This is a genomic window from Pseudomonas sp. m6p, assembly GCF_055760375.1.
In genome coordinates, this window is the sequence record NZ_CM147084.1 from 4770735 (window position 1) to 4827463 (window position 56729).

Sequence of the window (56729 nt, forward strand, 5' to 3'; positions counted from 1 at the left end):
TGGTGGGCAGTTTCCTCAACGTGCTGGTCTGGCGTCTGCCGAAAATGCTCGAGCGCGATTGGCGCCAGCAGGCGCAGGACGTCCTCGGCCTGCCGAGCGAAACGCCACTGCCGACCTACAACCTGATGCTGCCGCACTCCCAGTGTCCGCAATGCCGCCACCGGATTCGGCCGTGGGAAAACATTCCGCTGCTCAGCTATCTGTTGCTGCGTGGACGCTGTTCGGCGTGTGCCGCCCCGATCAGCAAACGTTATCCCCTGACCGAACTGGCTTGCGGCCTGCTCTCGGCATTCGTCGCCTGGCATCTGGGGTTCGGCTGGCCGGCCGCCTTGTTGATCGTCCTCACCTGGGGCCTTCTGGCGATGAGCCTGATCGACACCGAACATCAACTGCTGCCCGATGTGCTGGTGTTGCCATTGTTGTGGCTGGGGCTGATCGTCAACAGTTTCGGGCTGTTCGTCTCGCTGCACGCGGCGTTGTGGGGTGCGGTGGCCGGTTACATGGCGCTGTGGTCAGTGTTCTGGCTGTTCAAGCTGCTGACCGGCAAGGACGGCATCGGCCACGGCGATTTCAAGCTGCTGGCGCTGCTCGGGGCCTGGGGCGGCTGGCAGATTCTGCCGCTGACGATTCTGCTGTCGTCGCTGGTGGGAGCGATTGTCGGGGTGATTCTGCTGCGGCTGCGTGAGCAGAAAACCTCGACGCCGATGCCCTTCGGCCCGTATCTGGCAATTGCCGGCTGGATTGCCTTGCTCTGGGGTGGTCAAATAACCGACTTCTATTGGCAGTTTGTCGGTTTGAAATGAATACCCCTGTGGAAAAACCCTGGATTCTCGGCCTGACCGGCGGCATCGGCAGCGGCAAAAGCGCCGCGGCCCAGCACTTCATCGATCTCGGGATCCATGTGGTCGACGCCGATCACGCAGCGCGCTGGGTGGTCGAGCCGGGGCGTCCGGCGCTGGCGAAGATTGCCGAACACTTCGGGCCCGGCGTCCTGCAAGCCGATGGCACGCTGGACCGTGCGGCCCTGCGCAAGTTGATCTTTGAAGTGCCGGAAGAACGCCGCTGGCTCGAAGCCCTGCTGCATCCGTTGATCGCCGAGGAAATCGCTCACCATCTGGCGCTGGCAAAATCGCCTTATGCGATCCTGGTGTCACCGCTGCTGATCGAATCCGGGCAATACGCGATGACCCGGCGCATCCTGGTGATCGATGCCCCGCAACAACTGCAGATCGAACGCACCTTGCAGCGCGACCAGACCAGCGAACAGCAGGTCCAGGCGATCCTCAAGGCCCAGTCGAGCCGCGAAGACCGCCTGAGCCGTGCCGACGATGTGGTGGTCAACGACCGCGACCTCGCCTGGCTGCACAGCGAAGTCGAGCGCCTGCATCACTTTTACCTGACTTTATCCGGAGGCCAAGCATGAGCCCAATCCCAACCGTTGACTGCCCAACCTGCGGCGCCCCCGTGGAATTCACCCCAGAGAACAAATTCCGCCCGTTCTGCTCCGATCGCTGCAAGCTGATCGACCTCGGCGCCTGGGCGTCCGAAGAGCACAAGATTCCGGTCGCTCCGGATGCCGAAGACGAAATGTTCTCCGGTGATTTCGACCCGCGTCACTGATCGCGATCAGGGCCGCATGAAGCCGTAGTCCTGATCGTCGTCGAGGTTTTCCGCGAGAAAGCGCAATTCGTCGGCAAGGTCTTCGGCGTTGCGCACCGTCTTGCTCTGTTGCACCACCGCGCTGAGCAAGGCGCGCAAACTCAGGCCCGGATCGAAGCCGACCTCCAGCGCCATCTCCAGACTCTGCCGCGTTTCCTGCCTCGCCCACTCGTAAACACTCATGCCGCTGCTCCTGAAAGGATTTGATTGAGCATGAAATGCCGCGAGGCTGACGGATTTGATGTGGATCAAGACTTGGGATCGTCGTCCTTCCACGGCGCCGAAAGGTAGCGGGTGCGATTGAAGGTCTCCAGCCACTCGGGACTGAACACCACCAGCGCGCTGATCACCATGCCGTTGATGAAGGCTTCTGGAAAGATCAGCAGCCACAGGTAGCCGATGAAGTCTTCCAGCCATTCCGGCATGGCAAACAGACCGTCGTACCACAGCAGGCTAAGGCTTAACGTCAGGCACAACAAGGCCGACAACGCCGCGGCAAAGAATCCGGAACAGAAGATATACACGAACGGATTTCGCGGCTGGGCACGCTCGACGATGATCGCCACGCACTCAGTGATCAACACCGGCAACAGGATCAGCAACGTACCGTTGACCCCGACTGCCAGCAGATCCTGACGCCCGAGCAACACCAACCCGATCTGCGCCACCAGCCCGCCGACAATCGCCAGCGGCCAGTCCAGCAAAAGTGTCACGGCGGTCATGCCGATGAAGTGATAAGAAACCCCGGTGTCGAAATCCCTGCGCACCATCCACAGCAAAAACACGGCGAACACGGTGCCGAACAGCAGGTGCTGACGGCGACTGTCACTGAACAACTCGACCCACGGCGCACGACAGATCGCCCAGATAAGCACCGGCAGATAGATCAGCCAGCCGACCGTCAGGCTTTGCGGTGACAGCAACTCGGCGCCGATCATGGGCGGGCCTTCTCCAGTGCCTCGTGCAGTTGGGCCGCGTCGGTGTACTCATGCTGCTCGAGCAGTCGGCCGTCCTTGAGTTGCAGCCACAGCACCGAGCCTTCCGCGCCGGGATAACGCGACGCCACCCTGCCTTCACGATCAAGCATGACCCGGTAGCTGTAGTCACGCATCGCCGGAACCGCGAACATCTTCGCGATCAGTGCCGGCATGCGCTGGATGTCAGCGACAAACACGGCGTGACGCGCCTCCAGATAGCCTTTTGGCTGGTCTTTCAACACCTGCTTGATCAGCTTGGCGCCGTCCATGTCGCGCGCCACCAACAGCGTCGTGGTGCGGTTATCGAGGGTGAACGGCTGATCGTATTGATCCAGCAACGTCCAGGGCGCCAGCCGCTCACCGATTTCAAGCGCCTGGGCCCACAGCGGAATCACAGCCAACACCAGCAGCCAGCGAAATTTCACGTTCATCCCCTCGATTTGGCATTAATGGACGGTTTTCCTCAGTCTACACCGCCCATTGCAACCGCCCACTGACACACATTGCCGCGTGGTGCTTTCAGCTTGTCGCAATTGAACGCTAAGCTTGGGCTTATGGATGACTCAGATTATTTACGCCTGCTGACCATCGCGGCCGAGCAAGCCAACGCGTTCCTGTCCAATGCCCGCAAATGGGAGCGTGAGCGTTGGGTCTGCCAGCGCCTGCTGCAAGGCTTGAACATTCCCTACCGCGCCGATGAGTTTGCCCCTGCTGGCGAGCCGCCGGACGTGCTGTTTCGCGATGCCAATTTCGAAGTGTTTTTCGTGCTCGACGAAGGCCGCCGACTCAACGATGAATGGCGCGACGAACTGCAACGCCGGCGCAGTGCATTTTCCCTCAGCCAACTGGTGCGCCGTGAAGCCAAGCCACGGCGGATCCCGGCCAATGAATTCTTGCTGCGGCTGGCGCCGACCTTGCGCAAAAAAGCGCACAACTACAAGGAACGCGGCATGGATCTGGGCGAACTGGACATCATCGCCTTCGCCAGCCTGAAGCGCGAAGTGCTGGACCTCAACAGCCACTTTCCACCGCCCACCGAGTATCTGCGCCAGGGCTGGCGCTCGCTGTCGCTGGTCGGGCCGACCTTCGCCCGGGTGCTGTTCGCGCATCCTGATGCACCGGATTTCCTGCGCAGCAACCTCGGCCGCAGCATCGTCTTCGATGTCGGGATCAGCCTGTGACGCCGCTGCAGCAGTTGATTGCCGACGTCCCGCAGACCGGGCGCGTGCGCTGGATCGGCGTGCGCCCCGAGTCTCGCGGGCCGATGATCGAACTCGACGCGGTGGAAGCACGACTGGAGGCCGGACTGACTGGCGATCACGCCCGCCCGGGTGTGCGCAACGCACGGCAAGTGACGTTGATCCAGTTCGAACACCTGGCCGTGATCAGCACGTTGATGGGCCGGTCACAGGATCATCCGGTCAAGCCTGAAGACCTGCGGCGCAATCTGGTCATCAGCGGTATCAATCTGTTTAGTCTCAAGGGTCGGCGCTTTCGCATCGGTCAGGCAATATTCGAGACCACTGGCTGGTGTCAGCCCTGCGCGCGCCTGCAAAACAACCTCGGCCCCGGCACCTTTCAAGCGGTGCGCGGGCATGGCGGAATTACCGCCCGGGTGTTACAAAGCGGGATCATCCGCCTCGACGACGGTGTTTCTGTCGAACCGGTTCCGGCCAGTGGCTATGCTGCGTTCAACCCGGGATAAAAACCGCTGTAGCGTCTCCACCTTCAGCAACGTCTACCTGACGAGGCCTTTATGACCAGCCGCCTGAACCCCGAAGACCAGAAGCATGTCGAAGAGTACCTGCAGTTGTCCCAACACCGTGTCGAGCGCCGGCCTTTCCGGCCGTGGATGCTCCTGGTGCTGGTGCTGGCAGTGACCATTGGTCTGGGCTTGCTGAGCCGACTTATCAGTTACCTGACGCTATGAGCTGCCTGGCGCTCGCTCGGGTAACCGCACCGATTTCCTTTAAAAACCTTGCGAGTTATCCCTATGTCCCATCGTATTGTCATTGTCGGCGGCGGCGCCGGCGGTCTGGAGCTGGCTACCCGTCTGGGTAAGACTCTGGGCAAGCGCGGCACGGCCAGCGTGATGCTGGTCGACGCGAACCTGACGCACATCTGGAAACCCCTGCTGCACGAAGTGGCCGCCGGATCGCTGAACTCTTCCGAAGACGAACTCAACTATGTTGCCCAGGCGAAATGGAACCACTTCGAGTTCCAGCTGGGGCGCATGAGCGGGCTTGATCGGGCGCAGAAGAAAATCCAGCTGGCCGCCACCTACGACGAGAACGGCGTGGAACTGGTACCGGCGCGTGAAGTGCCTTACGACACGCTGGTGATCAGCGTCGGCAGCACCACCAACGATTTCGGCACCCAGGGCGCGGCGCAGCACTGCCTGTTCCTCGACACCCGCAAACAGGCCGAGCGTTTCCACCAGCAACTGCTCAACCACTATCTGCGCGCGCATGCCGGACAGACCGATGTGGTCGAGCAGATCAGCGTGGCCATCGTCGGGGCCGGCGCCACGGGTGTCGAGCTGGCGGCAGAGCTGCACAACGCGGCGCATGAACTGGCAGCTTATGGTCTGGACCGGATCAAACCGGAGAACATGCACATCACCCTGATCGAAGCCGGCCCGCGAGTGCTGCCAGCCCTGCCCGAACGCATCAGCGCCCCGGTGCACAAGACCCTGGAGAAACTCGGGGTCAATGTGATGACCAATGCGGCGGTCAGCGAAGTGACCGCCGACAGCCTGATCACCGCCGATGGCAACGTGATCAAGGCCAGCCTGAAAGTCTGGGCCGCGGGGATTCGCGCACCGGGTTTCCTCAAGGACATTGACGGTCTGGAAACCAACCGCATCAATCAGCTGCAAGTGCTGCCGACGTTGCAGACCACCCGCGACGAAAACATTTTCGCCTTCGGTGACTGTGCCGCGTGCCCGCAACCGGGTTCGGATCGCAACGTGCCGCCGCGTGCACAAGCCGCACACCAACAGGCATCGTTGCTGGCCAAGTCGCTGAAGCTGCGTATCGAGGGCAAAACCCTGCCGGAGTACAAGTACACCGACTACGGCTCGCTGATCTCGCTGTCGCGTTTTTCCGCTGTGGGTAACTTGATGGGCAACCTGACCGGCAGCGTGATGCTCGAAGGCTGGCTGGCGCGGATGTTCTACGTGTCGCTGTACCGCATGCACCAGATGGCGCTGTACGGACCGTTCCGCACGGCGATGCTGATGCTGGGCAGCAAGATCGGTCGCGGTACCGAGCCACGCCTGAAACTGCACTAAAACCAAAATTTGTGGGAGCTGGCTTGCCAGCGGTAGCGGTCGCTCAGTCGGCGATGATGTCGACTGATCCGCCGCTATCGCGGGCAAGCCACGCTCCCATATTGTTTTGTGCAGCTCACAAAATCAGCAGGCTCATTCCTGCAATCGATCACCGCTCATCAGAGCTGGAAGCGGCGCACCATGCCTTGCAGTGCGTTGGCCAATTGCGACAGTTCTTGGCTCGACGCACGGGTCTGATCGGCACCCGTCGCCGAACGGACCGACAGGTCGCGAATGTTCACCAGATTACGATCCACTTCCCGCGCGACTTGCGCCTGCTCTTCGGCGGCACTGGCGATCACCAGATTACGCTCATGGATCTCATGCACCGAAGCGGTGATGGTTTCCAGCGCTTCCCCGGCGCGCTCGGCCAATGCCAGTGTGGTCGTGGCCCGTGCAGCGCTGGCCTGCATTGAGTCCAGCGCCAGGCTTGAACCACTGCGCATGCCCTGCACCATCTGCTCGATCTCCTGCGTCGATTGCTGGGTGCGATAGGCCAGCGCCCGCACTTCGTCGGCGACCACCGCAAAACCTCGTCCACTTTCCCCTGCACGGGCCGCCTCGATGGCGGCGTTGAGCGCAAGCAGGTTGGTCTGCTCGGCAATGGCACGGATCACATCCAGCACTTTGCCGATGTCCTGTGACTGGTTGGCCAACGATTGCACCAACTCGCCGGTGTGCTGCACGTCGCTGGCCAGCGCATTGATGGCCGATGCGGTATCAATGACCCGCGCCTGCCCCAGTTGCGCCGACTCACTGGATTGGCGGGTGGCATCGGATGTCGACACGGCATTGCGAGCGACTTCTTCAACGGCTGTGGTCATTTCATTGACCGCCGTCGCTGCCTGTTCGATTTCGTTGTTCTGCTGCTGCAGGCCTTGTGTGCTGTCGAGCGTCACCGCGTTGAGCTCATCGGCAGCGGTGGCCAATTGCGTGGCCGAACCGCTGATGCCTTGCAGCGTTTCCCGCAGGTTCTGCTGCATGGTTGCCAGCGCCTTGAGCAAACGGCTGACTTCATCGTTACCGTGGGTTTCGATCGGCCGGGTCAGGTCGCCCCGAGCCACACTTTCGGCAGCGCTGACGGCGCTGCTCAGCGGACGGACGATGCTGCGGGTGAGCAACATCGCCAGCGCCACCGTAGCCAGCGCCGCCAGCGCTATGAAGAGGCTGACGATGGTGCGCGAGGTCTGGTAGTGGTCAGCGGATTTCTGGCTTTCCGCAGCAACCTGTCTGGCGAACAGATCCGCCAGGTCATTGAGCTGCTTGCCGGAGCCATCGACCACGGTCTTCATATCAATCAGCAACAGTTTGGTCAGTTCGTTACGCTTGCCTTGATCGGCCAGGGTGAAGGATTGCGCGATGCCGGTGCGATAGGCAGCGAAGGTTTTTTTGAACTGGTCATAGAGCTGCTGGCCTTCCGGCGTGGTGACCAGTTTGTCGTAGGCGGCGATCTTCTCGCTCAGTTCCCTGTCGCGGGTGTCCATCTGGCTGCGGTAAGTCGCGATGTTCTGCGGATCCTGATCAAGGGCCATGCGCAGGGAAATCGTGCGGATCCGCAACATCAGCTCGCGAATCTCGTCACCGCCGCGAATGCTCGGCAACCACTGGCTCTCTACCGCGACCTCACTGTCACGGATGCTCGACATCTGCCCCAAGGCGAATACCCCAAGCAGCGCCACCAGGACCGCGATCAGGGCAAAACCCAATGCGGCACGGGGAGCAATATTCAACTGACGAAGCAACATGACGAACGCCCTTATTCTTGTATTGGCCAGATTGAAGGGGCGAACAGCGGCAGTCCCCTCTCGTTAGCGGGCTATCGGCAAGTTGTACGATGACTTGAAGGGAATTGTCTTTCGCGAGGACAAAAAAAATCCCCGTATCTTTCGATACGAGGATTTTTAATATGGTCGGGGTAAGGGGATTCGAACTCCTGACATCCTGCTCCCAAAGCAGGCGCGCTACCGGACTGCGCTATACCCCGGTAAAAAAAAGGCGACCTTTCAAAGATCGCCTTCTTCGATCAGCGCTTTTGGCCTCTGATCTTAAGATTCGATCCCAGTGTTACCTGGTTTCAAAAATGGTGGGTCGTGTGGGATTCGAACCTACGACCAATTGGTTAAAAGCCAACTGCTCTACCAACTGAGCTAACGACCCAAAAATGGTCGGGGTAAGGGGATTCGAACTCCTGACATCCTGCTCCCAAAGCAGGCGCGCTACCGGACTGCGCTATACCCCGGCTTGAAATTGGCTCCGTGACCAGGACTCGAACCTGGGACCCAATGATTAACAGTCATTTGCTCTACCGACTGAGCTATCACGGAACTACATATTTCAATTTACAACGGTGAAACTTACAGCTCTTAGACGTCGTTCGCATCGCTGCGTTCGTGTGTCTGAGGCGCGCTATTCTACAACCTAGAACACCTCTGTCAACCCCCTAAATCGCTTTCAAGTTAATGATTTGCAACTTATTTCAGATTTCAGCTCAGTGAGCTGAGATGCTGCGGGTGACTGACTGCGGGGCGCACTTTACAAGCCTTTTCCTTAGAGTTCAACAGCCTAACGAAAAAAAGGCCTCGCAAAGCGAGGCCTTCCTTATTTCACTGGCTTTACCGCTCAGTCGAAAACGATTTCGTCGTTCACGACCTTGCCGGTTGCCGTGTCGCCCGGCAGGAAATGCCCTGACAGGATCAACTGCGCCAACGGGTTTTCGATCCAGCGCTGGATCGCACGTTTGAGCGGACGTGCGCCATACACCGGGTCGTAACCCACGGCAATCAGCTTGTCCATCGCTTCCGGGCTCAGTTCCAGCTTCAGCTCGCGCTCGACCAGACGACTGCGCAGACGGCCCAGCTGGATCTCGGTAATGCCGGCGATCTGATCCCGCGCCAATGGCTCGAAGATCACCACTTCGTCGACCCGGTTGATGAACTCGGGACGGAAGTGACTGGTCAGCGCGTCCATCACCGCTGCACGCTGCGCCTCACGGTCACCGACCAGTTCCTGGATCTGCGACGAGCCGAGGTTCGAGGTCATGACAATCACGGTATTACGGAAATCCACCGTACGTCCGTGGCTGTCGGTCAGGCGTCCATCCTCCAGCACTTGCAGCAGGATGTTGAACACGTCCGGGTGCGCCTTCTCGACCTCATCCAGCAGGATCACCGAGTAAGGCTTGCGACGTACCGCTTCGGTCAGGTAACCGCCCTCCTCGTAACCTACGTAGCCTGGTGGTGCCCCGATCAGCCGCGCCACGGAATGTTTCTCCATGAACTCGGACATGTCGATCCGCACCATTGCCTCTTCCGTGTCGAAGAGGAATTCGGCCAGCGCCTTGCACAGCTCGGTTTTACCGACCCCGGTCGGGCCGAGGAACATGAACGAACCGCTCGGACGATTCGGATCCGCCAGCCCGGCACGCGAGCGCCGTACGGCGTTGGCCACCGCGACCACCGCTTCGTCCTGACCGATCACGCGCTGGTGCAACAGGCTTTCCATCTTCATCAGCTTGTCGCGCTCGCCTTCGAGCATTTTCGACACCGGAATACCGGTCCACTTCGAAACGACTTCGGCGATTTCCTCTTCGGTCACCTTGCTGCGCAGCAACTGGTTCTCGCTCTTGCCGTGCTGGTCGACCATTTGCAGGCTGCGCTCCAGATCCGGGATCACCCCGTACTGCAATTCGGCCATGCGGTTGAGGTCGCCTTTACGGCGCGCGGCTTCCAGTTCCTGACGCGATTGCTCGATCTTTTGCTGAATCTGTGCCGAACCCTGTACCTCGGCTTTTTCCGAGTTCCAGATTTCTTCCAGATCCGAGTACTCACGTTCGAGGCGGACAATTTCTTCCTGGAGTTTTTCCAGGCGCTTCATCGCCGCTTCATCGCTTTCTTTCTTCAGTGCCTGGGATTCAACCTTGAGCTGAATCAACCGACGCTCCAGACGATCGAGCACTTCCGGCTTGGAGTCGATCTCCATGCGGATGCGGCTGGCAGCCTCGTCGATCAGGTCGATGGCCTTGTCCGGCAACTGCCGATCAGTGATGTAGCGATGGCTGAGCTTGGCGGCCGCGATGATCGCACCGTCAGTGATCGCCACCTTATGGTGAACCTCATAACGCTCCTTGAGGCCACGCAGGATGGCGATGGTGTCTTCTTCGCTCGGCTCGTCCACCAGCACTTTCTGGAAGCGCCGTTCGAGGGCGGCATCCTTCTCTATATATTGGCGGTACTCGTTGAGCGTGGTTGCGCCGACGCAATGCAACTCGCCGCGAGCCAATGCCGGTTTGAGCATGTTGCCGGCATCCATCGAGCCTTCGCCCTTACCGGCGCCGACCATGGTGTGCAGCTCGTCGATGAACAGAATGATCTGCCCTTCCTGCTTCGACAGTTCGTTGAGCAGTGCTTTGAGGCGCTCTTCGAACTCACCGCGATACTTGGCACCGGCAATCAGCGCGCCCATGTCCAGCGACAACAGGCGTTTGCCCTTGAGCCCGTCCGGCACTTCGCCGTTGATGATGCGCTGGGCCAGACCTTCGGCAATCGCGGTCTTACCCACACCAGGCTCACCGATCAGCACCGGGTTGTTCTTGGTGCGACGTTGCAGCACCTGAATGGTACGGCGGATTTCGTCGTCACGGCCGATCACCGGATCAAGCTTGCCGTCTTCGGCGCGCTTGGTCAGGTCGACGGTGTATTTGTCCAGTGCCTGACGCGACTCTTCGTGGTTGGCGTCATTCACCGCCTCACCACCGCGCAGGTTGTTGATTGCGTTCTCCAGGGCTTTCTTGCTCACGCCCTGGCCGAGCAGCAGTTTGCCGAGCTTGCTGTTTTCGTCCATCGCGGCGAGCAGCACCAGCTCGCTGGAAATGAACTGGTCGCCCTTCTGCTGGGCCAGACGATCAGCCTGATTGAGCAGGCGCGCCAGATCCTGCGACATGTTGACGTCGCCGGTCGGGTTCTGGATTTTCGGCAATTGATCGAGCTCTTTGGTCAGCTCTTTGCGCAGGCTGTTGACGTCGAAGCCCACTTGCATGAGCAGGGGTTTGATCGAACCACCCTGCTGTTCAAGCATGGCTTGCATCAAGTGCGCCGGCTCGATGGCCGGATGATCGTGGCCAACGGCCAGGGATTGGGCGTCGGACAACGCCAACTGTAATTTGCTGGTTAAACGGTCTATACGCATGGGGTCACCTTCCTTTTGAGCAGGTCGGACCTAAAAACCATCCTGAATAAAGAAACCTGCCAGATACCACTGTAGATGCGGTCGATTCTGGGAGATTCAAGCGTCGGGAGATTGATGTAGATCAGACAAGCTTAGCGGGTGAGCCAGACAAGTGAGGCAAAGCGCCCCGTGCGCGACGCACGGCGGTAAGAAAAGAAGCGCGGATCGGTCACCGTGCAGAAACCGCCACCATAAACCGCCGTGACACCTTTGGCCGCCAGACGCAGGCGCGCCAGCAGATAGATGTCAGCCATGAACTTGCCAGCATTGCGGCTGGGCACGAAGGCGGCTGCCGCTTCCGGCAGTTGCTTGACGAAGACTTCGCGTACTTCCGGGCCGACCTCAAAGGCTTTCGGGCCGATGGCCGGGCCGAGCCAGACCAGCACGTCCGCCGCAGCGGTGTCGAGATGATCGAGGGTGGCTTCCAGTACGCCGGCCGCCAACCCGCGCCAACCGGCGTGAGCCGCCGCGACGCGAGTGCCGGCACGGTTGCAGAACAATGCCGGCAGACAATCTGCGGTCATCGCCGTGCAGGCAATCCCGGGAGTTGCCGTCCAACTGGCATCGGCGGTGGCCACCACGTCCGGCTCAGCATGAGCCACGACAATGCCGTGCACTTGCTGCAACCAGGCAGGCTTTATAGAGAAATGTTCGGTCAGACGCCGACGATTCTCGGCGACTGCGTCCGGGCGATCATCGACATGATCGCCCAGATTGAGGCTGTCAAACGGCGCCTCGCTGACACCTCCCTCGCGGGTGGTGACACAGGCCCTGACGCTGGCCGGCGCAGGCCAGTCCGGCGTCAGCCAGTTCATCCGACGAAGGCCTCGCGATCCTGCTTGAGCAAGGTCAGCAGCCAGACGAAATCTTCCGGCAACGGCGATTCCCAGCTCATGCGTTCACCGGTGGTCGGATGATCCAGCTCAAGGAAACGCGCGTGCAGCGCCTGACGCGGGAAGTGCTTGAGCGACTCGACCATGGTCGGGTTCGCCGCCGGCGGAATGCGGAAACGCCCGCCGTACGCCGGGTCGCCGACCAACGGGAAGTTGATGTGCGCCATGTGCACACGGATCTGGTGGGTCCGGCCGGTTTCCAGCTTGACCCGCACGTGCGTGTGGGACCGGAAACGCTCCAGCACGCGGTAGTGACTGACAGCCGGCTTGCCGCCCTCCATCACCGCCATGCGCTGGCGCTGCTGACCATGACGGCCGATCGGGGCGTTGATCTTGCCCCCGGCGGTCACCACACCGATCACGATGCACTCGTAGATCCGGCTGACGCTGCGGCTTTGCAGTTGGGCAACGAGCTTGGTCTGCGCCTGAATGGTCTTGGCCACCACCATCAGACCGGTGGTGTCCTTGTCCAGGCGATGCACGATACCGGCACGCGGGACATTGATGATGTCCGGCACGTGGTGCAGCAAGGCATTGAGCAAGGTGCCATCGGCGTGGCCGGCAGCCGGGTGCACCACCAGGCCCGCAGGCTTGTTGATCACCAGGATGTCGTCGTCTTCATAGACGATGTCGAGCTCGATGTCCTGGGCGATCCACTCGCCCTGGGCTTCCTGCTCGGCAGTCAGCTCAAGGACGGCACCGCCATGCACGATGTCGCGCGGGCGGATGACCGCCCCGTCCACAGTCAGGCGACCTTCTTTGATCCAGGCGGAAAGGCGCGAGCGTGAGTGCTCAGCGAAGAGTTGGGCGGCGACTTGATCGAGGCGTTGGCCGCCCAAATCGGACGGCACCTCTGCGCGAAGTTCAATTTTATCGGACATGCTCTGACTGGGCGTCGGCACAGCCTTTGGTTTCGGCTGCGCGCTTGTGGTTAAATACGGCGTCTTTTGCCCCGAGGCTTTTCAACGGGGCGCTCATCATAACAGGACGGCCCCGCCCAAGACAGCGGCCGTCATAGGGACGCAAGCCGCCATGCAAGTGAAACACCTGCTGCTGATCGCCATCCTCGCATTGACCGCTGCTTGCTCATCGAAGGAAGTCGTCGACGAAAACCTGAGCGAAGCCGAGCTGTACCAGCAGGCTCAGACCGACCTGGACAACAACAGCTACACCAGCGCCACGGCCAAGCTGAAGGCTCTGGAGTCGCGTTATCCGTTCGGTCGCTACGCGGATCAGGCACAGCTTGAACTGATTTATGCCAACTATAAAAACGCCGAGCCGGAAGCTGCCAAGTCCGCCGCCGAACGTTTTATCCGTTTGCACCCACAGCACCCGAACGTGGACTATGCCTATTACCTCAAGGGCCTGACCTCGTTCGACCAGGACGTCGGCCTGCTGGCGCGCTTCCTGCCGCTGGACATGACCAAGCGTGACCCTGGCGCTGCCCGCGACTCGTACAACGAGTTCGCCCAACTGACCAGCCGCTACCCGAACAGCCGCTACGCGCCGGACGCCAAGCAGCGCATGATCTACCTGCGCAACCTGCTGGCCGCCTACGAAATCCACGTAGCCGACTACTACCTGACCCGTCAGGCCTACGTCGCTGCCGCCAACCGTGGCCGTTATGTAGTGGAAAACTTCCAGGAAACTCCATCGGTCGGCGACGGCCTGGCGGTGATGACCGAGGCTTACCAGCGTCTGCACCTGGACGAACTGGCCGCTACCAGTCTGGAAACCCTGAAACTCAACTACCCGAATCATCCGAGTCTGCAGGACGGTCAGTTCGTGCCATCGGTTGCCGAAGCCGACAACCGCTCGTTCCTGAGCAAGGCGACTTTGGGCCTGATCGAGTCGCGTCCACCGCTGCCGCCGGGAGAAACCCGCGCCAACCAGGACGTGCAGAAACAGTTCCAGGACGCGAAAGACGCGATCCCGAACGAGCTCAAGCCTAAAGACGAAAACGGCGACGTGATCGAGGAAGAGCGTCATGAAGCCGAAGGCAACAACGAAGATCGTTCGTGGTTCAGCTACATGACCTTCGGCGTGTTCGACTGATCACATCGGTTACATGAAAAGGGAGATCTGCGGATCTCCCTTTTTTGTGGCGGCGCGTTAATAGTCTGTGCGCCTGCCGGCTCCTTGGCTAAACTGCCGAATCATTAGCCGAAAAGCCGCCCATCATGCTTCGTTTACTGTTCTGGATTGTCCTGATTTTCGCCGCGGTATGGCTGTGGCGCAAATTCAAGGCGCCCGCCTCGTCTGCTCAATCGCCCCGCGAGCAAGACGCCGCACCGATGGTGCGCTGCGCCCACTGCGGCGTGCATCTGCCCCGCGACCGCGCGCTGAACCTTCAGCAACAATGGTATTGCAGCCAGGCTCATCTTGAGCAAGGCCCGGGTGCCAGTGATCGCTGAGGCCGCCAACGCCGACCGTAAACAGGCACAGCGCCTGCTGCGCCTTTATCATCTTTACCGTTTGAGTGTCGGCATCACACTGGTGCTGCTGATCTCCAGCAATATGGACAATCGCCTGCTGACGTCGGCCGACGACGATCTGCTGCGCAGTGGCAGCTGGTTGTATCTGGTGCTGAACATCCTGCTGGTGGTGTTTCTGGAAAATACCCGGCGGCCCTCGCAGCTGTTCAGTCTGGCGCTGGTGGATGTGCTGCTGTTGTGCGGTTTGTTCTACGCGGCGGGCGGGGTGGCCAGCGCGATCGGCAACCTGCTGATTGTCTCGGTGGCGATCAGCAACACCTTGTTGCGCCGGCGCATTGGCCTGCTGATCGCCGCCATCGGCGCACTTGGCATTGTCGGCTCAAGCTTCCTGCTGAGCTTGAGCCATCCCCTGAGCGCCAATGACTATCTGCAAGCCGGAACCTTGGGCGCCTTGTGTTTTGCCGCATCGCTGCTGGTCCAGGGCCTGATCCGGCGCCTGGAAGTCAGCGAAAATCTCGCCGAACAGCGCGCCAGCGAAGTCACCAGCCTTGAAGCCCTCAACGCTCTGATTCTGCAACGCATGCGTACCGGCATTCTGGTGCTCGACGAGCAGCGCCGGGTCCAGCTGGCCAACCACAGTGCGAAGACGCTGTTGGCCCAGTCGCATCTTGAAGGCCATTTGATCAGCGACTATTCGCCGGCATTGGTCGAGCGCCTGCAACTGTGGCTGAGCAACCCGACCCTGCGCCCGCAGAGTCTGAAGATTCCCGGCAACGGCCTGGAACTGCAACCGAACTTCATCGCCCTCGATCAGAGCCCCAACCAGCAAACCCTGGTGTTCCTCGAAGATCTGGCGCAAGTCGCGCAGCAGGCCCAGCAACTCAAGCTCGCCGCGCTCGGGCGCCTGACCGCCGGCATCTCCCATGAAATCCGCAATCCACTGGGCGCCATCAGTCACGCCGCGCAGCTGCTGGGCGAGTCCGAGGAACTCGATGGTGCGGATCGGCGTCTGACGCAGATCATTCAAGACCACTCCCAGCGCATGAACCGAGTCATCGAAAACGTCCTGCAACTGTCGCGCCGCCAGCAGAGCGCCCCTCAGCGCCTGGATCTCAAGCCATGGCTGGAGCACTTCGTTGCCGAGAGCCGCGAACAGGCGAGCGAGCGGCAGTCGATTCATTTGCGGATCAATTCCGGGGACTTCATCACGTTGATGGATCCGGATCAGCTCACGCAGATTCTCGACAATCTGTTACGTAACGGCTGGCGCCACAGCGCCCTGCTGCACGAGCAGGCCGAGGTCTGGCTGGCGCTGCTCATCGACCCCGAGAGCCAGCTGGCGGTGCTTGAAGTCCAGGACAATGGCCCCGGTGTACCACTGGATCAACAACCGCATCTGTTCGAACCCTTCTTCACCACCAGCAGCCAGGGCACCGGCCTTGGGCTTTATCTGTCCCGTGAGCTGTGCGAAAGCAACCAGGCGCGCCTAGACTTCAAACCACGCCAAGGCGGCGGCTGCTTTCGCATCACCTTTGCTCACGGACGGAAACAAAGTTGAACACGAGCCCACGGCAAAAAATCCTCATCGTCGACGACGAGCCGGATATCCGCGAACTCCTGGAAATCACCCTGGGACGGATGAAACTCGACACCTTCAGTGCTCGCAACCTCGGCGAAGCCCAGGCGCTGTTGCAACGCAATGCGTTCGACCTGTGCCTGACCGACATGCGCCTGCCCGACGGCACGGGGCTGGACCTGGTGCAGCACATTCAGCAACGTCATCCACAACTGCCGGTGGCGATGATCACCGCGTATGGAAGTCTGGAAACCGCGATCAACGCGTTGAAGGCTGGCGCCTTCGACTTCCTCACCAAGCCGGTTGATCTGACGCGCTTGCGCGAACTGGTCAGCACCGCGTTGCGCATGCCGGCGGTGGGCGGCGCCGGCACGTCGATAGATCGGCGCCTGCTCGGCGACTCGCTGCCCATGCGCGATCTGCGCAAACAGATCGACAAGCTGGCGCGCAGTCAGGCGCCGGTCTACATCAGCGGAGAGTCGGGCAGCGGCAAAGAACTGGTCGCACGGCTGATCCACGAACAGGGACCGCGCGCCAGCAAGCCATTTGTGCCGGTCAATTGCGGGGCGATTCCGTCCGAGCTGATGGAAAGCGAGTTTTTCGGCCATCGCAAGGGCAGCTTCACCGGCGCGGTCGAGGACAAGCCCGGGCTGTTCCAGGCCGCGCACGGCGGCACCCTGTTTCTCGACGAGGTGGCGGACCTGCCGCTGGCGATGCAGGTCAAACTGCTGCGGGCGATTCAAGAGAAAGCCGTGCGCAGTGTCGGCGGGCAGCAGGAAGCGGTGGTCGATGTGCGCATTCTCTGTGCTACCCACAAGGATCTCGAGGCCGAGGTCGCCGCCGGGCGCTTTCGCCAGGACCTGTATTACCGCTTGAACGTGATCGAACTGCGCGTGCCGTCCCTGCGCGAACGGCGCGATGACATTCAGGTATTGGCTGCGCACATGCTCCAGCGTCTGGCGGCAGGCAGCGGTCGAGCGGCGGCCCGCCTGCACCCACAGGCGCTTGAGGCGCTGAAGAGTTACCGCTTCCCGGGGAATGTGCGAGAGCTGGAAAACGTCCTCGAACGGGCGCACACGCTGTGTGAAAACCAGTTGATAGAGGCGGCAGACTTACGCCTCAGCGAAGGTAATTGCGCGGTCGAGGGCGGCATCGCCGATCTTACCCGGATCGACAACCTTGAGGATTATCTGGAGAACGTCGAGCGCAAGCTGATCCTGCAGGCGTTGGAGGAAACCCGCTGGAATCGCACGGCAGCGGCGCAGCGCTTGAGTCTGTCATTTCGCTCGATGCGCTATCGGCTGAAGAAACTCGGTCTGGATTGAGGGCCCTTCGCGAGCAGGCTCGCTCCCACATTGGATTTTGTGACCGACAAAGATCAACGGTGGGAGCGAGCCTGCTCGCGAAAGCGATCTGCCAGGCTACAGAAAATATCAGACTAAATACGACCTTCAGGCGCATACGGCGCCGGATCGATAATCGGCGTACGCCCGAGCATCACATCGGCAAACAACTGACACGACGCCGGCGCCAGCACCAGGCCGTTGCGGTAATGCCCGCAGTTCAGCCACAAACCGTCAAACCCCGGCACCCGGCCGATATACGGAATACCCTCCGGCGAGCCCGGGCGCAAACCGGCCCAATGCCCCACCACTTCGGCCTCCGCCAGCGCCGGCAGCAACTCGACTGCCGAAGCCTTGAGGCTCTCCAGCGCGACCTCGGTCGGGGTCTTGTCGAAGCCTTCGTGCTCCAGCGTGCTGCCGATCAGAATGTGCCCGTCGCGACGCGGAATCGCATAACGTCCCTTGGCCAGCACCATGCTCGGCAGGAAATCCGCTGCACACTTGTAGAGAATCATCTGGCCCTTGACCGGCTCGACCGGGAGCGTCAGATCCAATGTCTTGAGCAGATCACCGCTCCATGCCCCGGCCGTCAGCACGATCTGCTCGCCGCGGATCAGGCCCTTGGACGTCTCGACGCCACTCACTCGCTCGCCTTCGCGAACAAACCCGCTGACTTCGCATTGCTCGTGAATCGTCACGTTCGGCAGCGCCAGCAACGCCGCTTTCAGCGACTTCACCAGCCGTGGGTTTCTGACGTTGGCCACATCGGCCATGTAGATCGCCCGGGCGAACCCGCCACCCAGCACCGGCACCGCGTCGTGCACCGCCGAGATATCCACAGCCCGCAGCGGACGGTTTTCCCGCTCAGCCCAGGCCAGTGCTTCGGTTTCATCTTCAAGATCCAGCCAGTACAGGCCGGTGGTGTGCACTTCGGGATCAACTCCGGTATCGGCAAGCAGCCGCTCGCCCAGCTGTGGATAAAAATCCTGCGACCAATGCGCCAGCGCAGTGACGGCCGGGCTGTAGCGCCACGGGTACAGCGGGGAAACGATGCCGCCACCGGCCCAGGACGATTCCTGGCCGACGTTCGAGCGATCCAGCAGCACCACGCTGCGCACTTCGGAGGCGAGGTTGTAGGCGGTCAGCAGGCCAATCACCCCGCCACCGACAATCACCACTTGCTGTTGCCTGGTCATGTTTGATCCAACCGTAATAAAGACAGCGGGCGCAAAGAGGCGCCCGTAAGAAGTTACCTCAGCGGCCCCAGCAATCCTTGGTGGTCAGCCCGGTGGTAGCGTTGTTCATGCTTCTGACGCCGGTGTTGGTCAGGGTGAAATCCCCGCACTTGTCGGTCGCCATGGTCGTACCGGCCTTGCGGGTGGCGGTCAGCAGGAAGGTCTGGTCAGCGATCGTCGGGGTGATGGTGTAGAAATCATTGCCCGTGCTCAGACCGGTGATGCCGGTGTAGACGTTGTTTTTGGTGTAGAAGCGCTCGAGGATCTGCGCCTGTTCCGAAAGCAGCGACACCACTTCGGCGCGCCGGCCCTTTTTCAGGTACTCGGTGTAGCTCGGTGCGGCGATGGTGATGATGATCCCGATGATCGCAATCACGATCATGATTTCGATCAGGGTGAAGCCCCGGTTGAATCTGCGCATGCCTCAATCTCTCACTTACTGTATTTGTCGCCACATGATACGACGGCTGCCGCCACCGGGTTTTTCCACCAGCGTGGTCACGGTGCCACTGGAATCGTTGACGAGCTTGCGAGTCCCGCCGTTGACGATGGCGTTCAGGGTCGGAATCCCGCCGGTGAACACCACGCCACTGGAGATCGTGTCGTTGCTGTCGACCACGCCATCGGAACTGGTGTCGAGCACCGCGTAGTTGAGCATCTTACCGCTGAACGCATCGAGTTCGACCAGTTTGCCGGTACCGAAACTGGCACAAGGGTCCGTGGTGTCGACACTGGCGGTGGTAAACACGATGCGTCCGAGCACCAGACTGGCCTGATTGATCACCCGCTCGCCAGTCAGCACATTGTTGTACACCAAAGGCAGATACCAGCCCTTCTCCCCCGGATAGGTCGTGTCGTTCTGGCTGGTAGTGATGAACTGCCCGGTGCTGCCGGAGAACACGCCGGTCACCGCCTGCGCCTGCAGACTGCTGACCGTCAACTGTCCGGAACTGCCGTCGGCATCCCACACCGAGTAGAACGCCTGCAAATCCTTGTTGGTCTTGTCGGCGGTCTCGTTGAATTTGCCGGTGCCGACGAAGATCTGTTTGCCCCCCAGCGAATTGTCCGCCAGCAGCGGCTGCGCGGTGATCGGCTGAGTCGCACCGCCCGCCGTGGTGAACAGTGGTTTGCCGGAAAACGCCACGCCCCAGCTGTCGGTCGACGTCGCGCTCAGATCGAATTTCCACAGGCGCCCTTTCAAATCACCGCCATAGGCGGCCTGCACCACGTTCGAAGAATTGACCTTGAGCTTGACCGACGACAGACCATTGGTGGTCTCGGTGCTGTCGATGACGATCTTCCTGATCAACGAACCGTCACGCACATCCAGCACATACAACGCCGCCACTCCGGAGTTGCTGCCATAACCATTGGCAATGAACGCCGCCCAGCGACCGTCGGCCAAGCGTGCCACTTCCGGCCGCGCGTAGGCATAACCCAGATCATTAAATGCGTTGGCTGTGTTCGCTGTGGCGGGTGCGCTGACTTCCCACAAGGCATTGAGCACATTGCCCGCAGACGCGTCGAACAGTTGCAGCGCGTAGAAAGTCTTGCCGCCAGCACCGGTGCCGCCGATGGCCAGGGTTTTCCAGGCGCTGTTGATTTGCGCGTCATACACACCGACCTGACCGTCCACCAGAAACTTGTGGCTGACACCATTGATGTACGCCGGATCGGCAATCAGCCGTAGCGACGACAACACGCTGGACGGCATGTAGGCATAACGTCGAGTGCCGTTGGCCGAGTTGATCACGTTGACGAAGCCGTCGTTGGCATTCACCACCAGACTCGAATTCATGTTCGCTGCTTTGGTGGTCAGGTACGTGGTGTAAGTGGTGTCGCCCGACAGGTCGGAGGCGGTTTTATCACTGGGCGAAGCCAGCACCAGTGGCGAGTTGATGATGTCGCCGAGCAATACGCTGCGCACCTTGAGCCCGGTCTTGTTGGTGCCCTTGCTCCACTCCACCAGATCGCTGCCGCTGATGCCGGTGGGCAGGCTCTGACTGAGCGCCGTCTGTTGGGTCGCGGAAAAGTTGCCGTAGGCCAGCGTCACGGCGGCGTTGCTGCTGGTGTTCCACGATTGATAGGTCGGTGCGGTCGCGCCCGGGACGATAGTGGTATCGGTGGTCCACAGGGCCGCCGAGGTGTTCACCGCGCCCGCCGAAGTGAAGCCGAATGACTTGATCGTGCCACGCCAGTCCTTGGGGTCGTAGCTGGTCTGGAAATAACTGGTGCCACTGGCCAGCGTGGTGCCGCTGGTGACTCCCGCGCCGCCGGAACCGGCCTTGGAGGTGATATCGCTCAACGCCGAAGACAATGCGGTGTTGAGACCGGTGCTGTCGGTCGCCTGGTAATAGCGGCCCTGTCCGTAGCTGGCAGCGTCCGAGAGCATGTCGTTGTCGGCGGTAAAACCGACGGTGTAGGTATTCATGTTCTGCTTGGGAAAATCCACCGCGTTCCAGCTTTTGCCGGCAGCGTCGGTCCCCGTCGAACGCATGTCGATGTCGAAGGCGAATTTGGCAATGTCATCCAGATACAGAGTGTCACCCTCGTTATCGCCATTGAGGTTGTTGCCGTCATTGTTGATGCCGTCCCAGTTCGGCAGACGACTGCCACCCAAAGGATCATTGCTCGGGAAGGTGCGGTCGTAAGTCGGCAAACCGTCGGTGATGACCACGCCGTAGTTTTTCTGGCAGCGGTACTGGATCGGACTGGTGTAAGTCGTCGGCGTGCTGTTGTAGTACGGCGCCATGCCGCGCATGTAGCGGGTGATTTCGTAGTAGGTTTCCGCGAGCGGCGTGTTGGCCACGGCACCTAAAGCGTTAATCGAGGAAATCAGCGCGTTGTAGTTGGTGTCGGCCTGCGCCTGGGTCACGCTGCCGGACACCGGAGACAGGTCGCTGATGGCGCGGGCGATGTATCCACCATTCCCGGGATTGTTGTTGGTGACCGGGTTGAAGGTCGACAGGCCCATGCGCAAGTTACGGTTGCTGGTGACCAGGGCGGTGGACACGTTACGCGCAACGTTGATCCGGTAGTCGTTGGGAATCGCCCCGGTGGTGAAGTCGCGGGTGCCGTTGTTGATCGCCAGACTGACCACATAAGAAATGTAATCCCCCGTGTAGCGCGTATTGCCGCCGCCTACCGGATCAGGCAGTTTCAGGCACAGCGGTGCAATGCTGTTGTTGTAGAAGGCGAAGGCGCCGCCGGAACAACCGGATGTCGGCAGGTTCGATAAAAACACCGGATCGCCGGTAATCGCGGGCGCATTCAATGCCGAACACAGGCCAAGGAACGCATTGCACTGCCGGGCCGGGGTGCGCGTGACGTTCGGGTCGAATCCTGCCGCGTAAATGATGCTGTTCATACTGCCGGAATCGTCGATCAGCAACATCACGTTGGGCGGCACCGCCGCTGCGCTCAAGAGTGGCGAATCGGACGGCGTGAACGCATACGCCGGCGCCGCCAGATACAAGCCCAGCAGCATGCCCGTCAACAGTGTCCGGCAGCGCTCAATACTTCGCATAGACACTCTCCACCACACTGCGCGACGTACCGGCAATGCCGACTGCCGTAACCCGATACAGGGTCGCTGACGTGTTGCTCGGCACGTTGACCGCCGTCAGAGTGGTACCGATGTTCTGTACACCATAAAAGCCGTTACCGGCTGCGACCCACGTTACGCCGGAAGTCGAATTGAGCCCCGCCGCACTGACCACCGAGGACTCTGCTGGCGGCGCACACTGCGTGGTATTGGCACACACCGCCAGCGAGTAACTGTCGAGCTGCACCGCACTCTCGCCGATACGCAGCGCAGCCTCGGCGGTCTGGAACGACTGATTGCGCAGGCTGACGCTGCCGGCCATTTTCTCCTGCAGGTTGGCGCTCTGCATCGAGGACAGCCCGATCAAGGTCAACAGCAACAGGAACACCAGACTGACCAGCAGCGCCATTCCGCGCTGGTTTTGCCGCTGGTTGAATGCAACGTTCATCAGCCCGGCCCTCACTGCAAGCGGTTGCGCAACGCGGCAACCACGTTGAAGGTTTGATTGGCCACCCGATTGTTCGGGTCGGTGAGGGTCAGGCTCAGGCGCACACTGCGAATACGCGCCGGATCGCTGGGGTTGGCGCTGTAGGAGGAAGCCGCGACGTCGGTGGCGGACGCGGCCAGGCCGAAGGTCACATTAAAGGCACTGACGTTATTCACCAGGACCTGTTGGGTCGGGGTGCCGCTGCCGGTGCCCATGAGAATCTGGTTGTTGCTGAAGCTGTAGATCAAGCGGCGGATCGGAAAAGCGATCTGCCCGCTCGCCGCCGCCCGCAACCCGGTATAGGCCGTGGCGCTGTTGCGGCAATCGGAGAGCACCGTCCAGGTCGGTGTGCCGCCACTGCCGCCAACATCGGCGGTGACCAGGGTCAGCTTGAGGTTGCTGTTGTCCCAGTTGATCGGCGTAACCTGCGCCGCGTAGAAATCCCCTGCCGAACTCGCGTCAGTAATCGTGCCCAGGCAGCCAAACATGCCGACCATGCGCAGTTCCTGGATCATCTTGCTCAGGACAAAACGCGCGTCTTCCTGCATCGCAGCGGCGGTGTTCTGGCTGACGTAAGTGTTTTTGGCTGCAAGGAACGTCTGCACCACCCCCAGTACGATGATCAGCCCAAGCGCCAACGCGATGAGCATTTCGATCAGGCCGAACCCCCGCTGATCATGCTTCATGGCGTGGCCACCGGGTCGACCGTGGCGCGACTGGTCAGGACGAAGCTGCGTGTGGTGCCGGTGGCATTCGCGGCCCGCGAGTCATTCCAGTTGATGGTGATGGTGTACACCCGCTGATTGAGGGTGATCGTGCCCGTGGCGGTGGGCCCGCCGAAATTGACGATGTTGGTGGTGAAGTCGTAAAGATCCTGATCGCGGGCTACACCGAGATTGCCCGAGGTCGGCGGCGTCACCGTGTAGTCGGCGGCAGCGTTGGCGCGGATGCGGTCCATCATGTCGTAGGCGATAAAACTGGCCTGACTGGTCATCCGTGAACTGTCAGTGTATTTCAGCGCATTGAGTTGCACGGCGGCTGCGCCCAATATCCCGACCGTCAGAATCAGCAACGCGACCAGCACTTCGATCAGCGACATGCCTTCCTGTGCCTGTGTGCTCCCTGCCCTCATCCGCAACTTCCACCCGATTGAATTCGTCCGTTCAGACACACGTTCAGCGTCCTGCTTTGCGTTCCCAGCACGTAACTGATGACCACCGCTGTCGACGGCGCCGCCAGGCCACCCAGATTATTGAAATCCAGTGCGGACACTCCTGAGGGTAGCGTCAGAGTCGCGCCGCTGCTCATCGCTGGAACAACCCGCAATACATTGGCCGCAGTGCCAGTACCGTCGTAGACCGACAATTCGCCGGTCCACACGCTGCCGCCGGCGCTCGGGCGCAAGCGTGTGGTCACGCCGCGATCAATCGCCTCCAGCCGCGCGAAGTTGATGGCACGCTGCAGGTCGCCCATTTCCGTATCGGCCTTGCTGCTCTGGATCGAGCGGGTGAAACCCGGCACCGCCAGGGTGATGAGGATCACCAACACGGCGACCGCAGCCAACAACTCGGGCAGCGTGAAACCTTTTGTACGATGATCCATCGATGCCCTCCGTTGCCGTCGGCTATACCTGCTTCTACAAACTAGAACATTCAACCGGCCTGCGTCGGTTGATTTGCCCTGCGCGGCGAAAAGGATCGTGCCGGGCTTCATGCTCCACGGAGGGAGTCGTCATGCCGCAACAGGGTTTCAGCCTGATCGAATTGCTTATGGGACTGGCGATTGGCGCAATTGTTCTGTCACTGGTCAGTCCGGCGTTCGCCGCGTTCACCGAGGCGACTCATCGCGAGCAGGCAGCGCGGTCGCTGCTCGAGGGCATTCGCAACGCCCGCACCCTGGCCATCACCCGCAATCAGAGTGTGGTAATCCATGGCATCGGTGGCGACTGGAGTCAGGGCTGGCGGATCATCCTGGATCTCAACGGCAAGGGGCCGCAGGACAGCAGCAATCCGCTGCTGGTGGAACAGGCGAGTGACGGACGAATACCGATCGTCGGCAATTGGGCGGTCAGTCGTTATGTGCGTTTCAGCAGTCTGGGACAACCGCTGATGCCCGGGCGGGCGTTTCAGGCGGGGACGCTACATATCTGCTCGGCACGCAAGCCGGTCAGCCAGCTCCAGGTGGTGCTGGCGGCAACCGGTCGGGTGCGCCTGACCAGCGCAAAGGCTGAGCAGGCGCTGTGCCTGAAGACGAAGAACGTCAGATCGAGCGGACGCGCAGCTCTTTCGGCATCGAGAAGGTGATGTTCTCTTCGCGGCCGGCCAGCTCATCGGCACCCGTCGCGCCCCAGGCCTGCAACTGCTGGATCACGCCGCGAACCAACACTTCCGGCGCGGAGGCTCCGGCGGTGATGCCGATGCGCTCAACGCCATCGAACCAGCGTTTCTGCAGGTCTTCGGCGCCGTCGATCAGGTAGGCCGGCGTGGCCATGCGTTCGGCCAGTTCACGCAGGCGATTGGAGTTGGAGCTGTTCGGGCTGCCCACCACCAATACCACGTCACATTCGTCGGCCAGTTGCTTGACCGCGTCCTGACGGTTTTGCGTGGCGTAGCAGATGTCGTCCTTGCGCGGACCACCGATGGCCGGGAAACGTGTGCGCAGGGCATCGATCACGCGACTGGTGTCGTCCATCGACAGGGTGGTCTGGGTCACGAACGCCAGTTTTTCCGGGTTACGCACCTGCAGTTCGGCCACGTCTTTTTCGTCTTCGACGAGGTAGATCGCGCCGCCATTGCTGGCGTCGTACTGGCCCATGGTGCCTTCGACTTCCGGGTGGCCGGCGTGGCCGATCAGGATGCATTCACGACCGTCGCGGCTGTATTTGGCGACTTCGATGTGCACCTTGGTCACTAGCGGGCATGTAGCGTCGAATACCTTCAGGCCACGGCCGGCGGCTTCATTGCGCACGGTCTGGGAAACGCCGTGGGCACTGAAGATCACGATGACGTCGTCCGGCACTTGATCCAGTTCTTCGACGAAGATCGCGCCACGGTTGCGCAGGTCTTCGACGACGAACTTGTTGTGCACCACTTCATGACGCACATAGATCGGCGGCCCGAAGACTTCCAGGGCGCGGTTGACGATTTCGATCGCCCGGTCCACGCCGGCGCAGAAGCCACGGGGGTTGGCGAGTTTGATTTGCATGCTGTGCCTCGTGTCTTGCGCGCAAGAAATAGCGAAAACGGTTGAAAACATTGTGGGAGCGAGCCTGTTGTGGCGAGGGGATTTATCCCCGATCGATTGCGAAGCAATCGTCAAAACAGTCAACGCTTTCCGGCTCTGGATCGCGGTGATCGGATTCGGGGGCGCTTCGCACCCCATCGGGGATAAATCCCCTCACCACAAAAGCCCACTCCCACAGTGGTTCTGCTGTGTACTCAGATCGCTTTGACGTTGATGATCTCGACGTCAAAGGTCAGCGTCTTGCCTGAGAGCGGATGGTTGAAGTCGATGGTCACCTGCGCGTCGTCGAACGCTTTCACCACACCCGGCAACTCAGTATTGGCCGCATCATTGAAGATCACCAGCAAACCCGGCGACAGTTCCATGTCGACGAACTGCGAACGCGGAATGATCTGTACGTTTTGCGGGTTCGGCTGGCCGAAGGCGTTTTCCGGCTCGACGGTCAGCGTACGCTTGTCGCCGGCCTTGAAGCCGAACAATGCCGCTTCGAAACCCGGCAGCAGGTTGCCGTCGCCGACCTTGAAAGTCGCCGGGGCTTTGTCGAATGTGCTGTCGACCGTGTCGCCGTTCTCCAGGCGCAATGCAAAGTGCAAAGTGACTTCCGTGTTCTGGCCGATGCGTTGCTCAGCCAATACCTGTTCAGTCATGAACGGCTTCTCCGGTTTTCTTACTTTTGAACATGTCCAGTGCCAGCATCACCGCACCGACGGTGATGGCGCTGTCGGCGAAATTGAACGCCGGGAAGTACCAGCGGTTTTGCCAGTGCACCAGAATGAAGTCGATCACATGGCCCAGGGCAATGCGGTCATACAGATTGCCCAGCGCGCCACCCAGCACCAGCGCCAAGGCGACGGCCAGCCAGGTATCGTTGCGGCCCAGACGCTTGAGCCAGACCACCAGCACCGCACTGACCACGATCGCGATCAAGGCGAACAGCCAGCGCTGCCAGCCGGAGCTGTCAGCCAGGAAGCTGAACGCCGCGCCGGTGTTGTAGGCCAGGGTCCAGCTGAAGTAATCGGGAATGATCACGATCTGCTGGAACATTTCGAGCTTGCCTTCGAAGTAGAACTTGCTGGCCTGGTCGATGACCAGAACCAGCAAGCTCAACCAGAGCCAGCCCAACCGTCCGAAACGGCCAACGGCGTTAGGCATAGTGACGAACCTCGCCGGCGCCATCGATGTTGTCCACGCAACGGCCGCAGATTTCCGGATGCTCCGGGTTCACGCCGACGTCTTCACGGCAGTGCCAGCAACGGGCGCATTTCGGGAAGGCCGATTTGACGATCTTCAGTTTCAAGCCGCTGACTTCGGTGGCTACCGCGTCCGCAGGAGCCTGAACGAAAGGTGCCACGCTGGCAGTCGAGGTGATCAGGACAAAGCGCAGTTCGTTGCTCAGCTTCGCCAGGTCGGCGCTCAGCGCGTCTTCGGCGAACAGCGTCACTTCGGCTTGCAGGTTGCCACCGACGGCTTTGGCCGCACGCTGGATTTCCATCTCTTTGTTGACCGCTACCTTCACTTCCATGATGCGATCCCAGTACGCGCGACCCAGCTCGAAGCCTTCCGGCAGTTCGGTCAGACCTTCGTACCAGGTGTTGAGCATCACCGATTCGTTGCGCTCGCCTGGCAGGTACTGCCACAGCTCGTCGGCGGTGAACGCGAGGATCGGCGCGATCCAGCGCACCAGCGCTTCGGAGATGTGGAACAGCGCGGTCTGGCACGAGCGGCGTGCCTTGCTGTCGGCGCCGGTGGTGTACTGGCGGTCCTTGATGATGTCGAGGTAGAAACCACCCAGCTCCTGCACGCAGAAGTTGTGGATCTTCGAGTAAACGTTCCAGAAACGGTATTCGCCGTAGTGCTCTTGCAATTCGCGTTGCAGCAGCAGCGTGCGATCCACCGCCCAGCGATCCAGTGCGAGCATGTCTTCAGCCGGCAGCAGGTCGGTGGCCGGGTTGAAACCGGTCAGGTTGGAAAGCAGGAAGCGCGCGGTGTTACGGATGCGACGATAGGCGTCCGCGCTGCGCTGCAGGATCTGCTCGGACACGGCCATTTCGCCGGAGTAGTCGGTCGACGCGACCCACAGACGCATGATGTCGGCGCCCAGGGTGTCGTTGACTTTCTGCGGCGCGATCACGTTGCCCAGCGATTTGGACATCTTGCGCCCGGACTCATCGACGGTGAAGCCGTGGGTCAGCAGTTCGCGGTACGGCGCGTGGTTGTCGATGGCGCAACCGGTCAACAGCGACGAGTGGAACCAGCCGCGGTGCTGGTCGGAACCTTCCAGGTACAGGTCGGCACGCGGGCCGGTCTCGTGGCCCATCGGGTGCGAACCGCGCAGCACGTGCCAATGCGTGGTGCCCGAGTCGAACCAGACGTCGAGGGTGTCGCTGATCTTGTCGTATTGCGGGGCTTCATCGCCCAGCAGTTCGGCAGCGTCGAGTTTGAACCAGGCTTCGATGCCTTCGACTTCGACGCGCTTGGCGACTTCTTCCATCAGTTCGACGGTGCGTGGGTGCAGCTCGCCGCTTTCCTTGTTGAGGAAGAACGGGATCGGCACGCCCCAGTTGCGCTGACGGGAGATGCACCAGTCCGGACGGTTGGCGATCATCGAGTGCAGGCGCGCCTGGCCCCAGGCCGGCACGAACTTGGTGTCTTCGATGGCCTTGAGCGAGCGTGCGCGCAAGGTGTCGCCGCTGACTGGTTCTTTGTCCATGCCGATGAACCACTGCGCGGTGGCGCGGTAGATCAGCGGGGTCTTGTGGCGCCAGCAGTGCATGTAGCTGTGTTCGATGACGGTGGTGTGCAGCAGCGCACCGACTTCGGTCAGTTTTTCGACGATGGCCGGGTTGGCCTTCCAGATGAACTGGCCGCCGAAGAATTCCAGCGACGGCACGTACACGCCGTTGCTTTGCACCGGGTTGAGGATGTCATCGTTGACCATGCCGTATTTCTTGCAGGTCACGAAGTCGTCCACACCGTAGGCCGGAGCGGAGTGAACCACGCCGGTGCCGGCGCCCAGTTCGACGTAGTCGGCCAGGTACACCGGCGACAGGCGGTCGTAGAACGGGTGGCGGAAGTTGATCAGTTCCAGCTCTTTACCGGTGGTGGTCGCGATGACCGAGCCTTCAACGCCGTAACGCGACAAGCAGGACTCAACCAGCTCTTCAGCCAGGACTAGCAGCTTGTCGCCGATATCAACCAGCGCGTAGTTGAATTCCGGGTGAACGTTCAGTGCCTGGTTGGCCGGGATGGTCCACGGGGTGGTGGTCCAGATCACGATCGAAGCGGGTTTGCTCAGCGATGGAAGACCGAACGCGGCGGCCAGTTTGGCTTCGTCGGCGATCGGGAAGGCCACGTCGATGGTCGAGGACTTCTTGTTCTCGTACTCGACTTCGGCTTCGGCCAGGGCCGAACCGCAATCGAAGCACCAGTTCACCGGCTTGAGGCCCTTGAACACGAAACCGCCCTTGACGATTTCGGCGAGGGCGCGGATTTCACCGGCCTCGTTCTTGAAGTCCATGGTTTTGTACGGGTTGGCGAAGTCGCCGAGCACGCCGAGGCGGATGAACTCGGTCTTCTGCCCTTCGATCTGCTCGGTGGCGTAGGCACGGCACAGCTCGCGGGTCTTGTCCGCGCCCAGGTTCTTGCCGTGGGTCACTTCAACCTTGTGCTCGATCGGCAGGCCATGGCAGTCCCAACCCGGAACATACGGCGCGTCGAAACCCGACAGGGTTTTCGAGCGGATGATCATGTCCTTGAGAATCTTGTTCAGTGCGTGACCGATGTGGATCGTGCCGTTGGCGTACGGAGGGCCGTCGTGCAGGACGAACTTCGGACGATCCTTGCCAATCTCGCGCAACTTTCCGTACAGGCCAATACTGTCCCAGCGCTGCAGGATCTGCGGTTCGCGCTGTGGCAGGCCGGCCTTCATTGGGAAGGCGGTGTCCGGAAGGTTTAGCGTGGCTTTATAGTCGGTCATTTAAGGCTCTTCATTAGCGATGGGCGCTAGGTGCGGCTAGTGCACGGGCGGCGGCGACATCCGCATTGATCGCCGTTTTCAGTGCCTCCAGGGAGGCGAAACGCTGCTCTTCACGCAGCTTTTGGTGGAAAACCACCGTCAGACGCCGGTCATACAGATCGCCGGCAAAATCCAGTAGATGAACTTCAAGGTGGGCTTTGCCATCACCTTGGACCGTGGGCCGCACGCCGATATTGGCGACGCCAGGCCAGGTCTTGCCGTCGATGTCCACATCCACCAAGTAAACCCCGGTGAACGGCACACGACGACGCTTGAGTTGAATGTTGGCAGTGGGCGTACCCAGTTGCCGGGCCAGTTTCTGGCCGTGCAGCACGCGACCGGCGATCCGGTACGGGCGGCCGAGCAAGCGTTCGGCCAAGGCAAAATCGGCGGCGGCCAACGCATTGCGCACCTGGGTGCTGCTGACGCGAATGCCGTCCAGCTCAACGGTTTGTGCGGCTTCCACGGTAAAACCGTGAACCTGACCGGCCTGCAGCAGAAAATCGAAATCGCCGAGGCGGTCGCAACCAAAGCGGAAATCGTCGCCGACTTCCAGATGCTGCACGCCGAGGCCGTCCACCAGGATGGTATCGACGAACTCACTGGCGCTGAGCTTGCTCAGGCGCTGGTTGAATGCCAGGCACAACACCCGGTCGACACCTTCGGCAGCCAGCAGCTGCAATTTGTCGCGCAAGCGGGCCAGACGTGCCGGCGCGGTCTCCGGGGCAAAGAACTCCCGGGGCTGCGGCTCGAAAATCACCACGCAGCTGGGTACGCCCAACTCAAGCGCACGCTCACGCAGCCGGGCCAGGATAGCCTGGTGACCACGGTGAACACCGTCAAAGTTGCCAATAGTGGCGACGCAGCCCCGATGCTGGGGGCGCAAGTTGTGGAGGCCTCGAACCAGCTGCATAACGCGCTTCTTGCTCATAAAGTGGTCGATTATAACCACACCCGACGGTCGACGACAGGCAACACCGTAACGCAAAGTGCTCGAGCCGACAAAACTGCCAGCCCATGCCCGTATTTAATGGCTGAAACCTCAGCTCAAGGCCTTGCGATTGAAGTCGCGCAGACGGAAACCGAGCAGCAGCAACATACCGAAATACGCCACCACACCAGCAACCACCAGCGCCCCCAGACGCAGGAAGCGCTCCAGCATGTGCCCCTGATCCCAGGCCGGCATGAAATGCATGCCCAGCAGCAGCACTGCCGACATCACCGCCACCGCTACCACCAGCTTGAAACCGAACATGTACCAGCCCGGTTGCGGCTGATACATCTTTTGCTTGCGCAGTTGATAGAACAGCAACCCGGCATTGAGGCAGGCTCCGGCACTGATCGCCAGCGCCAGACCGGCGTGAGCCAGCGGGCCGATCAACACCAGATTGAACAACTGCGTGCACACCAGCGTGAAGATTGCGATTTTCACCGGGGTGCGGATGTTCTGTTGCGCATAAAAGCCCGGCGCCAGCACTTTGATCACGATAATTCCGAGCAGACCGACAGAATAGGCAATCAGAGCACGCTGGGTCATGGACGCATCGAACGCGCTGAATTGCCCGTACTGGAACAGGGAAACGGTCAGAGGTTCGGCGAGAATCCCCAGCGCCAATGCACACGGCAGCACCAGCACAAAGCACAGGCGCAGGCCCCAGTCGAGGATCCGCGAATACTCGTGGCGATCCTTGCTCGCGTAGGTCTTGGCCAATGTCGGCAGCAGAATCGTGCCCAGCGCCACACCGAGCACGCCGGACGGCAGCTCCATCAAACGGTCAGCGTAATACATCCACGACACCGACCCGGCCACCAGGAACGAAGCGAAAATGGTGTTGATGATCAGCGAAATCTGACTCACCGAGACGCCAATAATCGCCGGCAACATCTGTTTCATCACTCGCCAGACACCGGTATCACGCAGGTTCAGGCGTGGCAGCACCAGCATGCCGATCTTTTTCAGGTGCGGCAGTTGATAGAGCAACTGCGCCAGACCACCGACCAGCACCGCCCAGCCCAACGCCATGACCGGCGGGTTGAAATACGGCGTCAGGAATAGCGAAAACACGATCATGCTGACATTAAGCAGGGTCGGCACGAAGGCCGGCACCGAAAAACGGTTCCAGGTATTGAGGATCGCCCCGGCCAGCGAGGACAGGGAGATCAGCAATATATAAGGGAACGTCACCCGCAACAGATCAGAGGTGAGCTGGAATTTTTCCGGCGTGTCGGTAAAACCCGGAGCCGTGGCCCAGATCACCCACGGTGCAGCGATCATCCCCAGCGCGGTAACCAGCGCCAGCACCAGGGTCAGCAAACCGGAAACGTAAGCGATAAAGGTGCGAGTCGCCTCTTCGCCCTTTTGGCTTTTGTATTCGGCCAGAATCGGCACGAAAGCCTGCGAGAACGCACCCTCGGCGAAGATTCGTCGCAGCAGGTTGGGCAATTTGAAGGCAATGAAAAAGGCGTCCGTCGCCATTCCGGCGCCGAAGGTGCGAGCGATGAGCGTGTCACGGACGAACCCCAGAATCCGGGAAAGCATCGTGATAGAGCTGACAGCGGCCAACGATTTGAGCAGATTCATTGAGGAAATTAGTGCCTGTCGATAAACAGCAGGCGAACAATGCGCCCACTTGTGCGATACTCCGCGCCGCAACAGCACAGAGCCAAAGCTCGCGAGTTTACAGGTCAAGCGCCGGAAATAAATATCCCGCCTCTTTATACCTACCACTTAGCGGAACGTTTCAAGCGCCCTTGACAAGACTTCTCTTCATCGGCATGATTCGCGGCCTATTTTGTTTGCTATTTCCTAAAAAGTCTTTCGAGGAGCTCGACGGTGGCCAACTCACCTTCCGCCAAAAAACGTGCAAAACAGGCTGAGAAGCGTCGCAGCCACAACGCCAGCCTGCGTTCCATGGTTCGTACCTACATCAAGAATGTAGTTAAAGCCATCGACGCAAAAGACGCTGAAAAAGCTCAAGCTGCATACGTTCTGGCCGTGCCAGTTATCGACCGCATGGCCGATAAAGGCATCATCCACAAGAACAAGGCTGCTCGTCATAAGAGCCGTCTGAATGGCCACGTCAAAGCACTGAAAGAAGCTGCTTAATCGACGTAGTCATTAAAAAACCGACCTTAGGGTCGGTTTTTTATTGCCTGCAATTTGATAAACGCAGAGCAAAAAAAATGCAGGAGCGAGCAAGCTCACCCCTGCAATTGGTTTTGCGCTGTTACTGCTGGACCGGCACCCACGGCACGATCGGAATTGCGGTTACCGCATTCTGCGGACTCCCTTCGATCACGCGATCGCTGTAGACCAGGTACACCAGCGTATTGCGCTTCTTGTCGAGGAAACGCACCACCTGCATGGTCTTGAACACCAGCGACGTGCGCTCCTTGAACACCTCATCACCATCCTTCAACTCGCCCTTGAACTTGATCGGACCCACCTGGCGACAGGCAATCGACGCTTCGGCGCGATCCTCAGCCAGACCCAGACCACCCTTCACCCCACCCGTTTTGGCGCGAGACAGGTAGCAGGTCACGCCGTCGACTTTCGGATCATCGAAAGCTTCAACCACGATCCGGTCATTCGGGCCGACGAACTTGAATACCGTCGACACCTGACCGATTTCCTCGGCCGAGGCCAGTAATGGCAACGCCATCAACAGCCCCAACAATCCTTTTGCCATGCGCATGCGAAATTTCCCTTAGACCAGAATCAGGTTGTCACGGTGAACTAGTTCCGGCTCAGCCATGTAGCCCAGCACGCCGACAATCGCATCCGACGACTGACCGATGATTTTTTGCGCCTCAAGCGCACTGTAGTTAGCCAGTCCACGGGCAATCTCGCGACCATCAGGCGCCACGCAGACCACCATTTCGCCCCGGCGAAAACTGCCCTGAACCAGCTTCACACCGACCGGCAACAGACTCTTGTGGCCCTGCGACAATGCCGACACCGCACCTTCGTCCAGCACCAGCGTGCCGCGAGTCTGCAGATGCCCCGCCAGCCATTGCTTGCGCGCCGCCAGCATGCCGCGCTCAGGCGACAGCAGCGTGCCGATGCGCTCACCCGCTTTCAAACGATCAAGCACTCGCTCCAGACGCCCACCGACGATGATGGTATGCGCCCCGGAACGCGCCGCCAGACGCGCCGCACGCAGCTTGGTCTGCATGCCGCCACGCCCCAGCGCACCGCCGGTGCCGCCCGCCACCGCATCCAGGGTCGGATCATCGGCACGCGCCTCGTAAATCAGTTGCGCATCGGGGTTATTGCGCGGATCAGCATCGAACATGCCGTCGCGATCGGTGAGGATCACCAGCAGATCAGCCTCGACCAGGTTGGCCACCAGCGCTGCCAGTGTGTCGTTGTCGCCGAAACGGATTTCGTCGGTGACCACCGTGTCGTTTTCGTTGATCACCGGGATGACTTTCAGCTCCACCAGCGCACGCAGGGTGCTGCGGGCGTTCAGGTAGCGCTTGCGGTCGGACAAGTCATCGTGAGTCAGGAGAATCTGCGCGGTGTGCCGACCGTGCTCGGCAAAGCTCGATTCCCAGGCCTGCACCAAGCCCATCTGACCGATTGCCGCGGCAGCCTGGAGCTCGTGCATCGCACTGGGTCGTGCGGTCCATCCCAGACGGCTCATGCCGGCAGCCACAGCACCGGAAGACACCAGCACCAGCTCGACACCCGCCTCATGCAAGGCCACCATCTGCTCGACCCAGACACTCATTGCCGCGCGATCCAGCCCTTTGCCATCAGCCGTCAGCAAAGCGCTGCCGATCTTCACAACCCAACGCTGCGCACCTGTCACCTTGCTCCGCATCATCTTCAACCTTAGCTTGAGGGCAGCGCGACCCAGCGCCGCCCATGTCGTTATTTGTGACTTGCGATTTCCAGATACTAAAACGCCGCTCGATTGAGCGGCGCTTAAGTTTACTGCAACGAATCAGTCGCGCACGTAAATGATTTCCGGACCGTCTTCATCATCCACATCTTCTTCGTCCCAGTCATCGTCGCCGATGTCATGGACCGACTTCACGCCGCTGCGACGCAGAGCACGTTTGTCGTCCAGCGCCTGCAATTGAGCACGAGCTTCATCTTCGATGCGCTGATCGAGATCGGCCAGCTCTTCCTTGTACGCCGGGTCGTTAGCCAGACGATCAGCACGATCTTCCAGGTAACGCATGATGTCGCGCGTCAGACGCTCAGTGCCTTCTTTGGCGATGGCCGAGATCACGTAGACCGGGCCTTCCCACTGCAGGCGATCGACGATTTCCTTGACGCGCTCTTCGTGCTCTTCTTCAAGGATCTGGTCGCATTTGTTCAGCACCAGCCAACGATCACGCTCAGCCAGCGAAGGACTGAATTTGACCAGTTCATTGACGATCACTTCAGCCGCGTCTGGTGCACTGCTGTCATCCAGCGGCGCCATGTCGACAAGGTGCAGCAACAGACGCGTACGCGCCAGGTGCTTGAGGAAGCGAATGCCCAGACCGGCACCGTCGGAAGCGCCTTCGATCAGACCCGGAATGTCGGCGATGACGAAGCTTTTCCAGCGGTCGACGCTGACCACACCCAGGTTCGGCACCAGCGTGGTGAACGGGTAGTCGGCGACTTTCGGCTTGGCCGCCGACACCGAACGGATAAAGGTACTTTTACCGGCGTTCGGCAAGCCCAGCAGACCCACGTCGGCCAGCACTTTCATTTCCAGTTTCAGGTCGCGCTGCTCACCCGGTTTGCCCGGCGTAGTCTGGCGCGGCGCACGGTTGGTACTGGATTTGAAACGCGTATTGCCCAGACCGTGCCAACCGCCCTGCACTACCATCAGTTTCTGGCCAGCCTTGGTCAGGTCGCCAATCACTTCCTGGGTGGCCGAGTCGATCACGGTGGTACCGACCGGCACGCGCAGGATCAGGTCTTCACCCTTCTTGCCGGTGCAATCGGTGCTGCCGCCGTTGGAGCCACGCTCGGCATCGAAGTGCCGGGTGTAACGGTAGTCGACCAGGGTGTTGAGGTTTTCGTCGGCCATCATGTAGATGGAACCGCCGTCACCGCCGTCACCACCGTTCGGGCCGCCGTTCTCAATGAATTTTTCCCGACGGAAACTCATGCAGCCATTGCCGCCGTCGCCAGCTTTTACGCGGATCGATACTTCGTCTACAAACTTCATAACTCAACGCCTCTCGCCATACGGACGAGCCGAAAAACAATCAAGACATAAGACTCTTGCAAAAATGAGCGCAGCGACCCCAAACCACGACCTGCATCGCACGCCGACAGCCCATACAAACAGTTTTGCAAGAGACTCACCCCACAAACGAAAAAGCCCCGTCGCAAGACAGGGCTCTTCCAGCGATCTCGCGATTAAGCCGCGACAACGCTCACGTAACGACGACCGAAGGCGCCTTTTACTTCAAACTTGATCACGCCTTCGATTTTCGCGAACAGGGTGTGATCTTTACCCATGCCAACGCCGTAGCCAGCGTGGAATTGGGTGCCGCGCTGACGCACGATGATGTTGCCGGCCTTGATGACCTGGCCGCCATACATCTTCACGCCAAGGCGTTTGGCTTCTGAGTCGCGACCGTTACGGGTACTACCACCAGCTTTTTTGTGTGCCATGAGTTCAATTCTCCTAGTGAGGAATTAGGCTGTAATTAAGCCTGAATACCGGTGATTTTGATCTCGGTGAACCACTGGCGGTGGCCCATACGCTTCATGTGGTGCTTACGGCGACGGAACTTGATGATGCGGACTTTATCGTGACGACCTTGGGAGATCACTTCAGCCTTGACGGTTGCGCCAGCAACAACAGGTGCGCCGATGTTCACGTCGTCGCCATTGGCGACCAGCAGAACGCGGTCAAAAGTCACGGATTCGCCAGTAGCGACTTCCAGTTTTTCGATCTTCAGGTATTCACCTTCAGCGACCTTGTATTGCTTACCGCCGGTAACGATTACTGCGTACATGGTATTTCTCCGATAATCCTGCTCACCCAGCTCTTTATAAGAAGAGGTATTGGCTGGCATGGCTGCATGGGGCTGGAACGGCCCAAGTGCAATTGCGTAAGGCAGGTGCTGCCCAGGAAGTTCAGGGTGCGCGATTGTACGCAAGCATCGAGAGTCACGCAAGAGGCCGTCCATCGCGCCTTGACAGGCCCCGGTGGGGGTCCTAGCATGCCGCGCAACCCTTCTGGAGCAACTGTCGCTGATGCAACCCCAAGCTTTCTACCGCGCGGTGGCGGACGATTTTAACGCCGTCGACGGCATCATCAAGAAGCAGCTGACTTCCCGAGTGCCGCTGGTATCGAAAATCGGCGATTACATCACCTCGGCCGGCGGCAAACGCCTGCGTCCTTTATTGGTGCTGCTGTGCGGCAAGGCCTTGGGTCGCGAAGGCGACGACCTGCGTCTGCTGGCCGCCACCATCGAATTCCTGCACACCGCGACCCTGCTGCATGACGACGTGGTCGACATGTCCGGCATGCGCCGTGGCCGCTCGACCGCCAACGCCATGTGGGGCAACGCTCCGAGCGTGCTGGTCGGCGATTTCCTGTACTCGCGCTCGTTCGAAATGATGGTCGAACTGGGCTCGATGCCGGTGATGAAGATCCTGTCCCAGGCCACGCGCATCATCGCCGAAGGCGAAGTGCTGCAACTGTCCAAGGTGCGCGACGCCAGCACCACCGAAGAAACCTACATGGAAGTCATCCGCGGCAAGACCGCGATGCTCTTCGAAGCCTCGACCCACAGCGCTGCCGCACTGGCCGGTGCCACCGCCGAGCAGAGCGAAGCCCTGCGCACCTTCGGCGATCACCTCGGCGTGGCATTCCAACTGGTTGACGACTTGCTGGACTACAAGGGTGACGCCGAGACCCTGGGCAAGAACGTCGGTGACGATCTGGCCGAAGGCAAGCCAACCCTGCCGCTGATCTTTACCATGCGCGAAGGCACGCCGGAACAGGCTGCCCTGGTACGCCAGGCGATCCAGAAAGGCGGAATCGAAGACCTCGAAAGCATCCGCATCGCCGTGGAAGCCTCGGGTTCGCTGGAGTACACCGCGCAACTGGCCCGTGACTACGTGGCCCGTGCGATCAAGTGCCTCGACGCGCTGCCGGCCAGCGAATACCGCGATGCACTGGTAGAACTGAGCGAGTTTGCGGTCGCCCGCACGCACTGATATCGCTGAAGCAAGATCAAAAGATCGCAGCCTGCGGCAGCCCCTGCACAATCATCTGTAGGAGCTGCCGAAGGCTGCGATCTTCTGCTTTTGGCTCCATCAAAGGCTAAAACCTTATACAATGTGCGACTTTTAGCGATCCACATCCCAAGGAGCCTTAGTGAGCACGTTGCCACCCTGCCCGAAATGCAATTCCGAATACACCTACGAAGACGGTGCCCAACTGATCTGCCCTGAGTGCGCCCACGAGTGGTCGGCCAACGGCGAAACCGAAGTGGCGTCCGATGATGCCGTGAAGAAAGATTCGGTCGGCAACGTCCTGCAGGACGGCGACACCATCACCGTGATCAAGGACCTGAAGGTCAAGGGCACCTCGCTGGTGGTCAAGGTCGGCACCAAGGTCAAGAACATCCGCCTGTGCGATGGCGACCACGACATCGACTGCAAGATCGACGGCATCGGCCCGATGAAACTCAAGTCCGAGTTTGTCAGAAAGGTCTGATCCTGCTGTCAGCCATCCCACGCCCGGCGTGGGATGGAGCTCCGCCCTCTCCCGCTTTGCTCCCGCATACTCGCGTAATAGCCAGACGCCAGCCGTTTTGACCTTACGCAATCTTTACCCGGAAAAAATCGCATTGCGCCAATAGGCACTTGCTATTTGACGAATAAGAATTATTCTCATTGAAACCTTTCAAGGAGATGAGACCCATGACTTATTTGATCGATGCCTGGCTGGATCGCCCACACCCGTACCTCAGGATCCTGCATCGGGAAACCGGGGAAGTCTGTGCGGTTCTGGAAGAAGAAGCCCTGCATGAGCTGCAGGATCAGGGCGATCTGGACGTCAGCAGCCTGAATTCCAGCGAGCCGCTGGTGCTCAAGGAGCTGGTGCGCAATCTGTTCCTGTTCTGCTATGCCCGGGCCTTGCGCCCGACCCATGAGCTGCATCACAAGATCGAAATATGAAAAGCAACCCAAAACCTGTGGGAGCGAGCTTGCTCGCGAAGGCAGCAACGCGATTGCAGATTTGAACCGGATCGCCTGCATTCGCGAGCAAGCTTGCTCCCACAAAGGTTTTACAGAACGTCCAGCAGCTCGACGTCGAACACCAGAACGCTGTGCGGCGGGATGCTGCCAACGCCTTGAGCGCCGTAAGCCAGTTCGCTCGGCACGTACAGGCGCCATTTGCTGCCGGCGTTCATCAGTTGCAGGGCTTCGGTCCAGCCGGCGATCACGCCGCCCACCGGAAATTCTGCTGGCTGGCCACGATCGTAGGAACTGTCAAACACGGTGCCGTCGATCAGCATGCCGTGGTAGTGAGTACGCACGGTGTCTTCACGGGATGGCTTGGCGCCTTCGCCTTGGGTCAGCACTTCGAATTGCAGACCGGAAGCCAGAGTAGTGATGCCTTCTTTCTTGGCGTTTTCAGCCAGGAACGCACGGCCTTCACCGGCAGCCGCTTCAGCTTTGGCGGCGGCTTCGGCTTGCATGATCTCGCGGATCACCTTGAAGCTGGCGGACATGGCTTCCTGATCGACACGGCTTGGCTTGCCGGCGAATGCGTCGGTCAGACCGGCCAGGATGGCGTCCAGGCTGACACCCGGTGGCGGGTTGTCGCGCAGCTGGTCACCCAGCTGACGGCCAATGCCGTAGCTGACGCGGGTTTCGTCGGTGGACAGATTTACTTCGGACATGACACTGCTCCGCTGTGCGGACGGCCGCAAGACTTGCCGTGCGTGCACAGCGCGTCCCGGCGCGCCCGGAACCTAAAAGGGCGAGCAGACTAGCACAGATGCCCAGCAATGGCGCGCAACGCCTACAGGGCCGAGCGCCACGCCAGCGGCACTTTCAGGCTTTCCTCGTCACTGACGCCCAGGCCGCACATTTCGTCGTGCACCGAGGTATGGACGAGGTTGAACGGCAGCACCGGAAAGTTATGCAGCAAATCCCGCGCGTGCTCCACCGAACGCAGCTGCAGCATCTCGCCCTTGAGATCACTCAGCGGATACGCCGCCCCGTGCATCCGCGCTTCGAGCAGATAAATCCCGCCCTCCATGGAGATCAGGTTCAGCTCATCGACCTTTCTGGCGATGGCAAACGCATTCAACTCTTGCAGGTTCATGAAGGCACCTCGTGCGATGGCGAGCCAGGACCTTTACAGGGATATGCCCGCGCGCACCAAAGCACAAGCCGCAAACGACACCGCCCGTCTGTTTCGCAACAGACGGGCGGTGTTTTTGCAGCGATCAAACAATAATCAGTGCTTGGTGAGCTTGTCCAGGTAACCCATCGCGAACGCCGAAATCACGAAGGTCATGTGGATGATCACGTACCACATCAGGTGCTCGGGATCGACGTTCTTGGCATCCATGAAGATCCGCAGCAGATGGATCGAGGAAATCGCCACGATCGACGCCGCCACTTTCATCTTCAGCGACGAGGAGTCCATGGTGCCCAGCCAGCTGAGCTTCTCTTTGCCTTCGTCGATGTTCAGCTCGGACACGAAGTTCTCGTAGCCGGAAATCATCACCATCACCAGCAAGCCGCCCACCAGCGCCATGTCGATCAGCGACAGCAGCACCAGGATCAGATCCGATTCGGCCATGGAGAACACGTTGGGAATGACATGAAACACTTCCTGGAAGAATTTCAATGCCAGCGCCAGCAGCCCGAGGGACAGCCCGATATAGATCGGCGCCAGCAGCCAGCGCGTGGCGTACATTGCATTTTCGATAAAGCGTTCCATTGACTCTCACACAATAAGGATTGAAATCGGCGGCGAGTATACCAGCCGACCGTGACAGCCAGAAACGGCCCGCCCCGCACCTCCAATCAGCGCAACCTGCGTGTGTGTATGATTTTTTTTCTGCTACTGTCCAAACCATTGACCGCCTAGCGAAAGTGGACAGGACGACTGGAAATGGATGTGCGATTGCCGTTGAAAACTGCCGGGATTTGCCTCGCTCTGCTGCTGGGCGGCTGCTCTCCCGGCGAAGAGAAAAAACCCTCGGTCAGCCTCGACGCGAAGACGGCAACCTTCGAACATTCACTGGACGCCATCACCGATCCGAAGCTCAAGGATGCCGTGACCGAACTCGGCGGTTCGCTGCTGTTGCTCGAACGCGCGCAACTCAAGCTCGACAGCACACCCCTGAAAACCGTCTACGGCGAAGACTCCCTCGGCATCCTCAAGCACTACCCTTCGCCGCAGGCGCTGGTCGATACATTCATCAACGGACTGTTCGTATTGCACAAGGACGCCAGCTCCGACTACCTCACCGACCTGCAGCCGGTGTTCCCCTTCAATCTGAACATTCCCGGCGGTTTCCTGTTCCCGCATGGCGTGGAATGGCAGTCGGTGACCCTGAGCAACAAGCGCGTGATCGCTTATCAGCCGGAGTGGTCGGAAACCGATCCCGGCATCCAGTTGAGCCCGTCCAGCTCCAACGTCACCAACCCCGATGACCTGACCGTGACCTACCCTTTCATCGAGGGGCTGGACGTCGACAAGAAGACACAACCGCAGCCAGTGAGCCTGCAGGGCAACGTCGAAGTCATCACGCCGCGCCGCCTGTTCAGCTTCAACCTGAGTCAGAAGGATGTCGGCCAGACCCGCACCGATGACAACCTCAGCGTCACCCTGCTGAAGCTTGCGAAAAACTACGCCGAAGTCGAATTCAGCAACAGCCTGCCATTGGCCCCCGAGGTCGAGGGTGCACAGCTCAATCCGTTGATCGTTCAGGCCCGCGACACCACCGGGCAATACCTGGTGCGCGCCGGCTCAATCAATGAGAGCCCGGCACAAGTCGCCTTCTACGAGAAACAACTGGCGCATCTGCAACAGCAGAAAACCTGGAGCGAGGCGCTGGAAAAACAGCTTGAGGACGAACAGCAGGCCTTCGCACAGCAGCATCCGCGCCGCTATAACAAGGTCTACTTCAACGGCCCCGTCGACACCCTCGAAGTCAGCGTGCTGGATTTTTCATCGGCGACCGTGACCCGCAAGGCGCTGGACCTGCCGGTGCGCACCTTCAGTCAGCACACCACCGAAAAAGCCATCCAGCCGCTGGACCCGGCGGTAGTCGTCTATGACGACCTGGCGCCGAACTGGCTCAAGGGCGCGAGCCTCACCGAGGAAGCGTTAAAGGCCGGCATCCGCATCCATCAGTCCGTGGAAGATCCGAGCGCTGCACGCATCGAGTTCTCTCACCGTCGAACCTTCAACGATGAGCTGCTCGGCGATGACTTCAGCCCCGGCGAGAGTCCCGTGACCTTCTTCACCGAGAAACGCAGCGGCAAACTCGATGAGCCGATCGAACTGCCGCCCGAGGCGTATCAGGTCGATCCGCTGCAAGCGACGATCACTTACGATTTGAACCTGTTTCCGGAAACCCCGGCGATTGCCGTGGGCTCGATGCCATTGTTTCTCGCGACCGTCGACCAGCAAACCTACGACGCCAAGGCCCTGCCCAAAGGCCTGGAGATCAAGAACAACACACTGGTGGTGGACCTGAAACGGTTCCCGGCCAACGCTTGGCGTTTCTTCGTCAAGGACGACAGCGGCAACTACCTGAAACAGATTCTCTCGGTCAGCCACGACGCGAGTGCGCAAGGCCCGGCGCTGTTCGGCGTGCATTACTTCTATGGCCGTCCAACGCAGGTGGAGACCTATCAGCGAACTGAACTCAATACCGTGCAATACGGCTTTGAGGTCAAGCTCGACAAGGCGCCGTTGCCCGACACGGCGCGGTGATTACACCTAATGGTCGAACACACCGACCGGACGTCCACGGCCACCGTTGATCTGGCGCAGCTGCGCCTGCAGGTGCAGGCTCCAGATCTGCGGATCATTGGCCAGCTCGTAGCCGTGCATCGTCAGGCTTTCCACAATGGTGTCGAGAATCGACTCGGCGGCGACCGGCCCATGAAACGGGCCCTGAGCCTTGATGGCGGAGGGTTGTTCGCCGGCCATGCCGGCAGCGAAGAGCAAGGTCCACATGCCGTTATCGCCGGCCAGGGGTTTGATGGCGCATTCGATACGGGTCACAAGACCCAGGCATTGACGGGTGAGGCAGAGGTTGCGCGACATGGCGGCGACCCTCGGTAAAACCTGTATTCAGCCTTCACGCGAAGGCTGTTTCGATCCAGTGATACTGTCGATGTCCTTGAGCTGAGAATAGAAGAAAAGTCCGCCGCGCAAGCCGGATAGAACCAGAAGGCGCCGAATGGTCATTGTGTGAATTCTGACGCCAGAGTAGTGGCACTTTTCCCGAAGATCAGCGCAAAAATCAATCTGGAAAAACACTGTGGGAGCGAGCCCCCTCGCGAATGCGGAGTGTCAGGCGACTCATTCGTCGTCCGATACACCGCTTTCGCGAGCAGGCTCGCTCCCACAGATGTAATGCATGAAGTCTCAGGCGGGTTTGGCCTCGGCCAACGCCTCCTGCGCCAACTCCTTCTCGGCCTCTTTCAGATCCTCTTCACTGATCATCTCGGCAATCACCCGAAGACGCTCGACCACGCGCGCATTGACGCTGCCTTCAGGGAACTGACCGTCAGCATCCGGCTCACCGGCCGGCTCGCCGACCAACAGGCTCAGCGCCTCATCGGCCTGACGCACCGCGTACACGTGGAACTGCCCGGCGCGCACGGCCGCCAGCACCTTCTCGTCGAGCATCAGCGTGGCGACGTTGGCCTGCGGAATGATCGCGCCCTGCTCACCCGTCAGCCCACGTGCTTCGCAGAGACGGAAGAAGCCCTCGATTTTCTCGTTGACCCCGCCGACCGCCTGCACTTCACCGAACTGGTTGATGGAACCAGTGATCGCGAAGCACTGCTTGAGCGGGGTTTTCGACAACGCCGAAATCAACGTGCAAGCCTCGCCCAGCGACGCACTGTCGCCATCGACGTAACCGTAGGATTGCTCGAGCGCAATGCTCGCGGAAATCGCCAGCGGGAATTCCTGGGCGTAACGGCTGCCCAGATACCCGGTGAGGATCATCACGCCCTTGGAGTGGATCGGCTGACCGAGATTGACCTCGCGTTCGATGTCGACGATGCCGCTGCCACCCGGGTACACCGTGGCGGAAATCCGCGCCGGTACACCGAACGCCGAATCGCCGACTTCCAGCACGGTCAGCCCGTTGCACTTGCCGACCGCGGCGCCGTCGGTGTCGATCAGGATGATCCCGGCGAGCATGTCGTCGAGAATCCGCGCCGATACGCGGCCAGTGCGAGTGGCTTTGGCTTTCAGCGCACGCTCGATGTGCCCGGCGTCGGTCATTTCATCACCGGCCAGATGACGAATGAAATCCGCCTCGCTGACCAGTTGGAACAGGTCGCCGATACGCGCCGATAAACGCCCCTGATGCTCGGCCAGCCGTGCGCTATAGGTCGCCAGACGCGCCACCGCATCGGCGGTCAGCGGCGCCATGCCTTCTTCCGAAGTGCGGGTTTTCAGCAACTGGGCGAACTGCTCCAGGCTTTCGTCGACCATCGGGATGTCTTCGTCGAAGTCGACCAGCACACGGAACATCTCCTGGAAGTCCGGATCGAGGTCCTGCAGCGTGTAATACAACTGCCGCGCACCGATGATCACCACTTTGACCTGCAACGGAATGTGCTGCGGATTCAGGGTCACGGTGGCGAAACGGCCCATCTCGCCCAGCGGCGATTCCATCTTCAGTTTGCGCGATTGCAGGGCGCGCTTGAGTGCGTCCCACACGAACGGCTCACTGAGCATTTTTTCCGCTTCAAGAATCAGGAAGCCGCCATTGGCGCGATGCAATGCGCCCGGGCGCAACTGGCGATAAGTGGTGTAAAGCGCGCCCTGATCGGTGGTGTATTCAATGCGGCCGAACAGGTTTTCGTAGGTCGGATGCGGTTCGAACACCACCGGCGCACCGCCACTGTGCGGATGACCGACCACCAGGCTCGGCGCGTATTGCTCTTCCAGCAGCTTGCGCGCCACGGCATCGGTCTTGCTGTCGTCGACCAGTTGCTCGACCACGGTTTTCAGCAGATACACCTGCATCGCTTGCAGGTAACCGCAGACCGCGGCGTTCTCCGCGTACTTTTCCGACAGCGGCGACAGCAACGGCTGCAAGGCCAGGGTGATGGTTTCTTCGTTGAGCTGGCGCAACTGATTGTTCGACTCGCGCTTCCACTGCGGCAGGCTCGCAAGCTCTTCATTCAGCCGCTCTTCGAGACCGGAAATATCTTCGTGGAAACGCTCGCGCTCGGCTTCCGGCAATTGCGAAAACTCGGCTTCATCCAGCGCCTTGCCTTCGAGCATCGGGGTGAAGGCGATGTTGCTGCTGTCGCGGTACAGGGCGACGTCTTTTTCCAGGGCCAGACGTTCGATGACGTCCAGTGCCTTGTCGTAGCGCTGGTTGAAGGCGCGGTCGATGGCACTTTTTTTCTGCTGGTAGGACGGGTGTTCGAACACCGCCGGAAACGTCGCCAGCAGGTTGTCGATCAAGCCGTTGATGTCGCCGATGAACGCAGCGGCCGTTCCCGAAGGCAGTTCCAGTGCGCGGGGTTCGCGCGGCTCATCGAAGTTGTTGACGTAGACCCAGTCCGCCGGGGTCTGCAGGCGTTTGCCTTCGGCCTTCAGGTAGCGTTTGACGAATGAGAAGCGACCGGTGCCCGGTTCGCCCATGACAAAGACGTTGTAACCGGGGCGTGGCATGGCCACACCGAACTGCAAGGCTTCGACCGCACGTTCCTGGCCAAGCACACCGCGAAAGGGCTCCAGATCATTGGTGGTAGTGAAGCTGAACTGTTCAGCGGAAAACGGACGGGTCAGCGCTTCGGGCGCTAGACGCAAGCTGGCAGCAACAGGATCAGGCATCGGGCTTCCTTAACAATCAGGCGGGGCAGATAGCGGCATTCTGGCGCTGCCCGTGCCCCACTGGCAAGGCGCGCCATGCGACAAAGCATAGACAAGCGCCGAGCCGCGCGGCCCGCCCCGTTATTCCGGGGATTGCAACGAATAATCAGCAAAAAATCACGGAACCACGGGAACGTGCCTAAACTCCAAACTGCGCGGCTGGAACTAATAACCGGCCCACTGGCTTCAAAAGGGTCTGTCTAGGCAGCACTTGGGGGGCCAGAACCCTGTCCATTGGTATGCACACAAAGAGAACAAAGCTATGAAACGGATTCTTCTCGGTACTCTCTTCACCGTTGTTTCCCTCAATGCCATGGCGCAAGCGCCAGGCGGTCCGGATTGCGGTTGGGGCAACATGCTGTTCGAAGGTCAGCGTGGCACCCCGGCCCACTTCCTGGCATCCACCACCAACGGCACTTCCGGTAACGCTACGTTCGGTATGACTTCCGGCACCAACGGTTGCTCGACCAACGCGTCGCTGACCTACGGCGGTAAATCCTGGTTCGCCATGAATGGCATGATGAACGAGCTGTCCGAAGACATGGCCAAGGGCAACGGCGAAGCGCTGACGACCTACGCCGTGGTACTGGGCGTGGCGCCGGAAGACCGTGCGCATTTCGCTGCTGTCACTCACGAGCACTTCCAGCAAATCTTCAGCAAGGCTGACGTGACCGCCGAAGACGTGCATACCAACACCCTGGCTGTACTGAAATCAGACCCACGTCTGGCCAAGTACGCCACTCAGGCTTAAGCTCGACCCCACCCGCTTCTTTCGGGAAGCGGGTTTTGTTTTGAGTGCAATCACTCGAATGTGACGCTGAACCTGTGGTGAGGGGATTTATCCCCGATCGGCTGCGTAGCAGTCGTGAAACCATTCAATTGGGTGTATCTGATACACCGAGTTTTGCAGGTATGAGGGCCGCTTCGCAGCCCATCGGGGATATATCCCCTCGCCACAGGGAGTGATCGCAGCCCGATCCGGTTTTTTTCTTTCGACTTAAGTTGCCACTTATGCTCAAACGCCTTGCCTGGCTGGCGCTCTGTGTCTGCGCCCCGCTGTCCGCCGCGCCTCACATCGACCCTCAACGTTTGCAGCAACTGGCCAACGACCGCTTCTGGATTTCCCTCGGTCATTACGAAACCGCCAAGCTCGGCGGCTGGCGCAGCTATGTCAGCGACAGGAAATTCTTTCTCGCGCCTGATGGCAACGAACACCCCGACCATGAGTTGGCCGCCACCGTGCAAGCGCTGTACGCCCCGGCCAGTCTCGGCGAGCAGCACGCGCAGTGCGTCTATCCGGCCCGCACCCGCTGGCTGAAAGCGCAGCTCAACCTGACCGATCTGCCCGCCCCCGATTGCGCCGAATTCAAGAAATGGTTCAAGGACGTCTCGCCGCACAGCGCGGTGATGATCTTCCCGGCGGCGTACCTCAACAGTCCGTCGTCGATGTTCGGCCACACCCTGCTGCGCATCGATCAGGCCGATGTGCAGGCCGACAAGACTTCGCTGTTGAGTTACGCGATCAACTTCGGCGCCTACATCGAAAGCTCCGACAACAGCATCCTCTACGCCTGGAAAGGTTTGATGGGCGGCTACCCGGGGCTGTTCGCGCTGGTGCCGTATCAGGAAAAACTCTCCGAGTACCGCAGCCTGGAAAACCGCGACCTGTGGGAATACCGGCTGAACCTGACGCAAGCAGAAACCGCACGTATGGTCGAACATGTGTGGGAGCTGAAGCAGATCCAGTTCGACTATTTCTTCTTCGACGAAAACTGCTCCTATCGCCTGCTCGAACTGCTGCAGGTGGCGCGTCCAAGCCTGCGCCTGACCGAGCAATTCCCGCTGACTGCCATCCCTACCGACACGGTCAAAGCCGTGAAGGAAGCCGGACTGGTGGAAAGTATCGAATACCGCCCGTCCCGCGAACGTGAATTGCTCAGCCGCGCCCAGCCGTTGAGCAGTGACGAACAGCAATGGGTGCTGAAAGTCAGCGCCGATCAGCAAGTGTTGCAAGACCCGACCTTCAAGGGTCTGCCCCGGGATCGACAGGCGCTGATCATCGATGCTGCGTATCGCCTGGAACGCTACCGCGCCAACGGTCAGGAACGTGATCCGCAGCGCGCTCAGCGCAGCTTCGAACTGCTGCGGGCGATCAACAAGAACCCGGCGCCGGAGCTGCAGATCCCCCAACCGGGCCTGCCCGAAGACGGCCACGAATCACGCACCTGGCAGGCCGGCATCGGCACCCGGGGCGACCGTGCGTTCGGCGAGTACGGTTTGCGCATGGCCTATCACGACCTCAACGACAACGCCGAAAGCTTCCCCCTCGGCGCACAGATCGAAATCCTGCAAATGAAGCTGCGCCAGTACGAAGGCAACCAATGGCAATTCCAGCAACTGGATCTGGCGACCATTCGCTCGCTGACCCCGCGCAATGAGTTGCTGCAGCCGCTGTCGTGGCAAGTCACTGGCGGCCTTGAGCGCGTACCGGGCAAACACGATGACGAAAACCTGGTCAGCCACGTCAACGGCGGCGGTGGCGGCACCTGGCAACTGGGCGAAGACACGCTCGGTTTTGCCCTTGGCACGGTGCGCATCGAACACAACAATGACTTCGCCGAATTCGTCTCCCCGGCCGGCGGTTTCAATACCGGCGTGTTGTGGAAAAACCCGCTGGGCAATCTCAGCCTGGAAGCCAAGGGCGATTACTTCTTCAATGGTGAAGTGCGCCGTAGCCTGAGCCTGAACCAGCAGTGGGAATTGTCGCGCAACCTCGGTTTGCGCCTGAGTGCGCAGCGTGAGTTCAGTCATGTGGCGACGCCGGAAAACGAAGTGATGCTCGAAGTGAAGTGGTATCACTATTAAAAGATCGCAGCCTGCGGCAGCTCCTACAGTGGGAATGCATTTTTCCTGTAGGAGCTGCCGCAGGCTGCGATCTTTTGATCTTCCTTTCACACCCCACCAACGAATCACCTTCTAGACTTTCCCTATCAGCCGAGAATCGGCGCGGGAGAGTGCGATGTGGCGGTGTGCGGGACTGTTGGGTGTTTTGCTGTTGCTCGGGGGTTGCCAGACCACCCATGAAGACTTGATCGCCAAAGGTTATCCACCGGCCTTCGCCGACGGTTTCGATGACGGTTGCGTCAGTGGCCGGCAAGCCGCCGGCTCGATCAGTGGCGAGTTTCGCAAGAACGTGCCGCGCTACCTCAAAGACAAGCAATACGCCGAAGGCTGGACCGACGGCTTTCGCCAGTGTCAGGCGATGCTCGAGAACAAGGATCGCGAAGAGTATCGCAACGAGCACTGGGACGAGCGCGAGCGCGCCTGGCAGCAACAGAAGGATCAGGACGCCGGACGGGCCTATCGCTCGCAATAGGTCGTTTCCAGACATCCAGTGAAACCAAATGCCGGCGACCATGGCCCAAACTCTATGCAGAGGAGGACAGCATGAGCCGCGCTTTCGTCAACGAAGACAATGCCGCCGCGCAAGCCGATCAGCCCGTCGAACGGCAGGTCAGCGCGCAGCCCAATTACGTCACACCGCAGGGGCTGGCGCAGCTGCAGGCCAAAGTCGCCGAGCTGCAAGCCCTGCACGCCGAACAATCGGCCAAGGGCGAACAAGCCGACAAGCAGCGCCTGGCCGATCTCGAAAGGGATTTGCGCTACTTCAACCAACGCCTCACCAGTGCACAGGTCGCTGCCGCCGCGACCTCTACCGAAAAAGTGCAGATTGGCAGTTGGGTGACCTTTGCCGACGAGCACGACACCGAAAGTCGGGTGCAACTGGTCGGCGAAGATCAGGCCGACGCCAGTCTGGGCCTGATCAACTGGGGCTCGCCGCTGGGCCGGGCGCTGCTCGGCGCCCGACTCAATGACGAGGTGCTGTGGCAGCGCCCCGCCGGCGATCAGGTGATTGAAGTGATTCGCATCGAACCGGCTTAAACCACGCCTTGGGCCAACATCGCATCGGCGACTTTGACGAAGCCAGCGATGTTCGCGCCTTTGACGTAGTTGATCCGCCCGTTCTCTTCGCCATAATGCACGCAAGCATGGTGGATCGACTGCATGATCGCGTGCAACTTGCTGTCCACCTCGCCAGCGGTCCACAGCAGGCGCATGGCGTTCTGCGACATCTCCAGCCCGCTGACCGCGACCCCGCCGGCGTTCGACGCCTTGCCCGGGGCGAACAGAATGCCGGCCTCGATAAAGATATCCACAGCCTCCAGCGTGGTCGGCATGTTCGCGCCCTCGGCGACGCACACGCAGCCGTTGCGCAGCAGTGCGCGCGCGGCGTTGGCGTCGAGTTCGTTCTGCGTGGCGCACGGCAGCGCGATGTCGCACGGCAGCGACCACGGCAACTGCCCGGCGCGGAACTCCAGACCGAACGCCGTGGCCAATTCGCTGATGCGTCCGCGTTTGACGTTTTTCAGTTCCAGCAGCGCCAGCCACTGTTCTTCGCTCAGGCCCGATTCGCAGTACAACGTGCCTTCGGAGTCGGACAGGGAAATCACCTTGCCGCCCAGGTCCATGACCTTGCGCGCCGCGTACTGGGCGACATTGCCGGAACCGGAGATCGCCACGCGTTTGCCTTCGACGGTCTGTCCGCGGCGCTTGAGCATTTCTTCGGCGAAGTACACGCAACCGAAACCGGTGGCTTCCGGGCGAATCAGGCTGCCGCCGTAGGTCATGCCTTTGCCGGTCAACACGCTGGTGAACTGGTTGCTCAGGCGTTTGTACTGGCCGAACAGGAAGCCGATCTCCCGCGCCCCGACACCGATGTCGCCAGCCGGCACATCGACGTCCGCGCCGATGTGGCGGTACAGCTCGCTCATGAACGCCTGACAAAAACGCATCACTTCAGCGTCGCTCTTGCCCTTCGGATCGAAGTCCGAACCGCCCTTGCCGCCGCCCATGGGCAATGAGGTCAGAGAGTTCTTGAAGGTCTGCTCGAAGGCGAGAAACTTCAACACGCCCAGGTTCACCGAAGGATGGAAACGCAAGCCGCCCTTGTACGGGCCGATGGCGCTGTTCATCTGGATGCGGAAACCGCGATTGACCTGGACCTTGCCCTGATCGTCGACCCACGACACGCGAAACACAATCGCCCGCTCCGGCTCGCAGATACGCTCCAGAATCCCTGAGGTCAGGTAATGCGGATTGGCTTCGAGAAACGGCCACAGACTGCGCAGGACTTCTTCGACGGCCTGGTGGAATTCGGGTTGATCCGGGTCGCGTTTTTTCAGGCGGGCGAGGAAGGATTCGACGGATTCGATCATGGGAAAAGTCTCGGCAAATTTATTGTAGTTGGAAGCGATTGAGCCGGACTGTAACAAACGAATTGCGCACAGTAACAGCGCAAAATGTCGCAGTTATGAAATTAAATGGTGCACAGGATATAAATCAGGCGGTTTTTGATCTAATTTTGCACCTGAATGGGGAGATCAGATTGAAGTGATGCACCAACAGTTACACCGCTATCGCTGGCAAGCCAGCTCCCACAGTTTTCGCGGCGTCCACACATTCCAGGTACAACAAAAAACCTGTGGGAGCTGGCTTGCCAGCGATGAACGCAACCCGGTATTGCTGAAGAAACCCAGGCAAAAAAAACGGAGCCCGAAGGCTCCGCTTTTTCATCCAACCAACCCGAATCAGGCCAGTTTCTTGTGGCGTACCCGGTGTGGCTGGGCCGCTGCTTCGCCGAGGCGTTTTTTGCGGTCGGCTTCGTACTCGGTGTAGTTGCCTTCGAAGAACACCGCTTGCGAGTCGTCTTCGTACGCCAGGATGTGGGTCGCGACGCGGTCCAGGAACCAGCGATCGTGAGAGATCACAATGGCGGCGCCCGGGAAGTCCAGCAAGGCTTCTTCCAGGGAACGCAGGGTTTCGACGTCGAGGTCGTTGGACGGTTCGTCGAGCAGCAGAACGTTGCCGCCCTCCTTCAGGGTCAGCGCCAGGTGCAGACGACCGCGCTCACCACCGGACAGGTCCTTGACGAACTTCTGCTGATCGCCGCCCTTGAAATTGAAGCGACCGACGTAGGTGCGCGACGGGATCTCGTAGTTGCCGATGCGGATCTGGTCGGAACCGTCGGAGATCTGCTGGAACACGGTCTTGCTGCCGTCGAGGTCTTCACGGCTCTGGTCAACGCAGGCCAGTTGCACGGTTTCGCCGATTTCGATGCTGCCCGAATCCGGCGTTTCCTTGCCCATCAGCATGCGGAACAGGGTCGATTTACCGGCACCGTTACCACCGATCACGCCCACAATGGCGCCCTTCGGCATGGAGAACGACAGGTTGTCGATCAGGACGCGATCGCCGTAGCCCTTGGTGACGTTCTTGAATTCGATGACCTTGTCGCCCAGACGCGGACCGGCCGGGATGTAGATCTCGTTGGTTTCCGAACGCTTCTGGAATTCCTGCGATTGCATTTCTTCGAAGCGTTGCAGACGTGCCTTGGATTTCGACTGGCGGGCCTTGGCGCCTTTGCGCACCCACTCCAGTTCTTCCTTCATGGCTTTTTCGTGAGCCGACTGTTGCTTGGATTCCTGGGCCAGACGATCGGACTTGGCTTCCAGCCAACCCGAATAGTTGCCCTCGTAAGGAATGCCCGCGCCGCGGTCGAGTTCGAGAATCCAGCCAGCAACGTTATCCAGGAAGTAACGGTCGTGCGTGATCGCGACCACGGTGCCCGGGAAGTCGTGCAGGAAGTGCTCCAGCCACGCCACGGAGTCAGCGTCCAGGTGGTTGGTCGGTTCGTCGAGCAGCAGCATGTCCGGGGCGGACAGCAGCAGACGACACAGGGCCACACGACGCTTTTCACCACCGGACAGGTGTTCGACCTTGGCATCCCACGCCGGCAGACGCAGCGCATCGGCGGCGACTTCCAGTTGACGCTCCAGGTTGTGACCATCGCTGGCCTGCAGGATCGCTTCGAGCTTGGCCTGTTCGGCAGCCAGCTTGTCGAAGTCGGCATCCGGATCGGCGTAAGCGGCGTAGACCTCGTCCAGACGCGCTTGCGCGTCCTTGATCACGCTGACCGCTTCCTCGACCACTTCACGCACGGTCTTGGTCGGATCAAGTTGTGGCTCTTGCGGCAGATAACCGATGTTCAGATCCGGCATCGGACGGGCTTCGCCCTCGAACTCGGTGTCGACGCCGGCCATGATTTTCAGCAGCGTGGACTTACCCGAACCGTTGAGGCCGAGTACGCCGATCTTGGCGCCGGGGAAGAACGACAGCGAAATGTTTTTCAGGATTTCCCGCTTCGGCGGAACAACTTTGCCCAGCCGATGCATGGTGAAGACGTATTGAGCCATGGAGAACCTTGGGTCAGTGACAGATGAATGATTGGAGCGCAGGCGATGCCCGGCCAGACCGATGCGCGTCGTTCACTTGATGGTCATCAATGCGTGCGCGCTGAAAAAGTCTGAGTCTAGGAGCTGGAACGCTCCCGCGTAACCGGCAAAGCTACCTGAATGACCGGTGGCAGTCCAGCCGAGCGGGGCTGGCACTTCGCCACAACTCAAGGCATGCTAGCCGCCCTTCGGGCGTCCGGCTTATAGTGCACGTCGCGCCAGTCCAGCCAAACCGCAGGATTTCAGCTTGTCCAACGTTACCCCGCCAGCATCTGTGAGCGCGTCCAATCCGGGGACCGGCTCGCCCCTGCGCGGAACATTGAAGGGTGCCTTGGCGACGCTGGTACTTTTGCTGCTGGCATTGCTGTTCTGGCAGTTGCTCGACCAATTGCGCGAGACCCAGAAAAACCAGCGCCAGTACACCATCGACTACACCGCCGACCTCGCCTCGCAGGTCAGCCTGAACATGTCGCTGAATGCGCAAATCGCCCTCAACCTGCTACCGATCGTCGAACAGCCACAGTCGTCCGACGAACAGCAGGCGCTGCTGCGCAAGCTCCAGCAATCGCTGCCGGACGTGCGCAGCCTGGCCCTGCTCAGCCCGTCCGGAAAAATCCTCAACGACAGCGCCAGCGACAGCCACGACGCCGATTACCTCGCTGAACTGGTGCGCCGCAGCCGCGCCCAGGCGCATTACTTCAGCAACGCCGACGACGGCTCGGTGGTGCATCTGTTATTGCATCAAGCCAGCGGCAGCACGCGCGGTTACTGGGTGTTGCGCCTGACCCCGACCTTCTTCGACTCGCTGACCCAGCAGGGCGAAACCGGCATCCGCCCATTGTGGCTGGTGGAAAACCGCCTCAACCACCAGATCATCAGCCGCGACGAAGCGCTGTCTTCAGCCAGGCCCGGCGTGCTGAGCCCCGACGACCTGGCCAACACTGTTTTAACCGTGCCGCTGAGCAGCAGCGACTGGCAGTTGCGCGGGCTGTTCGACCGTCAGCGGGTGCTCGAAGAACTGTTGCCGGCGTTTATCGGCAAATGCCTGCTGGGTCTGGCGTTCTCGATGCTGCCAGTGATCGCGCTGCTGAACATGCGTCGCCGCCAGCGCCAGTTGCATGAAGGCCGCCGGCGTTATCAGGACATCTTCGAAGGCACCGGTGTTGCGCTGTGCGTGCTCGATCTGTCCGGCCTCAAGCAAGTGTTCGACAAGGCGCAGATCCAGACCAGCGACCAGCTCAAGGCCTGGCTCGACCAACCGGCCCAGCGCCAGCAACTGCTGCAAGAACTGCGCGTTACCGAGGTCAATCAGGTCGCGCTGCAGCTGCTCAATGTCAATTCCTGCGAGCACGCCTGGCAACTGCTGATCGACGGCCAGCCGCACAGCCAGTGCGCCATCGGCAACCAGGTGCTCGACGCCGTTCTGCAGCAACAGAATCAACTGGAACTGGAAATCAGACTGCCGGATATCAATGGCCGCGATCAGCACCTGTGGATGGTTCTGCGCCTGCCTGAAGAGCTGCACGACTATAAAGCGGTGATTCTGAGCATCAACGACATCACCAGCCGCAAGCTGATCGAACTGTCGCTGCTGGAGCGCGAAGGCTTCTGGTCGGACGTGGTGCGCACGGTGCCGGATCATCTGTATGTGCAGGACGTGATCAGCCAGCGGATGATCTTCAGCAACCATCACCTCGGCCAGACCCTCGGTTACAACCGCTCCGAGCTGCACCAGATGGGCGAGTACTTCTGGGAAATCCTCCTGCACCCGGAGGACGCCGACTATTACCACCGCTCACGGCAGATGCAGCGGCACGCCGGTTACAGTCAGTTGCTACAATGTCAGCTGCGCTTCCGCCATCGTGACGGCAAGTGGCGGCGCTTCGACATTCGTGAGCAAGCGCTGGCCCGGGACAAACACGATCAGGTCACGCGGATCATCGGCGTGGCCAAGGACATCACCGAGCAGATCGAGGCCAGTGAATCGCTGCGTGACAGCGAGCAGCGCTACCGCATGCTCGCCGAAAGCATCAGCGACGTGATTTTCTCCACCGACAGCAAGCTGTCGTTGAACTACGTCAGCCCGTCGGTGCAGGCGGTGCTGGGTTACGACGCCGAGTGGATTTTCCAGAACGGCTGGCAATCGACCATCGCCAACCCGCAGCAGCTGAGCGGCATCTATTCCCTGATGGACCGGGTCAGCAAAGCGCTCGACAAGCCTGAGCAACTCGCACAGCTGCGAAGCCAAGTGCAAACGCAGATGTTCCTGTTCGACTGCCTGCGCGCCGACGGTCGCAAGATCCCGATCGAGCTGCGCCTGGTGTTGGTGTGGGATGAACACGGCGCCTTCGAAGGCGTGCTCGGCGTCGGTCGCGATATCAGTCAGCAACGCCGCGCCGAAAAAGACTTGCGTATGGCGGCCACGGTATTCGAGCACTCGACTTCGGCGATCCTGATCACCGACCCCGCCGGTTACATCGTGCAGGCCAACGAAGCCTTCAGCCGGGTCAGCGGTTATGCAGTCTCGGAAGTGCTCGATCAGTTGCCGAACATGCTCACCGTCGACGAACAACAGGACGCACACCTGCGTTACGTGCTCAAGCAACTGCATCAGCACAGCACCTGGGAAGGCGAAGTCTGGCTCAAGCGTCGTAACGGCGAGCATTACCCGGCGTGGGTCGGCATCACGGCGGTACTCGACGATGAAGGCGACCTCGCCAGTTACGTGTGTTTCTTCAGCGACATCAGCGAGCGCAAGGCCAGCGAACAACGCATTCATCGCCTCGCCTACTACGACGCCCTGACCCACCTGCCGAACCGCACGCTGTTCCAGGATCGCCTGCACACCGCGCTGCAATCGGCCGAACGGCAGAAGTCGTGGGTGGTGCTGATGTTCCTCGACCTCGACCGCTTCAAGCCGATCAACGACTCCCTCGGCCACGCCGCCGGCGACCGCATGTTGAAAGACATGGCCACGCGCCTGCTGGCCTGCGTCGACGAAGACGACACCGTGGCGCGCATGGGCGGCGACGAGTTCACCCTGCTCCTGCAACACCGCTCCAGCCGCGAAATGGCGCTGAACCGGGCGATTCATGTGGCCGAGCAGATCCTTGCCAGCCTGGTGAAACCGTTCGTGCTGGAAGGCCGCGAGTTCTTCGTCACCGCCAGTATCGGCATCGCTTTGAGTCCGCAGGACGGCAACGAACTCAGCCAGTTGATGAAGAACGCCGATACCGCGATGTACCACGCCAAGGAGCGTGGCAAGAACAACTTCCAGTTCTATCAGGCCGACATGAACGCCAGTGCGCTGGAGCGTCTTGAGCTGGAAAGCGATCTGCGCCAT

54 protein-coding genes and 4 tRNA genes (2 of these 58 cut by a window edge) are annotated in these 56729 nt (G+C 60.3%); 22 read left to right on the top strand and 36 right to left on the bottom strand.

What is annotated here, in order from left to right:
* The 3 genes in view from ACYZUM_RS21680 to yacG are tightly spaced (each overlapping or abutting the next) and all read left to right on the top strand, a layout consistent with a single transcriptional unit that may run on beyond the window.
* Positions 1-803 carry the 3' portion of a prepilin peptidase gene (locus ACYZUM_RS21680; protein ID WP_473061184.1) on the top strand. It extends 70 nt beyond the left edge of the window, so the window shows 803 of its 873 coding nt (coding positions 71-873); its start codon lies beyond the left edge, outside the window; its stop codon occupies positions 801-803.
* Positions 800-1423: a dephospho-CoA kinase gene (gene coaE / locus ACYZUM_RS21685; protein ID WP_108183833.1), complete on the top strand. Its 624-nt coding sequence runs from the start codon at positions 800-802 to the stop codon at positions 1421-1423. The genes ACYZUM_RS21680 and coaE overlap by 4 nt, the downstream gene beginning before the upstream one ends.
* The gene (yacG, locus tag ACYZUM_RS21690) at positions 1420-1620 is read left to right on the top strand and encodes a DNA gyrase inhibitor YacG (protein WP_007963861.1); all 201 of its coding nucleotides are present in this window, start codon (positions 1420-1422) and stop codon (positions 1618-1620) included. The genes coaE and yacG overlap by 4 nt, the downstream gene beginning before the upstream one ends.
* Positions 1621-1626: 6 nt before the next feature.
* On the opposite strand, the gene ACYZUM_RS21695 is transcribed toward yacG, so the two are convergent.
* The 3 genes from ACYZUM_RS21695 to ACYZUM_RS21705 all read right to left on the bottom strand — a co-directional run bounded on the left by ACYZUM_RS21695 (position 1627) and on the right by ACYZUM_RS21705 (position 3061).
* Positions 1627-1842, bottom strand: coding sequence for a hypothetical protein (locus ACYZUM_RS21695; RefSeq protein WP_041065358.1), 216 nt, complete (start codon positions 1840-1842; stop codon positions 1627-1629).
* Between the two features lie 65 nt (positions 1843-1907).
* Entirely contained in the window at positions 1908-2597 is a 690-nt protein-coding gene (locus tag ACYZUM_RS21700; protein WP_108183834.1) for an energy-coupling factor ABC transporter permease, read from the bottom strand.
* Positions 2594-3061: an FAD/FMN-containing dehydrogenase gene (locus tag ACYZUM_RS21705; protein WP_108184433.1), complete on the bottom strand. Its 468-nt coding sequence runs from the start codon at positions 3059-3061 to the stop codon at positions 2594-2596. Before ACYZUM_RS21705 ends, ACYZUM_RS21700 begins: the two co-directional genes overlap by 4 nt.
* A gap of 129 nt (positions 3062-3190) precedes the next feature.
* On the opposite strand from ACYZUM_RS21705, the gene ACYZUM_RS21710 reads away from it, so the two are divergent.
* The 4 genes from ACYZUM_RS21710 (at position 3191) to ACYZUM_RS21725 (ending at position 5928) form a co-directional block, all read left to right on the top strand.
* On the top strand, positions 3191-3817 hold the full coding sequence (locus tag ACYZUM_RS21710; protein ID WP_003228301.1) for a DUF1780 domain-containing protein: 627 nt from the start codon (positions 3191-3193) through the stop codon (positions 3815-3817).
* Complete coding sequence (locus ACYZUM_RS21715; RefSeq protein WP_108183835.1) at positions 3814-4341, top strand: MOSC domain-containing protein; 528 nt, start codon at positions 3814-3816, stop codon at positions 4339-4341. The genes ACYZUM_RS21710 and ACYZUM_RS21715 overlap by 4 nt, the downstream gene beginning before the upstream one ends.
* Positions 4342-4392: 51 nt before the next feature.
* Complete coding sequence (locus tag ACYZUM_RS21720) at positions 4393-4566, top strand: DUF3094 family protein (protein WP_003228304.1); 174 nt, start codon at positions 4393-4395, stop codon at positions 4564-4566.
* Positions 4567-4629: 63 nt separating this feature from the next.
* Positions 4630-5928, top strand: coding sequence for an NAD(P)/FAD-dependent oxidoreductase (locus ACYZUM_RS21725; protein WP_108183836.1), 1299 nt, complete (start codon positions 4630-4632; stop codon positions 5926-5928).
* A gap of 158 nt (positions 5929-6086) precedes the next feature.
* On the opposite strand, the gene ACYZUM_RS21730 is transcribed toward ACYZUM_RS21725, so the two are convergent.
* From ACYZUM_RS21730 to rluD, 8 genes are all read right to left on the bottom strand, one after another.
* Positions 6087-7712, bottom strand: coding sequence for a methyl-accepting chemotaxis protein (locus ACYZUM_RS21730; protein WP_108183837.1), 1626 nt, complete (start codon positions 7710-7712; stop codon positions 6087-6089).
* Between the two features lie 162 nt (positions 7713-7874).
* A tRNA-Pro gene (locus ACYZUM_RS21735) sits at positions 7875-7951 on the bottom strand.
* A gap of 97 nt (positions 7952-8048) precedes the next feature.
* Positions 8049-8124 (bottom strand) — tRNA-Lys (locus ACYZUM_RS21740).
* A 5-nt stretch (positions 8125-8129) separates the two neighbouring features.
* Positions 8130-8206 (bottom strand) — tRNA-Pro (locus ACYZUM_RS21745).
* Between the two features lie 9 nt (positions 8207-8215).
* Positions 8216-8291, bottom strand: a tRNA-Asn gene (locus ACYZUM_RS21750).
* A 295-nt stretch (positions 8292-8586) separates the two neighbouring features.
* Positions 8587-11151: an ATP-dependent chaperone ClpB gene (clpB, locus tag ACYZUM_RS21755; RefSeq protein ID WP_108183838.1), complete on the bottom strand. Its 2565-nt coding sequence runs from the start codon at positions 11149-11151 to the stop codon at positions 8587-8589.
* Positions 11152-11282: 131 nt separating this feature from the next.
* The gene (gene pgeF / locus ACYZUM_RS21760; protein WP_108183839.1) at positions 11283-12005 is read right to left on the bottom strand and encodes a peptidoglycan editing factor PgeF; all 723 of its coding nucleotides are present in this window, start codon (positions 12003-12005) and stop codon (positions 11283-11285) included.
* Positions 12002-12964 carry a 23S rRNA pseudouridine(1911/1915/1917) synthase RluD gene (gene rluD / locus ACYZUM_RS21765; protein WP_047296633.1) on the bottom strand — a complete coding sequence of 321 codons (963 nt, stop codon included), beginning with the start codon at positions 12962-12964 and terminating at the stop codon, positions 12002-12004. Before rluD ends, pgeF begins: the two co-directional genes overlap by 4 nt.
* A gap of 151 nt (positions 12965-13115) precedes the next feature.
* Here rluD and ACYZUM_RS21770 point away from each other — a divergent pair, with 151 nt between their 5' ends.
* The 4 genes from ACYZUM_RS21770 to ACYZUM_RS21785 all read left to right on the top strand — a co-directional run bounded on the left by ACYZUM_RS21770 (position 13116) and on the right by ACYZUM_RS21785 (position 17419).
* The gene (locus tag ACYZUM_RS21770; RefSeq protein WP_041065336.1) at positions 13116-14138 is read left to right on the top strand and encodes an outer membrane protein assembly factor BamD; all 1023 of its coding nucleotides are present in this window, start codon (positions 13116-13118) and stop codon (positions 14136-14138) included.
* A 125-nt stretch (positions 14139-14263) separates the two neighbouring features.
* The gene (locus ACYZUM_RS21775; RefSeq protein WP_027612810.1) at positions 14264-14497 is read left to right on the top strand and encodes a PP0621 family protein; all 234 of its coding nucleotides are present in this window, start codon (positions 14264-14266) and stop codon (positions 14495-14497) included.
* A complete protein-coding gene (locus ACYZUM_RS21780) occupies positions 14487-16076 on the top strand; it encodes a sensor histidine kinase (RefSeq protein WP_108184434.1) in 1590 nt (529 codons plus the stop codon). The genes ACYZUM_RS21775 and ACYZUM_RS21780 overlap by 11 nt, the downstream gene beginning before the upstream one ends.
* Positions 16073-17419: a sigma-54-dependent transcriptional regulator gene (locus tag ACYZUM_RS21785; protein WP_108183840.1), complete on the top strand. Its 1347-nt coding sequence runs from the start codon at positions 16073-16075 to the stop codon at positions 17417-17419. The genes ACYZUM_RS21780 and ACYZUM_RS21785 overlap by 4 nt, the downstream gene beginning before the upstream one ends.
* A gap of 113 nt (positions 17420-17532) precedes the next feature.
* Here the strand turns inward: ACYZUM_RS21785 and thiO are convergent, their stop codons facing one another.
* The 7 genes from thiO to ACYZUM_RS21820 are packed head-to-tail and all read right to left on the bottom strand — an operon-like array spanning position 17533 to position 24305.
* Positions 17533-18633 carry a glycine oxidase ThiO gene (gene thiO / locus ACYZUM_RS21790; protein WP_108183841.1) on the bottom strand — a complete coding sequence of 367 codons (1101 nt, stop codon included), beginning with the start codon at positions 18631-18633 and terminating at the stop codon, positions 17533-17535.
* Positions 18634-18691: 58 nt separating this feature from the next.
* On the bottom strand, positions 18692-19093 hold the full coding sequence (locus tag ACYZUM_RS21795) for a type IV pilin protein (RefSeq protein WP_041065326.1): 402 nt from the start codon (positions 19091-19093) through the stop codon (positions 18692-18694).
* A gap of 15 nt (positions 19094-19108) precedes the next feature.
* Positions 19109-22198, bottom strand: coding sequence for a pilus assembly protein (locus ACYZUM_RS21800; protein ID WP_108183842.1), 3090 nt, complete (start codon positions 22196-22198; stop codon positions 19109-19111).
* The gene (locus tag ACYZUM_RS21805; protein WP_108183843.1) at positions 22185-22664 is read right to left on the bottom strand and encodes a pilus assembly PilX family protein; all 480 of its coding nucleotides are present in this window, start codon (positions 22662-22664) and stop codon (positions 22185-22187) included. Before ACYZUM_RS21805 ends, ACYZUM_RS21800 begins: the two co-directional genes overlap by 14 nt.
* 11 nt (positions 22665-22675) lie before the next feature.
* Positions 22676-23389 carry a PilW family protein gene (locus ACYZUM_RS21810; protein ID WP_041065317.1) on the bottom strand — a complete coding sequence of 238 codons (714 nt, stop codon included), beginning with the start codon at positions 23387-23389 and terminating at the stop codon, positions 22676-22678.
* Positions 23386-23835, bottom strand: coding sequence for a type IV pilus modification protein PilV (pilV, locus tag ACYZUM_RS21815; protein WP_041065314.1), 450 nt, complete (start codon positions 23833-23835; stop codon positions 23386-23388). Before pilV ends, ACYZUM_RS21810 begins: the two co-directional genes overlap by 4 nt.
* Complete coding sequence (locus ACYZUM_RS21820) at positions 23832-24305, bottom strand: GspH/FimT family pseudopilin (protein WP_041065311.1); 474 nt, start codon at positions 24303-24305, stop codon at positions 23832-23834. The genes pilV and ACYZUM_RS21820 overlap by 4 nt, the downstream gene beginning before the upstream one ends.
* Positions 24306-24436: 131 nt before the next feature.
* Here ACYZUM_RS21820 and ACYZUM_RS21825 point away from each other — a divergent pair, with 131 nt between their 5' ends.
* Entirely contained in the window at positions 24437-25006 is a 570-nt protein-coding gene (locus ACYZUM_RS21825; protein ID WP_108183844.1) for a GspH/FimT family pseudopilin, read from the top strand.
* Here the strand turns inward: ACYZUM_RS21825 and ispH are convergent.
* The 6 genes from ispH to murJ all read right to left on the bottom strand — a co-directional run bounded on the left by ispH (position 24963) and on the right by murJ (position 32542).
* On the bottom strand, positions 24963-25907 hold the full coding sequence (gene ispH / locus ACYZUM_RS21830) for a 4-hydroxy-3-methylbut-2-enyl diphosphate reductase (protein ID WP_108183845.1): 945 nt from the start codon (positions 25905-25907) through the stop codon (positions 24963-24965). The two genes, ACYZUM_RS21825 and ispH, sit on opposite strands and share 44 nt — an antisense overlap.
* 233 nt (positions 25908-26140) lie before the next feature.
* Positions 26141-26578, bottom strand: coding sequence for an FKBP-type peptidyl-prolyl cis-trans isomerase (fkpB, locus tag ACYZUM_RS21835; RefSeq protein ID WP_198758350.1), 438 nt, complete (start codon positions 26576-26578; stop codon positions 26141-26143).
* A gap of 7 nt (positions 26579-26585) precedes the next feature.
* Positions 26586-27098, bottom strand: a complete 513-nt coding sequence (gene lspA / locus ACYZUM_RS21840) for a signal peptidase II (RefSeq protein ID WP_041065299.1) — start codon at positions 27096-27098, stop codon at positions 26586-26588.
* The gene (gene ileS, locus ACYZUM_RS21845; RefSeq protein WP_108183847.1) at positions 27091-29922 is read right to left on the bottom strand and encodes an isoleucine--tRNA ligase; all 2832 of its coding nucleotides are present in this window, start codon (positions 29920-29922) and stop codon (positions 27091-27093) included. The genes lspA and ileS overlap by 8 nt, the downstream gene beginning before the upstream one ends.
* 13 nt (positions 29923-29935) lie before the next feature.
* A complete protein-coding gene (gene ribF, locus ACYZUM_RS21850; protein ID WP_003228347.1) occupies positions 29936-30874 on the bottom strand; it encodes a bifunctional riboflavin kinase/FAD synthetase in 939 nt (312 codons plus the stop codon).
* A 129-nt stretch (positions 30875-31003) separates the two neighbouring features.
* Positions 31004-32542 (bottom strand): murein biosynthesis integral membrane protein MurJ, encoded by a 1539-nt coding sequence (gene murJ, locus ACYZUM_RS21855; protein WP_041065293.1) that lies wholly within the window; start codon positions 32540-32542, stop codon positions 31004-31006.
* A 252-nt stretch (positions 32543-32794) separates the two neighbouring features.
* On the opposite strand from murJ, the gene rpsT reads away from it, so the two are divergent.
* A complete protein-coding gene (gene rpsT, locus ACYZUM_RS21860) occupies positions 32795-33067 on the top strand; it encodes a 30S ribosomal protein S20 (RefSeq protein WP_003228351.1) in 273 nt (90 codons plus the stop codon).
* Between the two features lie 121 nt (positions 33068-33188).
* On the opposite strand, the gene ACYZUM_RS21865 is transcribed toward rpsT, so the two are convergent.
* The 5 genes from ACYZUM_RS21865 to rplU form a co-directional block, all read right to left on the bottom strand.
* The gene (locus ACYZUM_RS21865; protein ID WP_003228353.1) at positions 33189-33656 is read right to left on the bottom strand and encodes a CreA family protein; all 468 of its coding nucleotides are present in this window, start codon (positions 33654-33656) and stop codon (positions 33189-33191) included.
* Positions 33657-33668: 12 nt separating this feature from the next.
* Complete coding sequence (gene proB / locus ACYZUM_RS21870) at positions 33669-34787, bottom strand: glutamate 5-kinase (RefSeq protein WP_041065290.1); 1119 nt, start codon at positions 34785-34787, stop codon at positions 33669-33671.
* Positions 34788-34910: 123 nt separating this feature from the next.
* Positions 34911-36134, bottom strand: a complete 1224-nt coding sequence (gene cgtA, locus ACYZUM_RS21875) for an Obg family GTPase CgtA (RefSeq protein WP_041065287.1) — start codon at positions 36132-36134, stop codon at positions 34911-34913.
* 194 nt (positions 36135-36328) lie between these two features.
* Positions 36329-36586: a 50S ribosomal protein L27 gene (rpmA, locus tag ACYZUM_RS21880; protein ID WP_003228360.1), complete on the bottom strand. Its 258-nt coding sequence runs from the start codon at positions 36584-36586 to the stop codon at positions 36329-36331.
* Positions 36587-36621: 35 nt separating this feature from the next.
* Positions 36622-36933: a 50S ribosomal protein L21 gene (rplU, locus tag ACYZUM_RS21885; RefSeq protein ID WP_003228361.1), complete on the bottom strand. Its 312-nt coding sequence runs from the start codon at positions 36931-36933 to the stop codon at positions 36622-36624.
* A gap of 241 nt (positions 36934-37174) precedes the next feature.
* Between rplU and ACYZUM_RS21890 the strand changes: the two genes are divergently transcribed.
* The 3 genes from ACYZUM_RS21890 (at position 37175) to ACYZUM_RS21900 (ending at position 39109) form a co-directional block, all read left to right on the top strand.
* Positions 37175-38143: a polyprenyl synthetase family protein gene (locus ACYZUM_RS21890; RefSeq protein ID WP_108183848.1), complete on the top strand. Its 969-nt coding sequence runs from the start codon at positions 37175-37177 to the stop codon at positions 38141-38143.
* Positions 38144-38303: 160 nt separating this feature from the next.
* Positions 38304-38645: a zinc ribbon domain-containing protein YjdM gene (locus ACYZUM_RS21895; RefSeq protein WP_041065279.1), complete on the top strand. Its 342-nt coding sequence runs from the start codon at positions 38304-38306 to the stop codon at positions 38643-38645.
* A 206-nt stretch (positions 38646-38851) separates the two neighbouring features.
* Positions 38852-39109, top strand: a complete 258-nt coding sequence (locus ACYZUM_RS21900) for a PA4570 family protein (RefSeq protein WP_008078558.1) — start codon at positions 38852-38854, stop codon at positions 39107-39109.
* A gap of 110 nt (positions 39110-39219) precedes the next feature.
* On the opposite strand, the gene ACYZUM_RS21905 is transcribed toward ACYZUM_RS21900, so the two are convergent.
* The 3 genes from ACYZUM_RS21905 to ACYZUM_RS21915 all read right to left on the bottom strand — a co-directional run bounded on the left by ACYZUM_RS21905 (position 39220) and on the right by ACYZUM_RS21915 (position 40889).
* Positions 39220-39837 carry an FKBP-type peptidyl-prolyl cis-trans isomerase gene (locus tag ACYZUM_RS21905; protein ID WP_003228367.1) on the bottom strand — a complete coding sequence of 206 codons (618 nt, stop codon included), beginning with the start codon at positions 39835-39837 and terminating at the stop codon, positions 39220-39222.
* Between the two features lie 122 nt (positions 39838-39959).
* Positions 39960-40265, bottom strand: a complete 306-nt coding sequence (locus ACYZUM_RS21910) for a DUF6482 family protein (protein ID WP_096795239.1) — start codon at positions 40263-40265, stop codon at positions 39960-39962.
* A 135-nt stretch (positions 40266-40400) separates the two neighbouring features.
* On the bottom strand, positions 40401-40889 hold the full coding sequence (locus ACYZUM_RS21915) for a TIGR00645 family protein (RefSeq protein ID WP_007963798.1): 489 nt from the start codon (positions 40887-40889) through the stop codon (positions 40401-40403).
* A gap of 174 nt (positions 40890-41063) precedes the next feature.
* Here ACYZUM_RS21915 and ACYZUM_RS21920 point away from each other — a divergent pair, with 174 nt between their 5' ends.
* Positions 41064-42896, top strand: coding sequence for a hypothetical protein (locus ACYZUM_RS21920; protein WP_108183850.1), 1833 nt, complete (start codon positions 41064-41066; stop codon positions 42894-42896).
* A gap of 6 nt (positions 42897-42902) precedes the next feature.
* Here ACYZUM_RS21920 and ACYZUM_RS21925 read toward each other — a convergent pair whose 3' ends face one another.
* On the bottom strand, positions 42903-43232 hold the full coding sequence (locus ACYZUM_RS21925; RefSeq protein WP_047296668.1) for a PA4575 family protein: 330 nt from the start codon (positions 43230-43232) through the stop codon (positions 42903-42905).
* A 324-nt stretch (positions 43233-43556) separates the two neighbouring features.
* Complete coding sequence (locus tag ACYZUM_RS21930; RefSeq protein ID WP_086792869.1) at positions 43557-45995, bottom strand: Lon protease family protein; 2439 nt, start codon at positions 45993-45995, stop codon at positions 43557-43559.
* Between the two features lie 301 nt (positions 45996-46296).
* Here ACYZUM_RS21930 and ACYZUM_RS21935 point away from each other — a divergent pair, with 301 nt between their 5' ends.
* The 4 genes from ACYZUM_RS21935 to ACYZUM_RS21950 all read left to right on the top strand — a co-directional run bounded on the left by ACYZUM_RS21935 (position 46297) and on the right by ACYZUM_RS21950 (position 49976).
* Positions 46297-46785: a DUF3015 domain-containing protein gene (locus tag ACYZUM_RS21935; protein ID WP_041065261.1), complete on the top strand. Its 489-nt coding sequence runs from the start codon at positions 46297-46299 to the stop codon at positions 46783-46785.
* Positions 46786-47045: 260 nt separating this feature from the next.
* Entirely contained in the window at positions 47046-48899 is a 1854-nt protein-coding gene (locus tag ACYZUM_RS21940; protein WP_108183851.1) for an Lnb N-terminal periplasmic domain-containing protein, read from the top strand.
* A gap of 154 nt (positions 48900-49053) precedes the next feature.
* Entirely contained in the window at positions 49054-49410 is a 357-nt protein-coding gene (locus ACYZUM_RS21945; RefSeq protein ID WP_007963787.1) for a hypothetical protein, read from the top strand.
* Between the two features lie 71 nt (positions 49411-49481).
* Positions 49482-49976, top strand: a complete 495-nt coding sequence (locus ACYZUM_RS21950) for a GreA/GreB family elongation factor (protein WP_108183852.1) — start codon at positions 49482-49484, stop codon at positions 49974-49976.
* On the opposite strand, the gene gdhA is transcribed toward ACYZUM_RS21950, so the two are convergent.
* On the bottom strand, positions 49973-51310 hold the full coding sequence (gene gdhA, locus ACYZUM_RS21955; RefSeq protein ID WP_108183853.1) for an NADP-specific glutamate dehydrogenase: 1338 nt from the start codon (positions 51308-51310) through the stop codon (positions 49973-49975). The genes ACYZUM_RS21950 and gdhA overlap by 4 nt on opposite strands.
* A 372-nt stretch (positions 51311-51682) precedes the next feature.
* Complete coding sequence (ettA, locus tag ACYZUM_RS21960; protein WP_041065248.1) at positions 51683-53347, bottom strand: energy-dependent translational throttle protein EttA; 1665 nt, start codon at positions 53345-53347, stop codon at positions 51683-51685.
* A 286-nt stretch (positions 53348-53633) separates the two neighbouring features.
* On the opposite strand from ettA, the gene ACYZUM_RS21965 reads away from it, so the two are divergent.
* Positions 53634-56729, top strand: partial view of a sensor domain-containing protein gene (locus ACYZUM_RS21965; RefSeq protein WP_108183854.1) — the 5' portion only. Its footprint extends 753 nt past the window's final position; 3096 of the gene's 3849 nt are visible here — the first part of the coding sequence; it begins with the start codon at positions 53634-53636; its stop codon lies off the right edge, out of view.

Coding starts and splice junctions, on each gene's coding strand:
- coaE (WP_108183833.1), top strand. CDS start 800: ATGAATACCCCTGTGGAAAAACCCTGGATTCTCGGCCTGACCGGCGGC.
- yacG (WP_007963861.1), top strand. CDS start 1,420: ATGAGCCCAATCCCAACCGTTGACTGCCCAACCTGCGGCGCCCCCGTG.
- ACYZUM_RS21695 (WP_041065358.1), bottom strand. CDS start 1,842: ATGAGTGTTTACGAGTGGGCGAGGCAGGAAACGCGGCAGAGTCTGGAG.
- ACYZUM_RS21700 (WP_108183834.1), bottom strand. CDS start 2,597: ATGATCGGCGCCGAGTTGCTGTCACCGCAAAGCCTGACGGTCGGCTGG.
- ACYZUM_RS21710 (WP_003228301.1), top strand. CDS start 3,191: ATGGATGACTCAGATTATTTACGCCTGCTGACCATCGCGGCCGAGCAA.
- ACYZUM_RS21720 (WP_003228304.1), top strand. CDS start 4,393: ATGACCAGCCGCCTGAACCCCGAAGACCAGAAGCATGTCGAAGAGTAC.
- ACYZUM_RS21725 (WP_108183836.1), top strand. CDS start 4,630: ATGTCCCATCGTATTGTCATTGTCGGCGGCGGCGCCGGCGGTCTGGAG.
- ACYZUM_RS21730 (WP_108183837.1), bottom strand. CDS start 7,712: ATGTTGCTTCGTCAGTTGAATATTGCTCCCCGTGCCGCATTGGGTTTT.
- clpB (WP_108183838.1), bottom strand. CDS start 11,151: ATGCGTATAGACCGTTTAACCAGCAAATTACAGTTGGCGTTGTCCGAC.
- pgeF (WP_108183839.1), bottom strand. CDS start 12,005: ATGAACTGGCTGACGCCGGACTGGCCTGCGCCGGCCAGCGTCAGGGCC.
- rluD (WP_047296633.1), bottom strand. CDS start 12,964: ATGTCCGATAAAATTGAACTTCGCGCAGAGGTGCCGTCCGATTTGGGC.
- ACYZUM_RS21770 (WP_041065336.1), top strand. CDS start 13,116: ATGCAAGTGAAACACCTGCTGCTGATCGCCATCCTCGCATTGACCGCT.
- ACYZUM_RS21775 (WP_027612810.1), top strand. CDS start 14,264: ATGCTTCGTTTACTGTTCTGGATTGTCCTGATTTTCGCCGCGGTATGG.
- thiO (WP_108183841.1), bottom strand. CDS start 18,633: ATGACCAGGCAACAGCAAGTGGTGATTGTCGGTGGCGGGGTGATTGGC.
- ACYZUM_RS21795 (WP_041065326.1), bottom strand. CDS start 19,093: ATGCGCAGATTCAACCGGGGCTTCACCCTGATCGAAATCATGATCGTG.
- ACYZUM_RS21800 (WP_108183842.1), bottom strand. CDS start 22,198: ATGCGAAGTATTGAGCGCTGCCGGACACTGTTGACGGGCATGCTGCTG.
- ACYZUM_RS21805 (WP_108183843.1), bottom strand. CDS start 22,664: ATGAACGTTGCATTCAACCAGCGGCAAAACCAGCGCGGAATGGCGCTG.
- ACYZUM_RS21810 (WP_041065317.1), bottom strand. CDS start 23,389: ATGAAGCATGATCAGCGGGGGTTCGGCCTGATCGAAATGCTCATCGCG.
- pilV (WP_041065314.1), bottom strand. CDS start 23,835: ATGAGGGCAGGGAGCACACAGGCACAGGAAGGCATGTCGCTGATCGAA.
- ACYZUM_RS21820 (WP_041065311.1), bottom strand. CDS start 24,305: ATGGATCATCGTACAAAAGGTTTCACGCTGCCCGAGTTGTTGGCTGCG.
- ACYZUM_RS21825 (WP_108183844.1), top strand. CDS start 24,437: ATGCCGCAACAGGGTTTCAGCCTGATCGAATTGCTTATGGGACTGGCG.
- ispH (WP_108183845.1), bottom strand. CDS start 25,907: ATGCAAATCAAACTCGCCAACCCCCGTGGCTTCTGCGCCGGCGTGGAC.
- lspA (WP_041065299.1), bottom strand. CDS start 27,098: ATGCCTAACGCCGTTGGCCGTTTCGGACGGTTGGGCTGGCTCTGGTTG.
- ileS (WP_108183847.1), bottom strand. CDS start 29,922: ATGACCGACTATAAAGCCACGCTAAACCTTCCGGACACCGCCTTCCCA.
- ribF (WP_003228347.1), bottom strand. CDS start 30,874: ATGCAGCTGGTTCGAGGCCTCCACAACTTGCGCCCCCAGCATCGGGGC.
- murJ (WP_041065293.1), bottom strand. CDS start 32,542: ATGAATCTGCTCAAATCGTTGGCCGCTGTCAGCTCTATCACGATGCTT.
- ACYZUM_RS21865 (WP_003228353.1), bottom strand. CDS start 33,656: ATGCGCATGGCAAAAGGATTGTTGGGGCTGTTGATGGCGTTGCCATTA.
- proB (WP_041065290.1), bottom strand. CDS start 34,787: ATGCGGAGCAAGGTGACAGGTGCGCAGCGTTGGGTTGTGAAGATCGGC.
- cgtA (WP_041065287.1), bottom strand. CDS start 36,134: ATGAAGTTTGTAGACGAAGTATCGATCCGCGTAAAAGCTGGCGACGGC.
- rpmA (WP_003228360.1), bottom strand. CDS start 36,586: ATGGCACACAAAAAAGCTGGTGGTAGTACCCGTAACGGTCGCGACTCA.
- rplU (WP_003228361.1), bottom strand. CDS start 36,933: ATGTACGCAGTAATCGTTACCGGCGGTAAGCAATACAAGGTCGCTGAA.
- ACYZUM_RS21890 (WP_108183848.1), top strand. CDS start 37,175: ATGCAACCCCAAGCTTTCTACCGCGCGGTGGCGGACGATTTTAACGCC.
- ACYZUM_RS21900 (WP_008078558.1), top strand. CDS start 38,852: ATGACTTATTTGATCGATGCCTGGCTGGATCGCCCACACCCGTACCTC.
- ACYZUM_RS21905 (WP_003228367.1), bottom strand. CDS start 39,837: ATGTCCGAAGTAAATCTGTCCACCGACGAAACCCGCGTCAGCTACGGC.
- ACYZUM_RS21910 (WP_096795239.1), bottom strand. CDS start 40,265: ATGAACCTGCAAGAGTTGAATGCGTTTGCCATCGCCAGAAAGGTCGAT.
- ACYZUM_RS21915 (WP_007963798.1), bottom strand. CDS start 40,889: ATGGAACGCTTTATCGAAAATGCAATGTACGCCACGCGCTGGCTGCTG.
- ACYZUM_RS21920 (WP_108183850.1), top strand. CDS start 41,064: ATGGATGTGCGATTGCCGTTGAAAACTGCCGGGATTTGCCTCGCTCTG.
- ACYZUM_RS21925 (WP_047296668.1), bottom strand. CDS start 43,232: ATGTCGCGCAACCTCTGCCTCACCCGTCAATGCCTGGGTCTTGTGACC.
- ACYZUM_RS21930 (WP_086792869.1), bottom strand. CDS start 45,995: ATGCCTGATCCTGTTGCTGCCAGCTTGCGTCTAGCGCCCGAAGCGCTG.
- ACYZUM_RS21935 (WP_041065261.1), top strand. CDS start 46,297: ATGAAACGGATTCTTCTCGGTACTCTCTTCACCGTTGTTTCCCTCAAT.
- ACYZUM_RS21940 (WP_108183851.1), top strand. CDS start 47,046: ATGCTCAAACGCCTTGCCTGGCTGGCGCTCTGTGTCTGCGCCCCGCTG.
- ACYZUM_RS21945 (WP_007963787.1), top strand. CDS start 49,054: ATGTGGCGGTGTGCGGGACTGTTGGGTGTTTTGCTGTTGCTCGGGGGT.
- ACYZUM_RS21950 (WP_108183852.1), top strand. CDS start 49,482: ATGAGCCGCGCTTTCGTCAACGAAGACAATGCCGCCGCGCAAGCCGAT.
- gdhA (WP_108183853.1), bottom strand. CDS start 51,310: ATGATCGAATCCGTCGAATCCTTCCTCGCCCGCCTGAAAAAACGCGAC.
- ettA (WP_041065248.1), bottom strand. CDS start 53,347: ATGGCTCAATACGTCTTCACCATGCATCGGCTGGGCAAAGTTGTTCCG.